General features: G+C 34.2%; 65 protein-coding genes (2 of these 65 cut by a window edge). 25 read left to right on the top strand and 40 right to left on the bottom strand.

Features of this window, described 5'->3' with window-relative positions; genetic code table 11:
- The 18 genes from Q4P18_RS01335 to mcrB form a co-directional block, all read right to left on the bottom strand.
- Nucleotides 1-617, bottom strand: the 5' end (the start) of a protein-coding gene (locus Q4P18_RS01335; protein WP_303334711.1) for a SufD family Fe-S cluster assembly protein. 628 nt of this gene lie to the left of the window's left edge; the window shows 617 of its 1,245 coding nt (coding positions 1-617); it begins with the start codon at nt 615-617; its stop codon lies beyond the left edge, outside the window.
- A complete protein-coding gene (locus Q4P18_RS01330) occupies nt 589-1,347 on the bottom strand; it encodes an ABC transporter ATP-binding protein (RefSeq protein WP_303334709.1) in 759 nt (252 codons plus the stop codon). Before Q4P18_RS01330 ends, Q4P18_RS01335 begins: the two co-directional genes overlap by 29 nt.
- 79 nt (nt 1,348-1,426) lie before the next feature.
- Nucleotides 1,427-1,693: a PRC-barrel domain-containing protein gene (locus Q4P18_RS01325; RefSeq protein ID WP_303334707.1), complete on the bottom strand. Its 267-nt coding sequence runs from the start codon at nt 1,691-1,693 to the stop codon at nt 1,427-1,429.
- A 62-nt stretch (nt 1,694-1,755) separates the two neighbouring features.
- Nucleotides 1,756-2,358, bottom strand: coding sequence for an NTP transferase domain-containing protein (locus Q4P18_RS01320; RefSeq protein WP_303334705.1), 603 nt, complete (start codon nt 2,356-2,358; stop codon nt 1,756-1,758).
- 27 nt (nt 2,359-2,385) lie between these two features.
- A complete protein-coding gene (locus Q4P18_RS01315; RefSeq protein WP_303334703.1) occupies nt 2,386-3,849 on the bottom strand; it encodes a methanogenesis marker 14 protein in 1,464 nt (487 codons plus the stop codon).
- 115 nt (nt 3,850-3,964) lie between these two features.
- Nucleotides 3,965-4,897 carry a tetrahydromethanopterin S-methyltransferase subunit H gene (gene mtrH / locus Q4P18_RS01310; protein WP_303334701.1) on the bottom strand — a complete coding sequence of 311 codons (933 nt, stop codon included), beginning with the start codon at nt 4,895-4,897 and terminating at the stop codon, nt 3,965-3,967.
- A 23-nt stretch (nt 4,898-4,920) separates the two neighbouring features.
- The gene (gene mtrG / locus Q4P18_RS01305) at nt 4,921-5,160 is read right to left on the bottom strand and encodes a tetrahydromethanopterin S-methyltransferase subunit MtrG (protein WP_303334699.1); all 240 of its coding nucleotides are present in this window, start codon (nt 5,158-5,160) and stop codon (nt 4,921-4,923) included.
- A gap of 11 nt (nt 5,161-5,171) precedes the next feature.
- Nucleotides 5,172-5,378, bottom strand: a complete 207-nt coding sequence (locus Q4P18_RS01300) for a tetrahydromethanopterin S-methyltransferase subunit F (RefSeq protein ID WP_303334697.1) — start codon at nt 5,376-5,378, stop codon at nt 5,172-5,174.
- Nucleotides 5,379-5,390: 12 nt separating this feature from the next.
- A complete protein-coding gene (mtrA, locus tag Q4P18_RS01295; protein WP_303334695.1) occupies nt 5,391-6,107 on the bottom strand; it encodes a tetrahydromethanopterin S-methyltransferase subunit A in 717 nt (238 codons plus the stop codon).
- Nucleotides 6,108-6,437, bottom strand: coding sequence for a tetrahydromethanopterin S-methyltransferase subunit B (locus Q4P18_RS01290; protein ID WP_303334693.1), 330 nt, complete (start codon nt 6,435-6,437; stop codon nt 6,108-6,110).
- A gap of 12 nt (nt 6,438-6,449) precedes the next feature.
- The gene (gene mtrC / locus Q4P18_RS01285) at nt 6,450-7,259 is read right to left on the bottom strand and encodes a tetrahydromethanopterin S-methyltransferase subunit MtrC (protein WP_303334691.1); all 810 of its coding nucleotides are present in this window, start codon (nt 7,257-7,259) and stop codon (nt 6,450-6,452) included.
- A gap of 1 nt (nt 7,260) precedes the next feature.
- On the bottom strand, nt 7,261-7,962 hold the full coding sequence (gene mtrD, locus Q4P18_RS01280; protein ID WP_303334688.1) for a tetrahydromethanopterin S-methyltransferase subunit D: 702 nt from the start codon (nt 7,960-7,962) through the stop codon (nt 7,261-7,263).
- A gap of 12 nt (nt 7,963-7,974) precedes the next feature.
- Nucleotides 7,975-8,853, bottom strand: coding sequence for a tetrahydromethanopterin S-methyltransferase subunit E (gene mtrE / locus Q4P18_RS01275; RefSeq protein ID WP_303334686.1), 879 nt, complete (start codon nt 8,851-8,853; stop codon nt 7,975-7,977).
- Nucleotides 8,854-9,093: 240 nt separating this feature from the next.
- Entirely contained in the window at nt 9,094-10,749 is a 1,656-nt protein-coding gene (mcrA, locus tag Q4P18_RS01270; RefSeq protein WP_303334684.1) for a coenzyme-B sulfoethylthiotransferase subunit alpha, read from the bottom strand.
- A 5-nt stretch (nt 10,750-10,754) separates the two neighbouring features.
- The gene (gene mcrG / locus Q4P18_RS01265; RefSeq protein WP_303334682.1) at nt 10,755-11,513 is read right to left on the bottom strand and encodes a coenzyme-B sulfoethylthiotransferase subunit gamma; all 759 of its coding nucleotides are present in this window, start codon (nt 11,511-11,513) and stop codon (nt 10,755-10,757) included.
- Nucleotides 11,514-11,515: 2 nt separating this feature from the next.
- On the bottom strand, nt 11,516-12,115 hold the full coding sequence (gene mcrC / locus Q4P18_RS01260) for a methyl-coenzyme M reductase I operon protein C (RefSeq protein ID WP_303334680.1): 600 nt from the start codon (nt 12,113-12,115) through the stop codon (nt 11,516-11,518).
- Between the two features lies 1 nt (nt 12,116).
- Nucleotides 12,117-12,572, bottom strand: coding sequence for a methyl-coenzyme M reductase operon protein D (gene mcrD, locus Q4P18_RS01255; protein WP_303334678.1), 456 nt, complete (start codon nt 12,570-12,572; stop codon nt 12,117-12,119).
- 42 nt (nt 12,573-12,614) lie between these two features.
- Nucleotides 12,615-13,931, bottom strand: a complete 1,317-nt coding sequence (mcrB, locus tag Q4P18_RS01250; protein ID WP_303334676.1) for a coenzyme-B sulfoethylthiotransferase subunit beta — start codon at nt 13,929-13,931, stop codon at nt 12,615-12,617.
- A 513-nt stretch (nt 13,932-14,444) separates the two neighbouring features.
- Between mcrB and mmp10 the strand changes: the two genes are divergently transcribed.
- Nucleotides 14,445-15,692 (top strand): methyl coenzyme M reductase-arginine methyltransferase Mmp10, encoded by a 1,248-nt coding sequence (gene mmp10, locus Q4P18_RS01245; protein WP_303334674.1) that lies wholly within the window; start codon nt 14,445-14,447, stop codon nt 15,690-15,692.
- On the opposite strand, the gene Q4P18_RS01240 is transcribed toward mmp10, so the two are convergent.
- The 3 genes from Q4P18_RS01240 to Q4P18_RS01230 all read right to left on the bottom strand — a co-directional run bounded on the left by Q4P18_RS01240 (nt 15,689) and on the right by Q4P18_RS01230 (nt 18,238).
- The gene (locus Q4P18_RS01240; protein WP_303334672.1) at nt 15,689-16,639 is read right to left on the bottom strand and encodes a metallophosphoesterase; all 951 of its coding nucleotides are present in this window, start codon (nt 16,637-16,639) and stop codon (nt 15,689-15,691) included. The two genes, mmp10 and Q4P18_RS01240, sit on opposite strands and share 4 nt — an antisense overlap.
- Nucleotides 16,640-16,743: 104 nt before the next feature.
- Nucleotides 16,744-17,682: a methanogenesis marker 7 protein gene (locus tag Q4P18_RS01235; protein WP_303334669.1), complete on the bottom strand. Its 939-nt coding sequence runs from the start codon at nt 17,680-17,682 to the stop codon at nt 16,744-16,746.
- A gap of 43 nt (nt 17,683-17,725) precedes the next feature.
- Nucleotides 17,726-18,238, bottom strand: a complete 513-nt coding sequence (locus Q4P18_RS01230; protein ID WP_303334667.1) for a hypothetical protein — start codon at nt 18,236-18,238, stop codon at nt 17,726-17,728.
- A gap of 37 nt (nt 18,239-18,275) precedes the next feature.
- Between Q4P18_RS01230 and comB the strand changes: the two genes are divergently transcribed.
- Genes comB through Q4P18_RS01205 form a run of 5 tightly spaced genes read left to right on the top strand, consistent with a single transcriptional unit; the run spans nt 18,276 to nt 22,750 of the window.
- The gene (comB, locus tag Q4P18_RS01225) at nt 18,276-18,968 is read left to right on the top strand and encodes a 2-phosphosulfolactate phosphatase (RefSeq protein WP_303334665.1); all 693 of its coding nucleotides are present in this window, start codon (nt 18,276-18,278) and stop codon (nt 18,966-18,968) included.
- A 46-nt stretch (nt 18,969-19,014) separates the two neighbouring features.
- Nucleotides 19,015-20,187: a TraB/GumN family protein gene (locus tag Q4P18_RS01220; RefSeq protein ID WP_303334663.1), complete on the top strand. Its 1,173-nt coding sequence runs from the start codon at nt 19,015-19,017 to the stop codon at nt 20,185-20,187.
- A gap of 57 nt (nt 20,188-20,244) precedes the next feature.
- A complete protein-coding gene (locus Q4P18_RS01215; RefSeq protein ID WP_303334661.1) occupies nt 20,245-20,457 on the top strand; it encodes a DUF1922 domain-containing protein in 213 nt (70 codons plus the stop codon).
- Between the two features lie 18 nt (nt 20,458-20,475).
- Nucleotides 20,476-21,816, top strand: coding sequence for a hemolysin family protein (locus Q4P18_RS01210; RefSeq protein WP_303334659.1), 1,341 nt, complete (start codon nt 20,476-20,478; stop codon nt 21,814-21,816).
- On the top strand, nt 21,809-22,750 hold the full coding sequence (locus tag Q4P18_RS01205; protein ID WP_303334657.1) for a calcium/sodium antiporter: 942 nt from the start codon (nt 21,809-21,811) through the stop codon (nt 22,748-22,750). Before Q4P18_RS01210 ends, Q4P18_RS01205 begins: the two co-directional genes overlap by 8 nt.
- Nucleotides 22,751-23,199: 449 nt before the next feature.
- Here Q4P18_RS01205 and Q4P18_RS01200 read toward each other — a convergent pair whose 3' ends face one another.
- Together Q4P18_RS01200 and Q4P18_RS01195 are read right to left on the bottom strand one after the other, a co-directional pair.
- Complete coding sequence (locus Q4P18_RS01200) at nt 23,200-23,634, bottom strand: YqhA family protein (protein ID WP_303334654.1); 435 nt, start codon at nt 23,632-23,634, stop codon at nt 23,200-23,202.
- 145 nt (nt 23,635-23,779) lie between these two features.
- The gene (locus tag Q4P18_RS01195; protein ID WP_303334652.1) at nt 23,780-24,631 is read right to left on the bottom strand and encodes a TIGR00269 family protein; all 852 of its coding nucleotides are present in this window, start codon (nt 24,629-24,631) and stop codon (nt 23,780-23,782) included.
- Between the two features lie 49 nt (nt 24,632-24,680).
- Between Q4P18_RS01195 and Q4P18_RS01190 the strand changes: the two genes are divergently transcribed.
- The 4 genes from Q4P18_RS01190 (at nt 24,681) to Q4P18_RS01175 (ending at nt 27,918) form a co-directional block, all read left to right on the top strand.
- Nucleotides 24,681-24,986, top strand: coding sequence for an MTH1187 family thiamine-binding protein (locus tag Q4P18_RS01190; RefSeq protein WP_303334650.1), 306 nt, complete (start codon nt 24,681-24,683; stop codon nt 24,984-24,986).
- A 99-nt stretch (nt 24,987-25,085) separates the two neighbouring features.
- A complete protein-coding gene (locus Q4P18_RS01185) occupies nt 25,086-26,180 on the top strand; it encodes a hypothetical protein (RefSeq protein WP_303334648.1) in 1,095 nt (364 codons plus the stop codon).
- 10 nt (nt 26,181-26,190) lie between these two features.
- Nucleotides 26,191-26,736, top strand: coding sequence for a zinc ribbon domain-containing protein (locus tag Q4P18_RS01180; RefSeq protein WP_303334646.1), 546 nt, complete (start codon nt 26,191-26,193; stop codon nt 26,734-26,736).
- Nucleotides 26,737-26,787: 51 nt separating this feature from the next.
- Complete coding sequence (locus tag Q4P18_RS01175; RefSeq protein ID WP_303334644.1) at nt 26,788-27,918, top strand: toxic anion resistance protein; 1,131 nt, start codon at nt 26,788-26,790, stop codon at nt 27,916-27,918.
- A gap of 32 nt (nt 27,919-27,950) precedes the next feature.
- On the opposite strand, the gene Q4P18_RS01170 is transcribed toward Q4P18_RS01175, so the two are convergent.
- Nucleotides 27,951-28,886 (bottom strand): nucleoside triphosphate pyrophosphohydrolase, encoded by a 936-nt coding sequence (locus tag Q4P18_RS01170; protein WP_303334641.1) that lies wholly within the window; start codon nt 28,884-28,886, stop codon nt 27,951-27,953.
- Nucleotides 28,887-29,288: 402 nt separating this feature from the next.
- On the opposite strand from Q4P18_RS01170, the gene Q4P18_RS01165 reads away from it, so the two are divergent.
- Nucleotides 29,289-29,552, top strand: coding sequence for a hypothetical protein (locus Q4P18_RS01165; RefSeq protein ID WP_303334639.1), 264 nt, complete (start codon nt 29,289-29,291; stop codon nt 29,550-29,552).
- Nucleotides 29,553-29,725: 173 nt separating this feature from the next.
- Nucleotides 29,726-29,986 carry a hypothetical protein gene (locus Q4P18_RS01160; RefSeq protein ID WP_303334637.1) on the top strand — a complete coding sequence of 87 codons (261 nt, stop codon included), beginning with the start codon at nt 29,726-29,728 and terminating at the stop codon, nt 29,984-29,986.
- 84 nt (nt 29,987-30,070) lie between these two features.
- On the opposite strand, the gene Q4P18_RS01155 is transcribed toward Q4P18_RS01160, so the two are convergent.
- Complete coding sequence (locus tag Q4P18_RS01155; RefSeq protein ID WP_303334635.1) at nt 30,071-31,177, bottom strand: DegT/DnrJ/EryC1/StrS aminotransferase family protein; 1,107 nt, start codon at nt 31,175-31,177, stop codon at nt 30,071-30,073.
- Nucleotides 31,178-31,296: 119 nt separating this feature from the next.
- Between Q4P18_RS01155 and Q4P18_RS01150 the strand changes: the two genes are divergently transcribed.
- A complete protein-coding gene (locus Q4P18_RS01150; RefSeq protein WP_303335153.1) occupies nt 31,297-32,457 on the top strand; it encodes a tRNA (guanine(10)-N(2))-dimethyltransferase in 1,161 nt (386 codons plus the stop codon).
- Here the strand turns inward: Q4P18_RS01150 and Q4P18_RS01145 are convergent.
- From Q4P18_RS01145 to Q4P18_RS01135, 3 genes are read right to left on the bottom strand one after another with little or no spacing between them, the layout of a single operon-like run.
- Nucleotides 32,450-32,695, bottom strand: coding sequence for a hypothetical protein (locus Q4P18_RS01145; protein ID WP_303334634.1), 246 nt, complete (start codon nt 32,693-32,695; stop codon nt 32,450-32,452). The two genes, Q4P18_RS01150 and Q4P18_RS01145, sit on opposite strands and share 8 nt — an antisense overlap.
- Before the next feature lie 57 nt (nt 32,696-32,752).
- Nucleotides 32,753-33,481, bottom strand: coding sequence for an ABC transporter permease (locus Q4P18_RS01140; RefSeq protein WP_303334632.1), 729 nt, complete (start codon nt 33,479-33,481; stop codon nt 32,753-32,755).
- Complete coding sequence (locus tag Q4P18_RS01135; RefSeq protein WP_303334630.1) at nt 33,474-34,406, bottom strand: ABC transporter ATP-binding protein; 933 nt, start codon at nt 34,404-34,406, stop codon at nt 33,474-33,476. The genes Q4P18_RS01140 and Q4P18_RS01135 overlap by 8 nt, the downstream gene beginning before the upstream one ends.
- A 443-nt stretch (nt 34,407-34,849) precedes the next feature.
- Here Q4P18_RS01135 and Q4P18_RS01130 point away from each other — a divergent pair, with 443 nt between their 5' ends.
- Nucleotides 34,850-35,323, top strand: a complete 474-nt coding sequence (locus Q4P18_RS01130; RefSeq protein WP_303334628.1) for an Lrp/AsnC family transcriptional regulator — start codon at nt 34,850-34,852, stop codon at nt 35,321-35,323.
- 115 nt (nt 35,324-35,438) lie between these two features.
- Here Q4P18_RS01130 and Q4P18_RS01125 read toward each other — a convergent pair whose 3' ends face one another.
- Nucleotides 35,439-36,311 carry a carboxypeptidase-like regulatory domain-containing protein gene (locus Q4P18_RS01125; protein ID WP_303334626.1) on the bottom strand — a complete coding sequence of 291 codons (873 nt, stop codon included), beginning with the start codon at nt 36,309-36,311 and terminating at the stop codon, nt 35,439-35,441.
- Nucleotides 36,257-37,051 (bottom strand): right-handed parallel beta-helix repeat-containing protein, encoded by a 795-nt coding sequence (locus Q4P18_RS01120; protein WP_303334624.1) that lies wholly within the window; start codon nt 37,049-37,051, stop codon nt 36,257-36,259. The genes Q4P18_RS01125 and Q4P18_RS01120 overlap by 55 nt, the downstream gene beginning before the upstream one ends.
- Before the next feature lie 1,098 nt (nt 37,052-38,149).
- Here Q4P18_RS01120 and mptA point away from each other — a divergent pair.
- The 5 genes from mptA (at nt 38,150) to Q4P18_RS01095 (ending at nt 41,944) form a co-directional block, all read left to right on the top strand.
- The gene (mptA, locus tag Q4P18_RS01115) at nt 38,150-39,088 is read left to right on the top strand and encodes a GTP cyclohydrolase MptA (RefSeq protein WP_303334622.1); all 939 of its coding nucleotides are present in this window, start codon (nt 38,150-38,152) and stop codon (nt 39,086-39,088) included.
- 9 nt (nt 39,089-39,097) lie between these two features.
- Nucleotides 39,098-39,535 (top strand): DUF2120 family protein, encoded by a 438-nt coding sequence (locus Q4P18_RS01110; protein WP_303334620.1) that lies wholly within the window; start codon nt 39,098-39,100, stop codon nt 39,533-39,535.
- A 3-nt stretch (nt 39,536-39,538) separates the two neighbouring features.
- Entirely contained in the window at nt 39,539-40,621 is a 1,083-nt protein-coding gene (gene cofG / locus Q4P18_RS01105) for a 7,8-didemethyl-8-hydroxy-5-deazariboflavin synthase subunit CofG (RefSeq protein WP_303334618.1), read from the top strand.
- Between the two features lie 130 nt (nt 40,622-40,751).
- Entirely contained in the window at nt 40,752-41,294 is a 543-nt protein-coding gene (locus Q4P18_RS01100) for a hypothetical protein (RefSeq protein WP_303334616.1), read from the top strand.
- Nucleotides 41,291-41,944: a hypothetical protein gene (locus Q4P18_RS01095; RefSeq protein WP_303334614.1), complete on the top strand. Its 654-nt coding sequence runs from the start codon at nt 41,291-41,293 to the stop codon at nt 41,942-41,944. Before Q4P18_RS01100 ends, Q4P18_RS01095 begins: the two co-directional genes overlap by 4 nt.
- On the opposite strand, the gene Q4P18_RS01090 is transcribed toward Q4P18_RS01095, so the two are convergent.
- Nucleotides 41,945-42,673, bottom strand: a complete 729-nt coding sequence (locus Q4P18_RS01090; protein WP_303334612.1) for a class I SAM-dependent methyltransferase family protein — start codon at nt 42,671-42,673, stop codon at nt 41,945-41,947.
- 197 nt (nt 42,674-42,870) lie between these two features.
- On the opposite strand from Q4P18_RS01090, the gene psmB reads away from it, so the two are divergent.
- The 4 genes from psmB (at nt 42,871) to comC (ending at nt 47,672) form a co-directional block, all read left to right on the top strand.
- Nucleotides 42,871-43,491 (top strand): archaeal proteasome endopeptidase complex subunit beta, encoded by a 621-nt coding sequence (gene psmB / locus Q4P18_RS01085; protein ID WP_303334610.1) that lies wholly within the window; start codon nt 42,871-42,873, stop codon nt 43,489-43,491.
- A 124-nt stretch (nt 43,492-43,615) separates the two neighbouring features.
- Nucleotides 43,616-45,526, top strand: coding sequence for a beta-CASP ribonuclease aCPSF1 (locus tag Q4P18_RS01080; RefSeq protein ID WP_303334607.1), 1,911 nt, complete (start codon nt 43,616-43,618; stop codon nt 45,524-45,526).
- Nucleotides 45,527-45,614: 88 nt separating this feature from the next.
- Nucleotides 45,615-46,634, top strand: coding sequence for a phosphoribosylformylglycinamidine cyclo-ligase (purM, locus tag Q4P18_RS01075; protein ID WP_303334605.1), 1,020 nt, complete (start codon nt 45,615-45,617; stop codon nt 46,632-46,634).
- A 12-nt stretch (nt 46,635-46,646) separates the two neighbouring features.
- Complete coding sequence (gene comC, locus Q4P18_RS01070) at nt 46,647-47,672, top strand: L-sulfolactate dehydrogenase (protein WP_303334603.1); 1,026 nt, start codon at nt 46,647-46,649, stop codon at nt 47,670-47,672.
- A gap of 5 nt (nt 47,673-47,677) precedes the next feature.
- On the opposite strand, the gene Q4P18_RS01065 is transcribed toward comC, so the two are convergent.
- The 4 genes from Q4P18_RS01065 to Q4P18_RS01050 are packed head-to-tail and all read right to left on the bottom strand — an operon-like array spanning nt 47,678 to nt 52,236.
- Nucleotides 47,678-49,474 (bottom strand): DNA-directed DNA polymerase, encoded by a 1,797-nt coding sequence (locus Q4P18_RS01065; RefSeq protein WP_303334601.1) that lies wholly within the window; start codon nt 49,472-49,474, stop codon nt 47,678-47,680.
- Between the two features lies 1 nt (nt 49,475).
- A complete protein-coding gene (locus Q4P18_RS01060) occupies nt 49,476-50,504 on the bottom strand; it encodes an AI-2E family transporter (protein ID WP_303334599.1) in 1,029 nt (342 codons plus the stop codon).
- Nucleotides 50,505-50,516: 12 nt separating this feature from the next.
- On the bottom strand, nt 50,517-51,323 hold the full coding sequence (locus Q4P18_RS01055; protein WP_303334597.1) for a dihydroorotate dehydrogenase electron transfer subunit: 807 nt from the start codon (nt 51,321-51,323) through the stop codon (nt 50,517-50,519).
- Nucleotides 51,316-52,236, bottom strand: coding sequence for a dihydroorotate dehydrogenase (locus Q4P18_RS01050; protein WP_303334595.1), 921 nt, complete (start codon nt 52,234-52,236; stop codon nt 51,316-51,318). The genes Q4P18_RS01055 and Q4P18_RS01050 overlap by 8 nt, the downstream gene beginning before the upstream one ends.
- A 98-nt stretch (nt 52,237-52,334) precedes the next feature.
- Between Q4P18_RS01050 and Q4P18_RS01045 the strand changes: the two genes are divergently transcribed.
- Nucleotides 52,335-53,513 (top strand): NOP5/NOP56 family protein, encoded by a 1,179-nt coding sequence (locus Q4P18_RS01045; protein WP_303334593.1) that lies wholly within the window; start codon nt 52,335-52,337, stop codon nt 53,511-53,513.
- Between the two features lie 3 nt (nt 53,514-53,516).
- Complete coding sequence (locus Q4P18_RS01040) at nt 53,517-54,161, top strand: fibrillarin-like rRNA/tRNA 2'-O-methyltransferase (RefSeq protein ID WP_303334591.1); 645 nt, start codon at nt 53,517-53,519, stop codon at nt 54,159-54,161.
- Between the two features lie 229 nt (nt 54,162-54,390).
- Here Q4P18_RS01040 and Q4P18_RS01035 read toward each other — a convergent pair whose 3' ends face one another.
- The 5 genes from Q4P18_RS01035 to pheA all read right to left on the bottom strand — a co-directional run.
- Nucleotides 54,391-54,966 (bottom strand): phosphopantothenoylcysteine decarboxylase, encoded by a 576-nt coding sequence (locus Q4P18_RS01035; RefSeq protein WP_303335151.1) that lies wholly within the window; start codon nt 54,964-54,966, stop codon nt 54,391-54,393.
- A gap of 70 nt (nt 54,967-55,036) precedes the next feature.
- Nucleotides 55,037-55,543, bottom strand: coding sequence for a flavoprotein (locus Q4P18_RS01030; RefSeq protein WP_303334589.1), 507 nt, complete (start codon nt 55,541-55,543; stop codon nt 55,037-55,039).
- Between the two features lie 32 nt (nt 55,544-55,575).
- On the bottom strand, nt 55,576-56,115 hold the full coding sequence (locus Q4P18_RS01025) for a hypothetical protein (RefSeq protein WP_303334587.1): 540 nt from the start codon (nt 56,113-56,115) through the stop codon (nt 55,576-55,578).
- 34 nt (nt 56,116-56,149) lie between these two features.
- Entirely contained in the window at nt 56,150-56,836 is a 687-nt protein-coding gene (locus Q4P18_RS01020) for an endoglucanase (protein ID WP_303334585.1), read from the bottom strand.
- Nucleotides 56,837-56,897: 61 nt separating this feature from the next.
- Nucleotides 56,898-57,671 carry the 3' portion of a prephenate dehydratase gene (pheA, locus tag Q4P18_RS01015; protein ID WP_303335148.1) on the bottom strand. It continues 36 nt past the right edge of the window, so the window shows 774 of its 810 coding nt (coding positions 37-810); the start codon falls outside the window, past its right edge; the stop codon is at nt 56,898-56,900.

The following is a 57,671-nucleotide window of genomic DNA, read 5'->3' as shown; positions in this document are numbered from 1 at the left end:
GATCCTGGTTTGAGATACATCTCAGAAACACCTACATGCATAGCTGATGAAACATCATCACCAGTTGCACAACCGGTAATCAAATGAAGCTCAGAATTCTCTTCAGCAATGATTATGTTATGCGCTGTCTGCATAATATCCTCATCACTGATAAACATGCATGCCTGAACCGGGAAAACCTCTTTGGTACCTGGAAGTGATCTAATAAAGTAACCACTTTTTGCACCATCCTTTTCTTCACGTAAAGCGGTCTTAGCAGTATACTTATCAGCGTCAGGCTTAACGACTTGCCACATATAATCTTTTAACCAGTGATATTTCTCTAAAGCTACACCAATATTCATGATTTCTACAGAATTGGATATGGAATTATTAGTGAAAATATTACTTTGGTCAACTTGAATAAATGAACCTGCCCTTCCATTCTCTTCAGCATCTACACCTACTTTCAAAAGAGAATCCTTAGTTTTCTTAGATAAGTCACCTAAATCATCTAAAATCTCTTTAGCATCGATATCTTCATCAGTAAAATTTTCGATGGTTACATCCACTCCCAAAGGAGCCTTTTTATCTTTAGCTTTTTCAGCATCATGAAGAACATTGCGCACACTCAACACATCCCTTAAAACCGTTTTCTCTAATATCGTCGATAATCTCTTTCGGATTACCTGAACAAGCAATTACACCATTCATCAAAACATGAGCCTTGTCAGCAGTTACAAAGTTTAAGATATAACCTAAATGAGTAATCAATAGACCGCTTCTTTTTCTTTGATCATGTTTTAATCCTTTATCCAATAAAGTTCCAATCTCGCCAGCAATCAATTCCACATTTTCAATATCCACACCAGAATCTGGTTCGTCAAACATAGTAAAATCAGGCATTTGAGCTAAAAGTTGTAATATTTCTGATCTTTTAACTTCCCCTCCGGAAAATCCAAAGTTAACATCCCTATCTAAAAACTCATCGCTAAATTTTAATTTTTTAGCCAATTTTTCCATCCTTGGATTTAAAGGTTCGTTAACGTCCTGATGAGATTCTATCTTAATTAAATCCCTTACAGTAACACCCCTAATTGGAGGTGGGGTTTGGAAACTAACACCTATACCTAATTGAACACGTTCAGTAGTAGATAAATTTGTAATGTCCTTTCCTTTAAAGAAAATGGAACCGTTAACGACCTTATATTGAGGGAAGCCCAATATTGTTAAGAATAAAGTACTTTTTCCAGCTCCATTTGGTCCTAAAAGAACATGTGTTTCTCCTTCAGCAATGGAAAGATTAACATCTTTAAGAACAAGTTTACCTGCTACTTCAACAGCTAAATCTTTAATTTCGAGCAACATATTTATCACCATATTAAAATATAAACTTCTCATTAATAAATGTTATCAATAAATGAAATTTTAAAAAAAAGAAAAAAAATTATTCGGAGACTATAATAAATTCTCCAACTTTTTCTACTTTAGCAAAAGGAACTAACAATACATCATCTGATCTTTTAGCACCTTTAACATGAATATTGCGTCCTGGCTCTACCTTAATAGCAATATCTACAATTTTACCAGTTTTTTCATTGATGATTAACTCATCTAACACTCCTAAAATACGAGCATTATTAGTAGCTACTTGATAATTTTTAATTTCACTCCATAACTTTTCTTCTCTTTTAGGAACTTTTTTATTTTCCATAGAATCACCTGATTAATATAATATTATATTTATCTTAACTTCATCATATTTAAATTTATTAATTATAAGTCTCTATGAACTTCCTCAGCAATTTTTGCATCCTTTAATGTGTTTACATTGAGAGCTAATTCTTTTTTGGGAATTGTGAATTTATATTCGTCCTGGACAATGTTTTCGCTTCTAAGGATATTTAGTCCTGAAGGAACCAAACCTTCAAACTCATAAGAATATGGGAGATCCAATTCTTTGAAAATTTCTACAGGAACCAAAACAGACAATGCATCTTCGCTAACTGAATTATATTTTTCGATTGTATAATCAATTAAATCCGTAGAAATGAATGGCAAATCAGCATTAATAAACAATAACGAATCGTTTTTGGAATTTTTTTCAAAACTTTCCAAAATAAAACTCAAATCATTCAGATAGCTAATTCCTGGAGTATCGAATATTAAAAAATCATGAGATAACCCTTCAACATATTCCCTAGTTTTTGGAGTGTTTGGACTGGTGGCAATAAATAATTTATCAATATATTTAGATGCGTTTAAATTATCAAGTGTATGTTTAATCAAAGGTTTGTTACATAAATTAAAAAGAGGTTTCTCAACTGGCGAATTTAGCCTTGTCCCTCTACCTCCAGACATGACAATAGCATAAATCATACAAATCAAAAAAAGAAAAGAGAAAAATTAAATTTTTCCTTGCATTTTCATTCTTTGTTTAAGAATACATTTCCCACCTTGATGTCCACCAACAGGGTTTTTAACAGTACCCATGGAATTCATACAACGAGCCATAATAGCAGAACCCAAAGCAAGACCATCCTCAACAAATACTGTGTCTTTAAATTTATCCTGAGAATATTCTAAAATTAATTCAGGCTTACGTCCAGTAATACCTGCCCTACCGGTAACCCCTAAAACAGAACCTTCAGTAATCACATTATTCTCAAAAGCAACATCCAAAACACGATAAACTATATTGGCACTTACATAATCCATAGTAGCAAGCAAGGTTGGAAGACCATCAGCATCATAGAATTGCTGACCCAATTCCATCAATTCAGGTATGCCATCACCATTAGTACCAACATCACAACCAATCAAAATGTTACCCGCCTCTTTTGCAGCCTCAACATCAATAGGGACGGTACCGAAACGGGAGTAACCTTCAGGAACTTTTCTGATATCAATAAGCTTATGAGCTTCCTCCGCATTAGCCTTAGCTTTTTTGGTGTTAGCCTTCTTAACCAACTTATCGGAATATAAATCAAGAGCAGCCCCACCGTTTTTGTCAACCTGACCAGAACCACGAGCTAAAGAGTCAGAAATAACACCTGCCAAACCTAAAAAGTTACCAACAGTACTAGCATAAGGCTCATCATCATTAACAATCCTTCCAGCCAAGGTAGAACCGAAATCAAGACTTACACAAGGATTCCTATAGTCAACTTCAGTCCATTTAGCACCTAACTTGATACCTGCAGTAACAAGTTCACCTTCCATTTCGTTAGCAACAGACTCCTTACCTTTAGGAGGTACAACACTTACAACCGCACCATCAAACATTACATTTTCCAAAAGAGTATGTTTTCTAAGTCTTTCAGGCAGTTGGGAAGGACTCATAGCAGGAGACATCTTTCTTGGAGGAATACCCGCATCCAAACAACCGTCAGCCAAAGCAATAACAAGTTTACCTGCCTCTTCAGCAGTTGCAAAACCAGCAGTAACACCAGTGGATCTTACAACAAAATCAAGATCCTCATCCTTATCGACATTAGCTTTTTTAAGGGATTCCAAAACAGTATCTTTAATTAGTTCGGCTACAGCCTCTTTAGAAAGTTCAATACCCCAAACAGTTTTACCGAAAACCTCTTCAGACGGTTTAGGTGGTCTGATATCCCTTGTCATCTTAACAGTTTTATTAAGCAAATAACATTCACTATTATTTAAATTAGTAGCAGTTACAATAGATTTAGTAGTAGTGTTACCAAGTTCAACAGATGCAGTTACATAAAAAGTGTCGGGCTTTTTAACAACACCAGGACTTGCAGGACCCGCCTTTTGAGCTCTTAAAGCATCCAATTTGCTTTCATGAGATTTAGCTATAATAGGCTTAGGACCTCTTTTAAAAATTTTATCTAAAAAAGACATTGAATAAACCTCAAAAATTAAGTTAGTTTATAATATCTTTTTAAAATAATATAAGTTTTATTAAAAAATTTTAGTTGAAAAAAAAGTAAAAAAAGTAGATTAGAAATAAACTAATCTATAATAAATTGTTCATTGGGTGGAACTCTACTGCTTCAGTTCCCATATCTTTTGCTGCTTCTGCAATAAACATATCAGTTTGTGCTACTGCAGGGAAAGCGATAGTTGCGTTTTCGATAGGTCCAAAGAGTACGAAGTCTCCTCCACACATAACTTGGATAATGTTTGCTCCAATATCACATACAGTGAAAGCTTCTTTGTTTTCTTTTTTGTAGTCTCTTAACCAGTCCCATGCGGAAGGTACGTTGTGAATACCGGAACCTACTGGGTATCCCCATTTAGCTTTTTCTGCGAAGGATGCTCTAGCAGCAATACCTGCACCTTGTCCTAAAGGAGTTACAGCAGTATCCATTAAGAATTTGTCAATACCACAGTCAGCTGCGATGTCGAGTAAACCTTTGTCTACTGCACCGTCACCGTGATCCCAAATACCGATTTTACCATCGATGGTAGCGTTCATTGGGTTGAATCCTAAAACGATGGAAGCGGAAATATCGGTTTCTGCAATTGCATCTAATTCAGATTGTTCAGCAGCCATGTTAATGGAGTTGTAAATAGCTCTTTCGGTTAATCCAATTTCGTCAGCTAACTGTGCACCAGCTACTCTAGCTTCACCAGAAGTAGAATCGATAAGGAAAGGTTTGTCACAAATATCCCCTACAAATTCAATGTATTTAGTAAGAGCTTCTGGAGTTTGTCCGAATACTTGTACAATACATGGATTACCTGTAACATCAGTCATTTCTTCCATATCTTTAATTAATTTTTCTGCTCTATCTTTGTCAAAATCACCAGTTAATTCATCATTGATGATGTTGTGTCCACCATAAAAGATGGTTCCTGCTAATACTGTTGGGTATTCACCTGGTTGTCCCCCAATTTTTACACCAGCAATATCGTATACTGTTTGTTCTTTATCAAACCTAAACATTAAAAATCCTCCTTAAGTACATCCTATAATAACATTAACATAGCTTGTAATAAATTATATTTGAGCATTACAGCTAAAATTATAAGACCTAATATCATTCCATATAAAATTCCAACATCTCTTCCAGTTTGTTGGCCTAAACGTTGGTAGTATTCACCAGCAGTAAAATCTACTTTTTCTTCAGCATCATCTAATTTAGCGATGATAGCGTTGTAATCGTCTGCTGATACCATTACTTGAGGTATTGAATTATCTTCACTCATTTATAACACCTCTATACTCCACATGCTTTTGCAATGAATGGTATAATAATTACTAAAAGAATAGCTAATAAAATTCCAATAGCGAATCCTTTTACCCTAGTAGTTATTAAACCTGCAAAAAGTTTTCCTTCTCTAGCAATAAGTTTAGAACCGTATTCCATATCATCAGAGACATTTTTAATACCTGACATGTTTGGTTTATTAGAAATTCTTACCATAACTTAATCCCCCTAGAATAATATGAATAAAGCACCAATTACTAATGTAAAGATTAATCCAAGCATAATACCTTGAACTTTACCTGCATAGTTACCTGCCATGTTTTTCTGTACAGCACCAATCATTTTCATTTTGGTGTCTATATCTCTCATTCTAGCTTCGATCATAGCGGTTTCAGCAGAAACAACTCTCATTTCTTCTCCTGAATCCTCATCGTCACCATCATCATCTACAGAGATAACCATTGCTTCTTCTTCGAATGCACCTGGATCTTTTTCTACACATTCACTGATTTTTGCGTTAATAGCGCCACTGTCTTCAACATCAATCATATCTACAATTTCTAATTGTTGTTGGAATCTTTCTATTCCGTCTAATGGAATGTTTTCTACGAAAGGAATAGCACCTACAGCACCATTAATACTTTTCTTCTCTGGGTCACATCCATTTTCATGTAATGCTACAATACTTTGACCAGTAATGTGACCTTGTACTTCAGCACCAGATAAAATTAAAAATCTAATGTTAGGATTTGAAATGATGTTTGCAACTACTTTTTCTACTCCTAAGTTTTCAGTTTTACATGGTCCTGCAATTGCTGCACCTGATAATTCTCCTTCAATGTGTGAAGCTAAGGTAGTTACAGCAACTGGACTTTCTGGGTCTCCTACAATGTAGTCCCCACTGATAACCGGCCAGCCTTCAGCTGGTGCCTTTTTATCTGCCATCTATAATACCCCCAATCCGATTAAAACAGGCATTGCAGCAAATATGATGATAATTGCTAATATAAATCCGTATACAGTGTTTGTTAACATACCTGCAGTTACATAAGATCCTGCCCTACCTGGGTAAGAACCTGAAGGACTAGTATAAGGATCTAATGAATCTATTAAATCATCAGCTGCTTGTTCAATTTTTGTGACTGCTTCGTTTACATCATCCATAGATAATATAACTACGCCTGAACCTAAAGAAGCTCCTAAAATACCACTTGCAGGATCAAGAGCTAAATTCATTTCAGGTACAATTTGAACCATTGGTAACATTTCAACCATAATTATACCTCCTTATTCCTCTACTTTAGGCCAAAGACCAGCCCATTTTACAGATGCAGCAGCTTCGAATGAAGCTTTTACGAAACTTCTAAATGAAATAACCCATCCGATTAATCCAATAATTACAATTGCAAACCATGCGTATTCACCACCAGCAACAACAGATAAGATACCAGTGATTACCATAGCTAAGAATGCAGTTGAACATGCACATTTAAGGGTTCTTGCTTGATCTTCGTTAGGACCTAAACATGCGTTGAATGGGTGTTGGATAGCCATAGTATTCATAATGAAGAATACTGCAATAAAACCAGTACCAACAACAGATGCTAAAATTTCTTCAATAGCATAAGTTCCGGTTACAGCTGCGGAAAATGCTAAGATAGATAAGGATGCAGCACCTGCAATTTCAACAGTACATCTTTCCATAATTGGGATTTTCATTCCAACGATTTTTTTAGCGATTACTGCAACAATAAGACCGATAATCATTGCAAAGATTAATGCTAAAATAGGACCAATAATGTCCATTGCAATAGTGTAAGCAACACCAATACCTGCTAAGGAACCGATTACACCGATAGATAAACTCATGTAACCAATAGATGGTACACCAGTACCTAAACCGTAACTTGCTACTCTACGAATAGCATCTGCTCCCCATACAATAGCACATACAGCACCGAGACATGCTATTACAGGTCCGATAGTTGATTCAACACCACTTAAATAAATTCCGATAAGTCCACCGATGATACCTACAATAAGTAAATGTACTGAGTTAATATCACCATGAGCTTCTCCACTTCCAGCGACAGACATCTTAGATACCTCCTGTTAATAATACACAGAATATTCCTAATACAATAGAAGCAATAAGACATGCTACTGCACCAGTACCTATTCTTTTAAACTTAGGATCAGTGAAACCTTCAATAGTACCACCAATGTTGTAAGATGCAATTACAGAGTTGATGAAGAAAACAGTTACACCAAGAATTGCAGCTAAACCTACAGTGATGATAGGGTCGGTTACAAAATTACCTTCAGTAGCAGCAGTATTAATAGCATAGTAAACCATACCTCCACCGAAACCACCGAAGAGACCACCGATTAAACCACTAATGTAAGATGCGAATGGTACACCGTGACCTTCAGTACCAGGAGTTTTGTATTTTTCTTGGTTACGGCCAGTGAATGGGTCAACTTCTACTTTTGCAGCTGCAGGTACAACACCTACACCATATACATATATGTAGTTAGCAATAAGCATGGTAATACCCATCATAATCATTGCACCGATTGCACCACCAATACCAATAATATACCAAGGTTCACCTGTCATAGTAGCAGCAGTAATAAGACCGGTTAAACCAGCACCAGCTGCTAACATAGCAGTACCAGTACCTACACCAGTAGCTGTTGCCATTGCTGCAGGAGCTCCTCCTACAGGAATGAAGTGTACACCAGCACCGATGAGTACTCCACCGATTGCGACAAATATAATTAAAGTAATTGGATCCATAATGAAACCTCCTTAATCTTCCTCATATGGTCCATAGGTATTTCTTGCAAATACTTCAACTCTATCATTTAAGATGATTAAAATAATAATAAGAATAATACCTGAAATAATTCCACCATATACTCCAAATACAACAGTGTTCCAGAAACTGAAGAATACAACAAGACCGAAACAGAATCCAGTAATTGGACCACCAAATTTAGCACAGAAGTTACCAACATCAATAGAGTTTTTAGCACCTAATGGAGCTTTGGTTACAATATCCCCTTGGATAGCTACAGGAGTACCTCCTCCGAATGGGAACTTTTGATATTCGCTTTCTGCACCATAGTGTACATCCCCGGTAGAAGAACCGATAGCACCGAGAGCAATACCCCAAAGCATTGCTAATAAAGGTAATGGGAATACATGTAAAGCAGTTCCATTAATTGGAATAACCATTAAGTAAGAAATTCCAACAATACAAAAAGTAGTTATAAATCCGTGACCTACGATAGGTCCTAATGACTCAGTTACAACATCCATAAACAATGGTTGTTCGAATTGTGATTGACCAACAATCCTACCAAAGTGAGCTGTTACTGTATAAATTCCGTGAACTAATGCAGCAACACAAGCACCGATTGCAATAGATACAATAGGCATTAAACCAAAGGTAATTAAAATAAATGCAACAGCACCCGCAATACCACACCAAGTACCATAAGCGACTGGTTCACCAGAAGCCGCTTTGTTAATCATACGGTGTAAATGTCCCATTTGTGGAGCAAGTTGAACTTGTGAGTTTGGGTTACTTTGAGATCCTATGTCAGATTCAAGGTCCTCAGCAGCCCCACCAATAGTTGCAACTGCACCCATTAATGCAACAACACCTAATGTTACAGGGTCCATAAATTTTTTCCTCCATATTTTTTATTAAATTAACCATTTAATAAACGTGAAAATAATAATATTACTCCAATATTATTACATTAATGTAAAAAAATATATTTTTACAATATCAATTAAAATTGATATAATTAATTTTTCTTAATATTAATATAAAAAGTTTGCTAATTAATCTTTTAATGCATGTTACTAATTTATGAAAAATAAATAGGTGAAAGAATCACCTATTTACAAAGTTTGAATCTATTTTGCTGGGGTGATTGCAGTTCTTTCACCGGATGGTTCGAACTCTCTTAATGCACCTTTAGCAAATTCTGCACGAGGTTTACTGAAGTCAAAGATTAAGTTTTTGTCAGCAAATGCAATTTTTACTAATGGGTTGAAAGCCCAAGCGTCTCCACGAGCTGCGTGAGGTGCTTGTGCGATACCTGCATATTCACCTTGGTGACCTACGTTCATTGCGTAGTTAGGGTAGTTAGGACCTCTCATTTCGAGTGGTAAACCTTCATCGTTTCTGATGGAGAAGGTGTTAGCTGCACCACATTGATCTTGTAAATCGAAACCGTAGAATCCTAATCTGGAGTGTTGTTCTTTGTGTAAGTACATACCTAAGTACCATGCGCTTAAACCAGTTTGAGCGTTACCGGTAGCGAATGCGGTTGAACAACCTGCAGCTGCGGATACAACGGAAGCTCTTTGAGATCCACCGAAGTGAGTTTCGAGTAATGCTGGGTATTCTTCGTATTGTTCTAAGGAGTAGAAAGTAACTTCAGTACCTACATCAAGAACAGTGTCCATGGTGTTAGGTGCTTCGGTTAATCCACCGTATTTGTCTTCTACGTAATCTTTACCGTAGTAAGTGAAGTCATCTAATACATCGTCAGTGTAAGCTGCGGTTGCGTATTGAGTGAATCCTACACCACCAGACATGTAAGAACCTAACCAGATTTGGTCGTATAATGCAGCACCTAAAGCTACTACATCTAAGGTAGTACGTACTGGGTCGTCAGGGTTAACTCTGGAAGATTGACAGATATCTGCCATGAATCCGAATGGAACTCCACCAAGCTCGTTTTCTGCTCTTGCTCTTCTTACAGGTAAGTAAGTACCCATGTGAATAACTTCTGCGTGTTTGGATGCGTATGCGAAGTCACCAGTAGCTCCTTCACCAGCACATTGGTTGTATGCGGAAATCATGGACATACCGATTTGCATAGCAGACCATCTTGAGGTGGTACCTCCGTCACAAACTCTTCCTACGATACCAGGAATTCTTACAGCTTGCCATACACTTCCACCTACTTCAGCTTTTAAAGCTTCAGCTTGTTCTTCGTTGAACTCTTTGTTGATGTCTAAAACGAATGCGGAATCAATTTCATCTGCTAATTCATCGTCACCAGTAAATACTTTTACGTAACTGTCTGAAACTACTAATGGGTCAGTTTCTACCATGTGTTCTTGAACTACTGCTGCACCAGGCATAGCGTGGTTTACAGTTTCTAAGTATTCAGTAATGGTTTCTGGAGTTACTTCAATACCTAATCTTTTTTCGAGAACGTTGTGAGCAGTGTTTAAACCTACAATTACGGTTTTTCTGATGTCGTCCCAAGCTTGTTGGATAGCTGCGTTGTTAATAAAGTGTAAATCGTCACCTTCAACAAAAGTATCGGTAGTGGATAATTGGTAGGACATTAAAGCTCTTTGACCTAAAGGAGTACCAATGTCTGGGTTGTACATTGGGATTCCTCTTTTTTCAGCGATTTCTTTAGCTTCTGCTACAAATTCACTTTTTCTTGGGGATTGTTTCCAACCGTCCATGTTATAAAAAGTAGTCCTTTTATCAGTAGGATCTTCTCTGAATTTTTCATTCATTGCATGTAAAAATTTCTTATCAGCCATGTTTTCTACCATCCTTTAATTGGGTTGAATGCACCGAAGGATCTGCTTACGTGTATGTTTTGACATACTTCAACAGCTTCTTTATCATCTTTGTATGCTTCTCCGTCGCATCTGTAGATTGTTGTTTTTGCTTTTAATGTTTCTTCGTCTAATGGTTCACCTAAAACAACAGGTTCGTCTAAGTCAAGACCTACTTGGTCTCTTACCATTTCTACGTTACCGGTTGATTTGTTGAATACTTGTCTTCTAAGCATATCAAACATTAAACCGTTTTCATCGAGTCTTAAAGAGTGACCGTGTACCCCTGCACCTCTAATACCGGTTCTTGCGGTATCGAAGTATTCGGTTTCTAAGAGGTTTTTGGAAATACGTTCGATGTCTCTTTCTCTTGCTTCGATTACTTGTCTTCCGGATAAGGTACCGGTATCGATTCCTCTGTATCTGTATAAGTATGATCTAGCTCTTAAGAAAGGTTGAGCTGGAGCGAAGTACATGGAGTCTACGAATTGGATGTATCTAATTCTGTCTCCTGCTTTTGCACCATCGATTGGTGCTACTAATTCTCTTACAATGTCGTCTGGCTCATCCATTTCATCTAATGGTGGGTGTACGCTTTTGTATTCTTCACCTGGAGCTCTGTGACCTAATATTTTTACTACATCTTCGTCAGAAATTTCTCTGAGCTTTTCTAACTCGTATTCTGGGTTAGTAAAGTTTCTTCTGTTTTCTGCAACTTGAGATGTACCTGGATATAATTGTGCCATAATTATGCATCTCCTAATGCTAATTTAACTTTTCTAATAATTTCATCTAACTTTTCTTGATTAACTGTTTCACCACGAATAACGCCGGTAACTATATCATCAATTGTACCTTTTGTTTTAATATTATCCTCAGTAGGCATTACAGTAGAAGTTTTAACACCTATTTTTGCGAAATCTTCACAATCTACTGGTGATTCGCAGATGATAATACAATGTTTGTTAACATTTCTTAGAATTAACCTTGCTTTGTAAATAATATGATTCTTAACTCCACCCAAATGAATAACCAACAATTTGAATTTATCCATTTGTTCCACTTCTTTATCAGTGAGACCGAATAAGGTACCTCCAGAAGCAGGAGCATCATGAGGAACACCAGCACCAGCATTTAATACCATTGTACTGGTTAAAAGATTTGCTTCACGCAAACCAAATGTAATTTCACAAACAGGCTTAGTGATATGTCTACGTCCTGGAGACATAGCGACAGCTAAAACATCAGAACCACATTCAGCGAATGTGCCTCTTTGAGCTAGGCTTCCACCTTTACCCATACCACTTGTTTCCCTACAATCTACTACGTGAGTACAGCGTCCTATCATATTAATCGTATTGATCTTTTCTTAAAATGTTTACGTGGTCATCAAAACTTGAATATTGATCTGTTAAACCTACTAATTCATCTGGTAAATCTGCTTCCCCATATTTAATTCTATCGGAAACAGTTCTTTCTTTTCTAATGTATTGAGCTCTACTTTGATTAATTTCAAAACCATGAGGAATATGTTTCTCACAAATTTCTCTAATTAAATCAATAGTGGACTCCAAGGTAATTTCTATGAAAATCCTACCAGTTTTAACTTTAAGAACTACAGGTTCACCATTTACAGTAATAACTCTACGTTCCCTGTATTGAGGAGGTAAAGATTCTTCTGTTTTTGGAAATCTTGGTCCATGAATAACAGTTCTTTTAACATCTTCAAGACGTTCGATGTCGTTCAAGAGCTTTTCTGTTGTGTCACTTCCAAGAACTCTATGAGGAAATATTTCAATATCCATTTCTTAACCTTCTTCTGAAAAATTAGATTTGAATCAAATTAATTAGATGTCACCTTTAATTTCTTCAGCTGCGGTTGCAACAGCTTCGAGAGGTTCTCTAAATTCGTCAATCTTACTGTATACTTCTTTAATTAATCCAGAGGTTGCTTCTGGAGAGAAGAGTTGTGTTCCTGCGTCTAATGACATTGCAGCAGCTACACAAGGGATACAGAATCCTTTACTGTGTCTGGTTACTACGTGGTTACCGTTAAAGAGACCAGGACCTCCTCCACCGTAAATGGAGTGACTAAAGAATGAGAATCCTACAGCTACACCTTCTGCTCTACCATAGTCAAGACCTGGTAAACCAGTTGCGAATTCAATGTTATCATTGTAGTATAATAAAGTTGAAGGAATACCTTGAGCAGCACGAGCAGCACCTACGTTAACCATAGTAGCTGCAACAGCACCAGCTGCGGTGTATGCGTTCCATTTAGCAGCATCAGAAGTACTGTAAATGTATCCATCTTCTTTTGCGATGATTCCGTCAGCTTCTGCTTTTTCGATAGTAGCTTGTACTAATGAACCTACAGTACCATCAGCGTTTTCTTTAACTAAGTCTAATACCATGTTGTTTGCGTTTAAACCTTGGTAAGCTAAACCTAATAAGTGTAATCTTTCGTAAGCACCTAATGCATCTCCCATTTCAAACATAGCAGTTTGTTCGAAGATTGATGCTAATGCAGTAGCTTGTAATGAGTTTTTCAAAGTTGCTGCAGCGAAATCGTTTGCTTTAATTGCTCTTAAAGCGTATCCTGCACCTTCGAGTTTTTGTGGAATGTCTAACATAGTAGCAATGTTGGAACCTTTGTAATCTACAGATTGTGGGTATCTTCCTAATACTGCTGCTTTAAGGTAGTTAGCATCGTATATGTCTACATCGAAGATGTCAATAATAGATTGTACTAAAGTAGTTGCGGTAGATAATGGTGCAACAGAGTATTCAGCTGCTACTTCAATTCTAGTAGATGGGATTTGTACTAATAACCTTTTTCCTCCAGAAATAGGTTCAATTTTAGTATCGTCATCTTCAGAAACTTGGATCATTTTTTTCATACTTTCAGCAATTGCTTCTGCACTGCCTACGATATCAAGATCTAATTCTCTTCCTAAAATTCTAGATTTGTCTCCACCGACTGCACCTGTTTTAATAGATTTTTCGAGTCCTTCTAAGTTTACTGCAACAGTTCTTTTAACACCTTGTACGATGTCTTTAATTGCAGGGTTTCTGAGTGGACTGATAGCTTCGATTGGAATGTCAGATGCAATTTCGTTGCCTCTTTCGTCGTATAAATCGACTTTATCATCAAACTTTGCCATTTTTTCCCTCCTAATTAAATAGAGTTTAAATATTTAATATACCACAAAAATAAACAAATTTTTTTTATTTATCTTCGTAAGCTACAAAGCAAGTTTTTGCAATAGCCAGCCATTTGGTATACAAATTTTATTTTATCTAAAATATAATATAAATATTATCCTTAATCCTTTTTAGAAAGATTTATAAAGAATAATAAAAATTGATTAATTTAAGATAAAGACTTAAAAAAGTATTACTTTTAAAAAATTAGAATTATAATTTATTTTAGGCATTTTTACTTAAAAATCATTTAAAAATTAAAATAATGGTTTATATCTAGAAACAATGATGACCCTATATTGTAAGTATTCATTTCTTAATATGAAGCATTATAAAAAAATAACAATATTTGACTGCATGATTATAAGACAATTAAATTGAATTTTTATAGAAATAAGTTAATAAATCTGCTTTTCATGAATTTTTTGAAAATAGGGATTTTATTAAATATAATAATATACAAACTAATTTTTATGCAAATTGTAGCTGATGTTGGAGGAATACCTGGAAAGGATTGTGACGGTTTCTGTAAATACTGTTACTTTAGAAAGGTAAAAGACGTAAAAGCATTTGGATGTGCACATTGTCTTCCAAATACAATTGGATGTGAAAGATGTAGTAAGGGAGTAAGTGAAACACAGAGTGAATTTAAAAATCCATTTGAAGTCATCACTAATATACAAACTACATTAATGATGCAACCAATCAGAGGAGAAATAAAGGCTAATATTAGTGGTGGAGGAGACATAAGCTGTTATCCATATCTAGAAGATCTCACTGCAGCCCTTAATCAGATGTCTTTAAAATCACATTTGGGCTATACTTCCGGAAAAGGAATAAAAGACGTTTCAATGGCTAGCAAGCTTATTGACAACGGTGTTGATGAAGTCACATTTACAGTATTCGCAGATAATCCAGAACTAAGAAGAGAATGGGTGAAGGACAGAACACCTGAAGCTTCCTTAGATGCATGTAAGATGTTTGCTGAAAATATAGATTTAACTGCTGCTTCCGTTATAGTGCCTGGAGTCAATGACGGTGATGTCTTAAGGCAAACATGCAATAGCTTGGAAGAATGGGGAGCCAAGGGAATTATTTTAATGCGCTTTGCAAACACATTTAATGAAGGTTTGATTTTGGGAAATGAACCTATCTTAAAGGATTTCGAATCTCAAAGTGTAGAAAGTTTTCAGGAGCTGGTTGAAAGCATTGATAAAGAATATGGTTTTAGAGTCAGTGGAACACCTTTGGGCGATCCGACTACTGGAGGGCCATTTGCAATAGCCAAAGATGAAAATGAGATATTCCTGCAATTCATTAAAGAGGTTACAGGGGAAGCCACAATCATAACATCAAAAATAGCGGCCCCATTTATTGAGAGGATATTTGAAAAAATTGGAGCGGATAGCGTTAATGTGATCCCTGTTGAAAAAGAGATTGCCTGTTTGATTACAAAGGAGGACCTTGAAAATATTGATTTGAGCGAGGTTCAGGAGTCTGTTATTATTCCAGGACGGGCCTTTGTTCATTTGCTTGATGCTGAGAGAATCTTAAGTTCCGATGGTGTGGAAAGAATCGTCGGTTATGGTCCAGATACCTTAAGTGTTGATGGAGAGCTTAGTTTTGACATGATTGATGAAAATGTAATTGAACGTGAGCTTGAGCAATTTAACGATTTGGTTGATGCCATTAATTTTTATGGAATGAAAAGGAGATTTTAATCCCTTTTTCTTAATTTTAAAATTCCGATTTCCGCTTTTGTTCCTATTCTTATTGGAGGTCCTATGGTTCCTGCCCCATCGCTTACGTTTATGTAGTTTCCTTCCTTTTCATATAATCCCCTTAAAAGTGGAAAAACTGCCTTTACCCAGAGGTTTGCAGGATAGAATTGTCCTCCATGCGTGTGTCCTGACAGCATTATGTTGAATCCCCTTTCTATGAACTCATCCCAGTTTGCAGGGAGATGATAAATCAGGAGATTGTTTTCCTCTTTGCTGATTTCAAAATCCGGCTCTTCGCTTCCAAATCCTATGCCGTATATGTTGAGGCCTTTGATTTCTGTTTTTTCATTATCCAATATGATTATTCCTGCATTTTCACATGCCTGGAATACGTTTTCGATTCCAGTATAATAGTCATGATTTCCTGGAGTGAATATTACTGGAGACTTTATTTTTCCAAGTTCCTTAAAATCATCTGGTTGAATCCTGTTGCTTCCGTCTGCCAGGTCCCCTGAAATTATGACTGCGTCAGAATTTATTGAGTTGATTTTCTTAGATAATTTTTTAAGCAAACCTTGCCTTCTTATAGAACCTACATGTATATCAGATAGGTGAATTATATCAATTTCTTCTTGAAGATTTTTTAAATACAAAGTTCGTTCAGTTATTTTAGGAGTATGTGCATTATAATACCCATAGATAAAAAGTCCAACAATCAAAAGTAAGGAAAGCCTATTGCAAAATAACGATGTTGTACATACAAAGTAATTAAACAATAAAATAGCTATAGCCAAAAACAAGTACATCAGTGCAACCCAATTTAGAGAATCCAAAACCTCAACAATGAATCGGGTAATCCCATTAGAATTTACAAACTCGATATAAACGCAAACAACATTGAGAACCGATAATGTCAGGCTTACGGCCAAACATTCTAAATCATTCAAAGGATAGAATAGATAAGATGTGAACTTCAATAAGCAGAAATAAAAAATAAAAAATAAAAATTGTTGAGAAAGTTTAAATATGAATCTTTTTTTAGGAAAACTCATTATAAAGCATCCTTAACAATAATATCTTCAACAAGTTGACTTTCAGAGTAAATTTTAACTAAAATGTAATTATACATAGCAGAACGTCTGATCTCTGCAAGTTCAGACAATTTCTTGTTGTCAATAACAACATTTTCAATTTCTTCATGATATTTGTCATAATCCAATTTTATACGAACACCATCAAGCTGTCCGGTAACAGGGAGAGGAGAAATAACTTCCTTAATAGCTGGAACCTGATTTTCGATTGCGTTTTTAACAACAATTGAAGGAACCAAAGGCGGATCGTGAACCATTTCTCTTTTTTTGTTGTTCAAAATATCTTCAACAGTTTCTGCAAGCTTTTCCAAAGCACGCACATCAGGACCTCTTCTTAATCTTCTTGGAATTCTACCAAGCCCCGGAACATAAGCGTCAGCTCCAGGAAGCTCTTCTAAAGGAATTTCCGGCGCTCCAGTTACCACAACTGGAATATCAATGTCATCATATAGGAATGATTTTTCAATAATGCAATCCTTAAAACTTCCAAGGGCAAAAACGGCCACATCATGCTCGTTTATTAATTTTTTTTCTTCTTCAGTAATTCCTGAAGTTCCTTTACCATCTCCACGGGCAAGACCTATCATATTGTCTTTTGCACCATACTCACGTAAAAACTCAGATATGTCACAAGCAGCATGAGGAAGGTGATGTCTTGCAAGAGTTGGTGATACAATAGCTATTTCACTACCTGCCATTGGAGCTACAGTAAGCTTTGCCAATAATTCCTTTGATTTCTTTTCAATTTTATCAACATCTTCTAAAGGAACTGCCATATTTAAGACCAAGTCCATCTGTAAAACATTTTCTTGGAGAATGAACCCTCCTAAATCCTCAATAAGTTCCTTGATTTCTTCACTTTTATGAACTCCACCTGTAAAAGTCAATGTTTCAAACATATTTGATCCCCATACTATAAATTATACATAATTATTTTTACTTTTACTTATTAATAAAATCTTCTAGAATGGCATATCTTTGACAGGCCCTTTTAATAGGATTAGGTGAAACAGAACCATGGGAAGGAATTTCAATAATTACTTCCTGATTTTCTTCAATTTTTGGAATCAAATAATCGGGAGCCACTATATAATCATAATCTTCCTCTGAAATTTCAAATCCCATATCCTCAACAATATCTTTAAGAAAATTAGAATAGACCTTCACTTTTGTTGAATTTTCAGGAGTGCAGTTTAGGTATTTGCCAGCCATTTCACATTCATTAAAATCGATTATGCATTCTGTTCCACATCTGTCTGCAACCTTTTCTATTGACTCCACTATCTGGTTAAAAGTATTTAATTTTAAATAAATAGAATCCATATCTGTTTTGCTTTCAGACAGCAATATGGCTAAATCCCCATCGTCTGATGTTGGAAATTTATTTATAGCATAATCGTCAATTCCTGCAAGTTTCACTATTTCTTCACACATTGGAGTGGTAACAATTCTCATAAATTATATTTATAAAATAAGTACAATATTAAATATTATGAAAGTTTCTTTATCTTTGGAAAAAACCACTACCAATGACGTATCAATAATGGTGGATGCCCTAAGAGCCAGCACCACAATAACATTGGCTTTGAATAATTTTGAAGAAATAATTCCTTGTTTTACCCCAGAAGAAGCTATTGCATTAAGTGAAAAATACAACTCAATTGTGGCAGGGGAAAGATCCGGAATAAAAGTCGAAGGATTTGATGTTGGAAATTCACCACAGGAAGTTGAATCTTTTGAAATACCGTCAGACAAATCAAAAACATTGATTTTGACTACAAGCAATGGAACCAGAATCCTTAAGGATATGGAATCAACCGTTTTGATCGGTTCAATGGTTAATGCAAAGGCTGTCGCTGAAAAAGCCCTTGAATTAAGTTCCGATGAAATCGATGTTGTTATGGCCGGATATAGGGGAAACTTTGCACTTGAGGATTTTCTGGTAAGTGGAGAAATCATATATTGGATCTATGAAATTTGTAAAGACTGTGAATTTACTGATTATGCGAAAGCCAGCATCCTTGCCAGCAGAAATTACGATAATCTATGTAAAGGAATCTATAATTCAAATTCGGGGAAAAAACTTAGAAAGATAGGCAATGAAAAGGATGTTGACTGCTGTATTCTGAAGAACATTACCAACAATGTTGGTATATACATCGATAATAAAATTAAACTTTTATAATAGAAATTATAAATTAATAATAATTATTTTATAAGAAGTGTGATTGATGAATAGAGAATACTTAACTATTATCGGTACTGCTCATGTATCTGAAGAAAGCGTTGATGAAGTTAAAGATGCAATATATGAACAGCACCCCGATATAGTGGCTATTGAATTAGATAAAGGAAGATATACTCGCATTAAGAATGAAATGATGGGTATTGAAGAAGATGATGCAATATCCGTAACTGAAATAATAAAACAGAACAAGATAGGAGTATTTCTTGCAAGTACCTTCCTAAGCTATTTCCAATCAAAGATAGGTGAAGATGTGGATGTAAAACCAGGATCAGAAATGGTTGGAGCAATAGAAGCTGCAGAAGATCTTGGAATTCCAATAGCCCTAATCGATAGGGACATTAACATCACACTTCAAAGAGCCCTCAATAAGATGACATTTAAGGAAAAGGCCAGCTTTGTTTGGGATTCTATTGTTTCTTTCTTTAAGAAGGATGAGCTTGAAGATGAAATCGACATTGAAGAACTTAAAAATCCCGAAAACCTTGATGAAATAATGGAAATGTTTCAAGAAATCTCCCCTGGAGCATACGAAGTGCTAGTAAAGGAAAGAGACGCATATCTTGCTGGAAACATTTTAAACCTCCCACAGGAAAAAATAGTGGCCGTCGTTGGAGCTGGACATAAGCCTGGAATTTACAGATATCTTGACAATCCCGAAACATTGCCAACATTAGACAGCTTACGGGTAACTGATGATAAAAACGGAATCCCCTGGGTTAAAATATTTCTCGCACTGATTCCCATTCTTTTTGTTGTGATATTTTTTCTGGCATTTTTTAGCGGGATAAACATAACCGGCAATCTTATCGAATTTTTAGCGATAAGCATGATAATGGGTTTTTTAGGATCAATCCTATCAGGATCAAAATTATTGTCAGCAATAGTTGGGGGCCTTGTAGCACCTTTAACCATTATCCATCCGTTACTTGCTGCAGGATGGTTTTCCGGCCTTACTGAAGCCAAATTAAGAAAGGTTCGTCAAAGGGACATTAAAAATTTAAGCAACATAGAACATTTAAAAGACCTTTGGCACAACAACATTTTTAGAATACTGCTTGTGGTTATTGGAACCAACATTGGAGTTAGCATAGCTACACTTTTTATACTCCCATCAAAAGTTTTTATACCATTGTTTATGAAATTATTTGGCGGATAACAAATAGTATAAATATGTGGAACCAATAATATTATATACTAAATTTTAGGTGTAACAATGTATCTCATATTTCGCTGTGACTGTGGAAGAGTCCTATATGGAAAGGAAGGAGTAGCTACCCGCAAATGCGTATGCGGAAAAACATTGAAAGTGAAATCCAGAAGAATCTTTAGAAAGGTTGCTACTCGTGAAGAAGCTTCAGAAGCAGTTCAGGAAATGCAAGATGAGATTTATGGAAACACCGATTTTAAATTAGCAAGTGATTTATAATAATAGGTCAGATCAAAAATGTATGAGACGATATTTTATATAATTATAATTGCAATACTCGTGATTTTAACTGGAATTTTATCCGGTGCGGAATTAGCTGTTGTATCTTCAAGAAAAGTAAAACTTCAAAAGATGATTAAAGAAGGCAACAAGCAAGCAAAAATTGTTTCTGATTTACTTGATGATTCTAATCAATTTTTATCTGCAGTCCAAATGGGAATTACCCTTATTGGAGTATTGAGCGGGGCTTTTGGTGGTGCAGCATTATCCAATCCATTAGCAGCAATTATTAAAAATTATGTTCCATACCCTGGATTGGTAAGTATTCTAATTGTTGTAGTAATTACCACTTACTTCTCCCTTGTTATTGGGGAACTCGTTCCGAAAGTAATTGCTTTGAACAATCCCGAAAAGGTATCTGTCAAAGTAGCTACCGCAATGAAAATACTTACAAAGGTATGTGGACCTATAGCTACCTTTTTAACAAAGTCAACACATGCGGTTTTAGCTATTCTTAGAATTAAGGAAAATCCCGAAACAGCAATCACAGAAGAAGAATTGGCTTTAATGGTTGAGGAAAGTAGGGTTGAAGGAAACATCGAGAAAGAGGAAGAGGACATTATTAAACGTGTCTTTAAAATGGATGAACAAAAAGTTGACACAATAATGACTCCAAGAAACGAGATTATCTGGATTGACTTGGAAGATGACGATGAGGAAAACAAGCAAAAAATTATTGAAAGTAAGCGTTCAATCTTCCCAATAGCTAAAGGAGAATTGGATGATTTTATTGGAGTGGTTCAGGCAAAGGACATTCTTGCAGTTCTCTTTAATGAAAGAAATATGGACCTTGAGGAAATTGTAAGAAATCCTATCGTAGTTCCTGAAAATCTGGAATCATTAGAGTTGCTTAGAGAATATAAGGAAAATAAAGAATATGTTCATATGTCTTTAGTTGTTGATGAATTCGGAAGCGTAGTCGGTTTAATTACATTAAACGACCTGCTGGAAGGAATTGTCGGAGACATTCCTGGAATTGATGAAACCGATGATCCAGTAGCTACTCAAAAAACTGAAGATTCATGGTTGATTGACGGAAGATATCAAATCGACAGATTCAAGGAACTGTTTGAGTATTCCAAAGAATTCCCAGATGAAAAAGAGGACAACTTTACTACAATTGCAGGATTTGTTTTAAGTTTCTGTGGAAAAATCCCTGATGAGGGTGAAAAGTTCAATTACGATAGGTTCTGTTTTGAAATCATCGACATGGATGGAAATAAGATAGATAAAATCCTTGTAACCGATTTAGGTCCGGAACATAAGGAAGAAATACAAGAGGATGATGAAAATGCTTGACTTGATTATTCAGATTGTCCTGCTCATTCTCGGATTTGTATTTTTAATAAAGGGTGCAGACTACTTTGTAAGCGGATCAAGCAGCATTGCTGCCCTTTTAAAGATTCCCACAATCATCGTCGGTTTAACTATCGTAGCATTGGGAACAAGTGCTCCGGAAGCGGCTGTTTCAATTACCGCTTCAATAACAGGAAGCAATGCAATGGCAGTAAGTAATGTTATTGGAAGTAACATTTTTAACCTGCTTTTCATTATAGGACTTTGTGCTGCTTTAGGAGAATTGAGCATAGGTCGCCAGATGCTTGAAAAGGACTTCCCTTTTCTTATTGTGGCCACAGTTGCAATTGTTGCATTCATACTAATCGGATGGAACATAATAAGAGTTGAAGGAATAATCCTTTTGATATTGCTAATTGTATACCTGGTCTATTTGATATATACATCCAAAAAATCAAAAGATGCCCAATATGTTGAAAAGCCAAAGTTATCACTTCCTAAAAGCATTCTCTTCATAATAGCAGGTCTTGCTGGAATTATAATCGGAGGAGAACTGGTAGTGAACAGCGCATCCTCAATTGCAATTAGCTTTGGAATGAGTGAAACCCTAGTTGGTTTGACAATCGTTTCAATAGGAACTTCCCTTCCTGAAGTTGCCACTTCATTGACCGCTTTGAAAAGGGAGGAAAACGAGCTTGTAATAGGTAACGTAATCGGAAGCAACCTGTTCAACATAGTGTTTGTGCTTGCAGCAAGTGCAACAATCAGCCCTATTGTGCTTCAACCAAACATCCTAATTGATTTGATTCTGATGTTGTTTGTAACCGTTCTTTGTTACATATTTGCAAGAACACAGGACAAGTTTGATAAAAAGGAAGGAATCCTTCTTCTTGTGATATTTATAGTCTATATGGCATTTGCTATAATGAGAAATTAAATGCCTAATTTTTTATTAATTTTTTATCTTTGGAATTCCTTAAAAAATTGTCTTGAGCAATTTAACTTTTTTTTATAGCTTTTATGAAAACATTGAAGTTGGAGAAAAAAATGTTTTCCAACAAATAATTAAACATCCTATTGCAAGTATGAATATTAATTTCCCATTACAAAATGCAAATCATTTAGGAAAAACATAAAAGTTGGAGAAAAAAATGTTTTCAATGAATAGACAAACATCACACGCAAGTAGGACCATTAATTTCCCATTACAAATGCCAATTAAAATATTGTTAAAGCTTATTTATAAGTTTTTTGATAATTTTACAAGTAAATATTGCTTAAAATAAGCAATAGTGATTTAAAAATAATAAATATCGAATAATAATAAAAATTATTAGGAATTAATAAAATTAAGCTAATTTCCCAAATAAAAAAAAATAATGTGAATTAATCTTTATCGGCAATATGTTCCATAACCGCAAAGATCAATCCTGAAAACAGAAATGTCAAATGCAACATGATTCTCCAGAAAATTACAGTTTCGCTTACAGATGCAACATCCAAGAAGTCCCTAAGAAGTTCTATTAATGATATAACTACTACAGAACCGATTATTTTAAGTTTTAATCCTGAAAAGTCAAGGGTTCCCATCCAAGAAGGACGGTCAATATGCTTGTTCGCAATATCGATTTTGGATATGAAATTTTCGTATCCTGAGAAAGTAACAATCAGGACCAGATTAGCGAGCAATGACAAATCCAAAAGATTCAACACATTCATTGTCACTTCATGAAAATCCATTTCCACCGAACTTGGAATGAACAGGATTACTGCATATATGAACTTATACAGGATAATTGCCAAAACAACGATTAATCCCAAATAGATTGGAGCCAGCAGCCATCTGGAGAGAACAGTATTCTTTCAGAAGCCTTTTCTATTTTATTAATATTTTCATCTTCAGCCATAAAATCCTCCGTTAAAAATAAGACAACATGTAATATTCTGAAATTAAAAATATAAAAAACTAATTCCCTTCAATATCCCTTTTTATTTCACAGGCCTTGCAGATTTCAGAAGATGTTGGTTCACCGCAGATAACGCATTCGTTAAGATGGGTGTTGATATCATTGTCAAATGTCAATATCTGTTGGAATGATTTCATGATGTTCCTTTTTACTCCAGTATTCCTGTCTTCAGCATCATTCAAAAATCCCTTGATTTTAGCCCTTAATGATAGTTTTGAGTAGGGGCATTCCTCCAAATGAATATCAATGTCGTTCAGCACTGCCCACATTCCAACTTCCTTTTCAGGAGTGTTCCACAATGGCTTGATTCTTGGAACTAGCTTTGGATGGATGACGTCCAATTCCGGGCCGAATTTGGAGAACTTGATTGTATCTCCCCTTGCAAAGCTCATCAGGAATGACTGTATCTCATCATCCAGATTATGGCCTGTGGCTATCTTGTTTGCACCAATCTCATAGGCTGTTTTATTTAAAATGTTTCTTCTGAATACCCCGCAAGGGATGCATGCACTTTTGAAGTTTTCGTAAATGTCATCCAAGGCAAATCCTTCCTCTTCCTTAAAGGATTTCAAATGCAATTTTACGCCCATATCCTCTGCATTGGAAATGGCCGCCTCAACGCCGTGGGACCTGTATCCTTCAATTCCCTCATCTACAGCTATTGCAACCAGATCAAAATCCAATATGTCCTGATAATTCTTGAGAGCATGCAATGTCAAGACACTGTCCTTTCCCCCGGACAATGCCAACGCTATCAACTCCCCTTCTTTAATAAGGCCATGTTCGCTTATCAGATTATTGATTCTTGTGAAAATTTTTTCATTGAATTCATCTTTGTCTATAACTGCCATCATACTTATTTTATTTGAAACATAATATAAAATTAAAGGATGTGAAATTATGATAACTGCAGATTTTGCAATTTTACCTGTTGGAAATGACACTACCGAGTGCAAGGATTTTGTAGCAGCCGCCGTTCAGGCAATTAAGGATTCCGGTCTCAGCTACCAATTGACCGGCATGGGAACCCAAATAGAAGCTGAAACCTTGGAAGAACTCTATTCAGCAATTGCCAAAGCTCAGGAAGCAGTGTTTAAAGCTGGAATTGGCCGCGTTTATACTGTTATAAAGGTGGATGACAGACGGGATCTGGATGACCGTGGCCTTGACGTTAAAATAGAGACAGTTGAAAACATGCTGGATTAGGATGTTTTTCTTGGATGGAAATAATAACATAATATAAATACAACTTTATATTATTATTAACTAATAAAACAATAACATTATTTTGGGAGACAAATCATAATGGCAAATTCTAAAATAAGAAGACGTTCTAAATTGGATGAAATTTTAAGTTCCTTGTGGATACTAGTTGCTTTCATACCTTATTTGAATGGTTTTGGATTGATATACATTGGAAATAAAACTTCAAAGGGCAACTGGATAAAGGAAGGAATGGCCTATGAGATTCCATGGATCCTATCACTGATTGTCTATGAAGTTAAACCTATAAACTACATATTCATCGTGGTTGGAATAATCATGATGATAGTTGGAATCGTCAGATCCATAATTGCAAATTCCAAATACCAGAAAATACTGAACAATGGAAATTACAAGAAGTCAGAAAGCAAGACAAGAAGCTTGGCGGGATTGATTGTGACATTGATTCCATGTATAAATGGAATGACCTTCCTCTATTTGGGAGGCAAAATGGAGGATAGGAAGCTCCTATATGAAGGGACCATTTATGAACTTCCTTGGATTTTATCCATCATTTTTGTATTTACACCCCTTGGAGGAGCATTCTTCTATATAGGGATGGCGCTTCAAATAGTTTCACTGTTCCGCTATATCCACATCAACTACACAGATTCAAGGTTCTACAAAACACTTGGAAACCTAAATGACAACCGGGAAGAGAATCTTAAAAGGGACGAGCCAGCCAATGCCGAATATAAGGAAAAGGCGAAAATGGAAAAACCTAAAAACAATGTCAGAGAATCTGCATATGTGGATTACAAGCCAAAAATCAAAGAATTGAAGGAAAACTTCGATAAGAAAGAGGAAAAGGTTAGAAACATTGTCAATAACCGTTTCAAAAGTTCCGAACTTACACATGGGCGTTTTATGACAATCATCAGCAATTCCCATGACAATTTCTATTCACAGATGGAAACCGCAAACAACATCATTGATTTGAGCGGTGAAAAATCCCCAAAAATCGATGGTGAGCTTCAAAAGAAAATCAGCATCCTTGAAATGATCAATGGAAAAATGGATGAACTGATAATGGAAATGATACTTAACGACAGCAGCGAAAGAAAAACCGATGAAGACCTGGAAACAATGGTTAATGACATGGAAGATCTGATAAATTCAGTGAAAAATTACAACTAAGAGATGGAAAATGAAAGATTCAAATTTTTGCGTATGGTGCGGATTTAAGTTAGGTCCTGATGACGATTTCTGTTCCAATTGCGGAGCTAAAGTCGCAGACATGGTCATAAAGCGTGAAGAAATCAAAGTCAAGCTGAAAAAGGTAAAACGTAAAAGCAAGTATGAAGCCAGGCTTTCTGAATTGAAGGACAAATATGAATACAATGAGAAGGAAGCTCGCAGATTGGTTGAAAAGCGTTTTCAACCTCCGCAAATGACATATTATAAGTTTGCAAATGAATTGGATGACAGCAGAGTGCTTTTCTACAAGAAATTGGAGAATGCGAATGAAATAGTTGAAGCTATAAATGACGGCATTCTTGATGAAAATGCCGCAAACGTTAAGGAGAAAATAGAATCCATTATTGGAAAGCTTGAACTGATCATCGAAAGGGTAAACGAATTGATCAGCGAATTCATCATCAGTTCCAGTTCAGATGAAAAGGACGATAAAGACCTGGAAGACATGTTTAAGAACATGGACGACCTTATAGATTCCGTGAAAAAATATCAATAACTTTAAATACATTATATTAACATAATAATAACATATACTAGAGGAGATAACATGGCCGAATTCTCATTAAACATAGACGAAATTGAAGAAACTGTTGAAAAAAGCTTGGAAGAGGAAAAAAAGAATCTACCAACAGAAAAAATTGATGAACAAGCAAACCAAAATGCAATTGCCATATTCAACATGGATATGAACAACATAGCTGAAAGAGAATCCATAATAAAGCCTTTGGATGACTTTGGATTGGCCGAAATGAACAGATCAGCACAAAGAAACAACCTACTAACAGGACGTTTGAAAGACCTGAACGAATCCGGAGATGAAGCCGGAAGTATAGGATCACAACTAGCAGAATTAGACAAGCAAGTAAAAGACCTAAACCCCTCAAAAGTCAACTTCAACAGACATGGACTGTTTGGAAAATTCATGGACCCAGTGAGAAAATACTTCGAAAAATATGAAAAAGCAGAAGTTGTCATAAACAACATCGTCCAATCCCTTGATGAAAACAGTAAAGTTCTCCAAAACGACAATGTAACCCTAAACATGGAAGAAGCCAACCTAAGAGAGCTAACCAAAAAGCTCATGACAGACATCGAACTTGCAAAACAGATGGATGCATCAATAGAAGCACAAATACAGGAAGCACAGATTCAAGGAATAGAAGAGGAAAAAATTCAGTTTGTCCAGGAAGAAATCCTATACCCATTAAGACAAAGAATAATGGACATGGGAACAATGATTACAGTAAACCAGCAAGGAATAATCTCACTAAACATCATAAGAAGAAACAACAAGGAGCTCATTAGAGGAATAACCCGTGCAAGAACAGTAACTGTAACAGCCCTTAGAACTGGAATAATGATGGCAAAAGCATTATATGACCAAAAAAGAGCTATTGAATTAGTAAATGATGTTAACAAAACAACAGAAGAAGTCATTACTGCAACCAGCAAAATGATAAGCCAGCAAACCAACGAAATCAAGGAAATCTCAACAAAAAGCATGATTTCTCCAGAAGTTCTTCAAAACTCATTTAACGAAGCATTGACCGCAATTGAAGAAATCAGCACCTTCAAAAGAGAAGCACTATCCCAAATGCAAGATACAATAAACACATTTGGAGAAATGGCTGCTGAAGGTCAAAGAGTAGTTGACAAAATAGAAACTGTGGAAAAATAAATAAGGGCTAAAAACCCTTTAATATTCTTTTTTTAAAAATAGCTTTTGAATTTCAATAATAGATTAGAATCTAATTCATCATCAACAATATCAGAAGTACCTAATCCATTAAATTTATCTAAAACCAAACCCCAACGATAATCAATCAAATCTATTAAAAATTCTTTGTTTTCTTTTAGAATATTTAAATTAGAAATATCCATAATAATCTGATTATCGCCCTTATTATATTGATAGATATTATCATAAGTATAATCATTAAGAATTAAAAATCTCCAACTCACATCCTTTTTTAAAGTGTTGACAATTTGTTTAATGGATTTTTCGAAATCGGCCGGTAAATTGTTTTTAAGATTGTTTTCGATTTCTTCAAACCTATATAAATCATGAAACCTTGAATATTCATCCATTAAAACTTTAACTTCACCTATTATTTTAGGAGATCTTGTTCCTTGCCTAAAATCGTGTTTTAATGAAATGTTCCAATAATATTTAATGAATTTAACGGCAATTTCATTTAATGGAATCCTACCCTCAGGATAATCATTTTCACTGGCCAATTCAACCAAACTTTTAGCCCATGCAAATTTGTAAGTGTTGCTGTATTTACATCCCTTTATTATTTTAATAAAATCTGAATAGAATTCTGATTCATCATCAGATATCACTTCCTCTAAAAAGATTTTATTTTTAAAAACTCCCTTGCTATTTGCTTTTTCCTGTCGCATTTGTTCAAATTCTTCCAAATAAATATCTTTAGCCTTTAAAATTGCGCGAATAACTTCAATAATATCCACCAATTCTTCAACATCACCATCTTCCAAGTATTCCAATATTTCCTCATGTAATTTTTTATTAAGCTCCACTAAATATTGCTCATCATCCAATAATTTGGTTATAGCTATTTTATCATCATTGGAAATTATTTGCGGTATTTTGTCCCTAACTAACTTGTTGTAAACGACCATACGAATCCCCATTTGTACTGCAATCTCAATTTTATTATTGATATTATATTTTGTTTTATAACTAATAAAAACACTTTCAAATTTAAAAAGCAGGACCTACAATAAACCATAAGCAAAATAAAGAAAAAGTTGTATAATCCTGAAATATTGCTTTAATTTCCAAGCAAATCTATAAATATTTATGAATATATAAATAAGTATCATATAGGTCTTAAAACTAAAAAATAATAAATAAAAATTAATTTAATTTCAAATTAGTTTATTAAGACACAACACCGCATATGGCCATTTAAATCAATGAATGCACAATAGCATCCAAGCGAGTTTGCACAACTGCACACTTCAAAAACAAATATCATTTTTAAAACGAAACATCAAACATCCACTAAAAGGAGGTGAATCATGAATCCATTTGCTGAAATATACAACTTCATTATAACTGAACTAAAAGGCAAATATCCCGAATTAGGCGAATGTTATATGTTTGATGATGAAGAAGACAACAGATACAAGGAATATTACCTGAAATTTAAAAATCACTTATCATCAGAAAACTTAGTGAAGTTATATTACACAATCATAGAAGAAATTTGTGAATTTTGCAATAAAAATGGATACAAAGATGCATTAAATCATAGTGCGATATTAATGGATAGGTTAATCTAATGCATTTAGAACAATTCAACAATTTTAAACCAAATGATTTTCAAAAACTTGGTCAAAAATTGAAGGAAATGCAAAATCAATTTGTTGAAAGCAATTCTGCAGTTACTCGAACCATTATGAGTAGAATTTATTATTCCACTTTTCTCTATGTTCGAGAATAGGCAAAACAATATTTGGGATATGAATCAAAACCATATAAAGACCACAAACAATTGCCAAATTTTATAGCAAGAAAAGGACCCTTTTGCGAATCATTAAATCAGGATATTGCAGGTTCTTTAAGAACCCTAAAAAAATTAAGACAACAATCTGATTATGATTTAAAAATACCAAAAAAAGGAAACAATGCATATAATCATTGGAATTTTACTAATGTCAATGATGCTTTTGATTTAGCAAATAAAATTTTTGACTCTTTTGAAAGCCTGAAGTAATTTTTTTTAAATCACCAAAAGATTAAAAAGCAATTCTACAAGATAAAAACAAAAAAAGAATGGATTTTATGAAAATCCATGAAACTATTCAATTTTACTGGAAGCTTCCTTTACAGCTTCAATAACAAGATCCAAATCCTCTTCAGTTAATGAAGGATGTACCGGCAAGGATATCACAGTATCCGCAGCGATTTCGGCTTTTGGAGATGAACCTTCAAATCCTAATTCTTTATAGATTGGTTGGTTGTACAATGGTATTGGGTAGTGAATTCCAGTTCCTATTCCTTTTTCAGTCAGGATTTCAACCCAGTCATCCCTATTTCCTTTGGTAACACGGATTGTGTATTGATGGTAAACATGTTTTCTGTTTTCTGGTGATACTGGAGTTATTACTCCATCAACATCTTTCAATCCTTCGTTAAGGTATGCTGCATTAGCTATTCTTTGTTCGTTGAATCCGTCGATTTTATCTAATTGTGCAAGACCTATTGCTGCCGCAATGTCGCTGCTTCTGAAGTTGTATCCTATTTCATCATGCTTGTATTTGATGTTGGAACCGTGTGCCCTGAATACTCTAGCCTTTTCTGCCAATTCTTCATCGTCGGTGGTGATCATTCCACCTTCGCTTGTTGTCATGTTTTTTGTTGGGTAAAAGCTGAAACATGCCAAGTCTCCCATGCTTCCAACCATTTCATCGTTGTACATTGCACCATGTGCCTGTGCAGCATCCTCAATAACCAGCAAGTCATGTTTTTCAGCTATTTCTCTTATTTTATCCATGTCTGCAGCCTGACCGTATAGCTGTACCGGCATGATTGCCTTTGTCTTGTCAGTGATTAGGTCTTCTATTGTATCCGGATCGATATCGTAAGTTTCCAAGTCGATGTCTGCAAAAACAGGGGTTGCACCGGTATATACTATTGCGTTTCCGCTTGCTATGAATGTGAATGGTGTTGTTATTACTTCATCCCCTTCTCCGATTCCAGCAGCCAATAATGCCACGTGTAATGCGGCGGTTCCTGAATTAGTAGCTATTGCATACTTAGCACCTACCCATTCTGCAAATTTTTCTTCAAATTCAGCTACTTTAGGACCTTGTGCTATCATTCCTGATTTTAATACTTCTACAACATTTGCAATTTCTTCTTCACCTATGATGGGTTTTGCAATTGAAACTTTAATATCTACCATCGTATCACCAATTAATCTCTAAACTAATATTTATATTATAATCTAATAATATTTAAAACATTATAACAAAACTATTAATTACTTAAAAAAAGGTGATTGCAATGGATGAAACAAATAAGATTGAAAATTATGAACTTGAAACTATTAGAGAAGGAACTACAGACATACAATTTCCAAAATTTGATAAAGTTTCATCTGATGCACCTGTTTTTTATAATCCTAAAATGGAATTGAACAGGGACATTTCCATTTTGGCCCTCCAGGTATTTCAAAAAAGGGAAAATAGAGACCTGAATGTCTGTGATTTGTTTGGAGGAAGTGGAATACGTGGGGTTCGCTATAAAAACGAGATTGATGGCATTGATCAGGTAGCCATCAATGACATCAGCGAAACCGCCAACGAGTTTGAAAGAATCAATGTTGAGCTGAATGGTTTGGAGGACATTACAATCTCACAAAACGACGCCAGTTTATTCCTAAGAAATAATAGAGGAAGATTCGATATTATTGACATTGATCCGTTTGGAACACCTTCTCCTTTCTTGGATTCTGCAGGATATTGTGCACGTAAGAATTCATTGCTTTGTGTTACCGCTACAGATACATCAGCACTATGTGGAACCTACAAGGAACCCTGTATTCGAAAGTACAATGCTAAACCTTACAAAAGCGAATACTGTCATGAAAATGGGATAAGAATATTGGCAGGCTATACAGCCCTCATTCTGGCCAAATACAAAAAGTACATTGACGTGAAGCTATCACACAGTACAGAACATTACATGAGACTCTATATTGAAGTTTTGAAAGGATCCAAAGCCACTGACGAATCTCTGGAGAATATTGGATATGTAAGCCATTGCAAGGAATGCCTATACCGTGAAACAAACAAAGGAATGGCCACCAGCCTAAATGAAACCTGTCCTGAATGCGGCGGGAAACTGATACATGCAGGACCGTTATGGCTCGGACCAATTCAAGACAAGGAATTCATAAGTGAAATGATTGAAGAGGCCGAAAACAAAGAACTGAACACCAAAGACAAAATTCTTAAATTACTAAATAGCTGCATGGAAGAGGCGGAAGCTGAAACAACATTCTATGATGTCCACACATTATGCAGGGTTTTGAAGATAAGCGCACCAAAATTTGATTTGATAATTGAAAAAATAAAGGAAAAGGGATATGATGTCGTTAAAACACATTACAGCCCATTAGGAATAAAAACCAATATGCCGATTGGAGAAATAAAAGAAGTGATTGCTGACTTGGTTAAATGAACATCGCCCAAATTATCATGATTATTGTGAAGATGCTGAAAATCATTCCTGGCCTGGCCAAATATACCTCATTTTTATTCTGATAGCATAAAATCAGATATAGGAATGATATGAAAAACAGCATCATCTCCAAAATATAACTTACAGGAAATATTGACTTAGACACTTCAAAGATGTTTGCAATCAATAAAAGTATCATTAAAGCGAACATTAGCCTGTTTCCCATTTTAAAATCCATATTCTACATTTAGAAGGACAATCATATTTATAATTACTTAAAAAAATGATGTGAATTTTATAGAGCCACATCACTTTTATTGAAATATATCATGCTTAGCAACAGTCCAAAAATTCCTGTTAAAGCTATAATCAATAAGGGAACCTCTACCCCATAGCCATAAGGAGCCAACTCATTGCAGACAATTAAAAATGGACTGCAAAATGGTGAAAGCGGAGCGTAATCAGTGCTGTAAACTATGAAATTTGAGATTGCGACAATAACACCCCCAATGACTCCCGGAACAATATTCTTAAATATTAAAGATATGAATAAGAATGGAGTTATCACAACAGCGAGCAAAATATTTGCACCAACAAATTGAATGAAGTAATTAAACAACATATTGAAGTCAATGTCAGTAGCTCCACCCGCATATCCCAAGACAACTGAAACTATGAAGGTTATTAAGGTTAATGCAAATACGAGTATTAGAACCATGACCCATTTTCCCAATATAAACTTGTTTTTAGAAATTGGAGTTGTTAAAATTGATTTCAGTGTATGATCATTATATTCCATTACAATCAAGTAGGCTGCAAGTAGCGCATAGATTATTACATTAAATAAAACAATCCCAACACTAACAATTTGATCCAAAAAGAATTTCATTGATATTGGACCCATTGCTCCCATCATCAAACCCAAAAACATTAAAAATGAAGGAGTTAAAATTCCCAATATCAATATGATGAAAAATTTGGACCTCCTTAACTTTAAAAATTCCATTTCGATGAAATCAAGCATTGGCGTCACCACCTATCAAATCTGTAAAATACTGCTCAAGATTTTCCTTTACCAAGCTAACGTTTGTAACTTCAATGCCCGCATTTACAAAAAGAGTGTTAATTGAACCCCTTGAGTCCAAATGGGTGAACAGAATAATGTTATCATCTGAATCCACCACATAATCCCTGTTTTCAACCAATCCTAGTTCACCTAAAAGATTTTCAGCCAATGAAAGGTCGCTTACACTAAACAAAACATGTTTTCTTATTTTATTTTGAAGATTTGAGATAGAAATTTCCTCAATCAATTTTCCGTTATCCATTATTCCAATCATGTCAGCAACATGCTCTATTTCACTCAAGATGTGGCTAGATATCAATATTGTCATACCATAATCATCAGCCAGGCTTCTTAAAATTTCCCTGATTTCTTGAATTCCCACAGGATCCAATCCATTGATTGGCTCATCTAAAATCAACAGGTCAGGGTTTTTAAGCAGCGCTAATGCAATACCTAATCTTTGTTTCATGCCCAGAGAATAATTTTTATATAGTTTATTCTTATTTTCAGTTAACGATACCATTTCTAAAACTGATTTAACATTATCTTCACTGTATCCTCCAGCCAATTTTGAAAAAAGTCTTAAGTTTTCCTCACCCGTCAGATTATGGTAGAAACCAGGCATTTCAATTATGGATCCTATATTTTTATAAACTGGATCTGTTGAGCTTTTTACAGTTCTGCCAAACAAGTTAATATTGCCGGAGCTAGCATTTGCCAATTTTAAAATCATGCACATTGTAGTTGTTTTTCCAGCCCCATTTTTCCCTAAAAGACCATAAATCTGGCCCTTTTTAATCTTAATATTTACAGAATCTACAACCTTGTTTTTACCATATTCTTTGGTTAAGTTTTCAGTTTTTAAAATATAATTTTCTTCCATAAAATCACCAATATGTAAAAAATATATTACATATGTAAAAATTATATTACATCATATATAAATGTTTTTGAAAAATGAGAAATGGAGGAAAAAAGAGGTGAATTTGAAGATAGCCAAATAAGGAATTTAAAATAAAGATAAGTTAGAGTAAGATTTTGAATGTTAATTTAATTTGGCTACTTCAAACCTCTCAAATATGTAAAATAAATTTTACATATGTAAAGATTATATTACATTATATATAAATGTTTTTGAAAAACATGATGCGGCATATTTCAGACCTCCCAATGTGGAATAAATAATATTTGAAAAAGTCGATAAAAATTATATAAATATTAACAAAATTAGAAAAATATTGTACAAATATTTAAAAAAAAGGTATAGTTATAAATATATCTTCAACAATAATAATAATTATATAAAAGTTTTATATAGGGATTTATATGGCGAAAGATAATGAAATTATTACACTTGATGAAACAGACATCAATATTTTAAAAATAATAAACGAAGATGTAAGAACATCATATAGGCAAATATCCCGTAGTTTAGATGTTTCTGTAGGAACCGTACATAACCGTATTGATAAAATGGTAAAATCTGGAGTTATCAAGAAGTTCTCACCAGTCATTGATCATAGGAAATTAGGTTATGTGTTAACAACAATCATTGGAGTAAGAGTAAAAGGTGGAAAACTTAAAAACTGGGAAGAAAAAACCTTTTTCAATAAGAATGTTGTTGGAATATATGATGTTACAGGAGAATATGACGCTTTTTTAATAGCTAAATTCAAAGACACCGATGAATTAAATTCATTTATTAAGGAACTTTTAAAAGACCCTATTATAGAAAGGACCTATACACAAACAGTACTTGACGTAATCAAAGAGGACATGGGTTCATCAAACATATTATAATGAAAATGAAGCTATAATCAAAAAGATTATGGTTTTATTTTTTAAAAATTATTATAACAGCGTTATTAAATGTTCGTTAAAAAAAGGAAGAGAAAACATTCTCTTCAAAAAAAAACTAATGTAGAATCCAGTCAAACAAGCATAAAAATGATAGAACCGAATTGGTTGAATTGCCCTTTGAAGTTTCATTAATATATGCAAACATTGATGCATAAGCAGAATCAATGGCATCCAATATTATTTTGATGACATCATAAATATCTTTAAAAGCTGAATTAACATTATTCTTAAACTTTAAACTATTCTTAAATACACCTTTGCCTACAGCCCAATTTTTGTTTCCAACAGTGGGAACCTTTATGCTAGAATCAGCACCATTACCTGCTGAACCATTGTTATCAACAGAAGAAGTGTTCCCATCATCTGCAGAATCATTCTTGTCAACGGAAGAAGTGTTCCCATCATCTGCAGAATCATTCTTGTCAACGGAAGAAGAATTATCATCATTGAGGGAAAGTACCGTGATAACATTTTGAGTTGTAGAATTGTAATAATTATCATTTCCTTTATAAGTAACAGACACGTCATATTTTCCAGGCATTAAATTAATAGGAAGTGAAACTGAACCGTTTTTGTCACTGACAAGAACATAATGAACATTTTTAATAGTTATGTCAATATCCTGATTAGAAATCGGATTTCCATCATTATCCAATAATATAACTTCATATTTAGTTCCATTTTTATAAAATAGTGAAATATCCTCTCCAACTAACTTTGTTTCAACTTTTTTAACTAGCCAGGAATTGAGAATGACTGTTTTGCCGTTGGTATCAAAACGATCCTTCCAAACATAAGGATAATCAGTGGAATTTAAAGGATTGTTAGTTCCCCAATAGTTGTCATTGAAGTTTAAAAGATTGCCTTCAGTGACTACAACGCTGATATACACATCCATACCGCCATTGCCCTGCAAATGTGGACGCAATATAACATTTCCATAGATGTCATTGTCGTGGAAAACTGCAGTGGAGTATTTTTCTTCACCTTCTTCGTAGATGTATATTCACCACCCATTATTCCAGCTGTGTTGTTTACAATGGTATTGTTGATAGCCACCAATCTGGATGCTGAAGTAATTCCTGCACCTGCCTCATCTGCATAATTACAGACAATGTAGCAGTTATATATGTAGGAATCCACATCGGTCCAAGTGTAAATCGCTCCACCCCAACCATTTCCACCGGAAGCTAAATTATACATGAAAGTACAATTGTCAATCAAATGATAATCAGAGAATTTTACCCTAATGGCCCCACCATCACGTCCAGCAGTGTTGTTGTAAAATTGACAATTCTTAATTACTGATTCTGAAAGATATGTGGAAACTGCACCTCCATCATGAACGCAATCATTTCCAATAAAAATAGAATTGGTCAATACCATCTTACCTGCAGTTGAACCTTCACGGGCATTGGAGACTGCACCTCCATTATAACCTGCAGAATTGTTTATGAATCTGCAGTTATCTATGTTAAGAGTACACCCCCTACTGTCAATTACCGCTCCGCTTTCACCGTATGCATGTTGACCGTTGATAAAGGTAATGTTTACAAAGGTAACTTTAGCTTTGTCTCTGATTTGGAACATGACTCCTTTTTTGCTACCGTCAATTATGACCTTATCAGCAGATCCATTTCCAATAAATGTCAAATCCTTATTTACCAAAATTCCATTGGCATAATATGTTCCTTCATTTAAATAAATGGTATCTCCTTTTGTAGCTGAATCTACTGCATCATTTATAGAATCCGTTGGATCAATAGAATATCATTATCCGTATATTCGGCTGAAACTGTTGATAGACTTATAATAAAACAAAAAATTACCAATAAAAGTAAAAACTTTTTATTTCTTATAATCACAATTCCTCCAAATATCAATTAAAAGACTAAAATCATTAGTCACTATTAATATATCGAATATAATATTAATAAATATCGTTTATTAAGCTATTTTTTCTAAATGAATTGATTATATAAGAATTATTCCTCAAACAAAAATATCGAAAGTAATTGATTATAAATCGAAAATTGACAATAAAATTGTTAATAAAAAAAGGCATCTAAAAAAACAGTAAAAACAACAGAGGTGATTTTAACCTTTACCTATATCTATTACCCTTTTTTATCTCCAAATAAAGGATAAAACCACCTTGCCAAACACTGACAAACACCAACCATATATCTATACCATCTCATCTCCCAGTATAGTGCTCACCAATGCTCTTGTTTTTGCACATCTCCTACAATGTATCAAAGCATATACCAATTAACTTCAAAACTTAAAGCTAATTACTAATACTTAGTAAGAACTACTATATAAAGCTTCCTATTTGATTTGAAATATTTTTAGTTAAATTAAAATTGAATGAAATATTATACAATTATTTAAGAAATAAATTAAAAAATATTTAAAAAAATATTTTTTTACTGAATAAAACAATAATATAAAATTATAAATTTAGAAATAATTAAAATATTGAAAATTGACAAAAAAATCATATAAAAAAATCAATAATATATAAAATTAAATCAAAATTTTATAATATCATTTAATATTTTTTAAAATCAATGACCATATTTCAATAAAAAATTAGAATTTTATAAAAAATAATAGAACAAATAATCAAATGAAATTGATAAAACACAAGTGAAACTAACAAATATCATGAAAAAAGCCCAAATATGAAGTTATTTCAAAAAATACATATATTAGTTAAAAATAAAAATAATATATTAAGAATTTAAAATCGAGGTTTTAAAATTGGCAATATGTTTACCCGACACTCAAGATGACTCACCTGAAATACCAATTAGTTTAACAAGGGTAGGAGTTACTGGAGTTAAGAAATTAATACAACTTGAAAGAAAAGATAAAAGACCAATTATTTTAGTTCCAACTTTTGATGCATTTGTTGATTTGCCAAATGATCAAAAAGGAGTGCACATGTCCAGAAGTCCTGAAGCAATCAGCGAAGTACTGGAAAGTGTAACAAACGATAAAAGTATGGAAGTAGAATATATTTGTGCTGAAATTGTAAATACAATGATGACCAAGCACGAATACGCAAAACGTGTAGAAATTTCAATGATTACAGACTACATGTATATGAAAGAATCTCCAGTTACAAAAAATAAAACACAGGAAATGGCTAAATTAATAGCTAAAGCCGTCGGTATAAGAAAAAATGGAGAAATAAAAATAAGAAAAAGTGTTGGTATTGAATTAATCGGTATGACTGTTTGCCCATGTGCTCAAGAATCTGTTAAAGAATCTAACAAAACAGAATTGCTTAAATTTTTAGATGAAGAAACAGTGCAAAAAGTATTAGATACCGTTAGTTTTGCTTCCCACAACCAAAGAGGTGTTGGAACATTATTAATAGAAGTTCCAGAACACAAAGAAGTAAAAGGAAGCGACATAATCGAAATTATCGAACAATCAATGAGTTCACCAGTTTGTGAATTATTAAAAAGACCTGACGAAAACGCAACTGTATTGAATGCGCATTCAAATCCTGTATTTGTAGAAGATTGTGTTAGAAACATGATGGAAAGAGTAGCTAAAAAATATGTGGACTTCCCAGATGACACATTAATAACAGCTCGTCAAGAGAACCAGGAAAGTATACACAGACATAATGCATATGCAGAAAAAGTAACTACACTTGGAGAACTTAAAGAAGAACTTAATATCAATTAGGTGCATACTATGGACCAACTATACAAGATAGCGGGAACCGTAATGGGTTTTTTTGATGCATTCAAAGGATCAAGACCTGCTATAGACAATAAAAAAATTTTAATCGTAAGGGGAAGATCCAGAAAGGTAATTCCTATTGACGATTTAAATAAAAAGCTGGAAGAAGTTGGAAAAGAACTTGGAGCTAGCGAAGTTACCAATGCCGATAAAATATCAGATATATTAGAGCTTGGAGATAAACAAATTCAAAGTACAGAAACCGTAACAGGAGTTATTGACAGTTCAGGTTTTATGAAAATGAAACAGGAACTGGAGACATTAGGCCTTGTTGCTGCATATAAAGTTTTTGAAGTTCCAGGATGCAATATTGTAATAGCTATCTGGGAAGACAAAAACGAAGTCCCTCCATTATATGTAGAAGTAACAGTTTCTAGAACTGAGGGATAGATAATGAACACTTATTCTAAAGAAGAGCTTGTTTCCTTTCTTAAAGCTGAGAAAGGAGATTTGACTTCTCTTTTAAGCAAAATTACACTTGATGAGGAATTTATTACTTATTCTAAAAATGTCTTCATACCGCTGACCAAAATCTGCAAAAACGATTGCGGTTACTGCAATTTCAAAAGAACCCCAGAAGACGACGATGTCATTATTTTAAAAACCAAAGATGAAGTGCTCTACGAATTAAAACAGGCTGAAAAATACGGATGTAAGGAAGCATTATTTACATATGGTGAAGATGCTGATGAGGAGGAAGTTGTAAAGCGACGCCTGACACAGCTAGGTTACGATTCAATGACCGATTATGTAGTTGACATTTGCCGAATGACCCTAGATGAAACAAGCCTGTTGCCACATTCAAACGGCGGAAATTACAGCTATGAAGATTTGAAAAAGCTAAAGGAAGTTAATGCATCAATGGGGATGATGCTTGAAAACTCATCACCTCGCCTGATGAATCTTCCTGCACATAATAAAAGTCCTGGAAAGGATCCTAAAAGAAGAATTGAAACAATAGCAAATGCTGGAAGACTTAAAATTCCATACACTACAGGAATCCTGATAGGAATCGGTGAGACTAAAGAGGAGATAGTAGACTCATTATTAACCATTCGCGATCTTTATGACAAGTATGGACATATTCAGGAAGTTATCATTCAAAACTTCACACCATCACCAGGAATCGAAATGGAAGATGAGGATACCGTCAGCCTATTTGACATGATGAAAGCTGTTCTGGTTGGAAAAATAATATTTGCAGACACTCCAGTTTCAATTCAAATTCCACCTAACCTAAATTATGATACTGCACAGATCTTCCTTCTTTGTGGAGCAGACGATTGGGGAGGAGTTTCACCCGTTTCAATCGATTTTGTAAATCCTACATCACCATGGCCTACTTTGGATGAACTAAGAAAGATTACTGAAAATGCAGGCTATGAGTTGAGGGAAAGATTGTGCATTTATGAGCATTATATAAACTCCCAATGGTTAAATGAAGAATTGCTAGAAAAATGTAAAAAATTGCTTTGATTTTAAAAATAACTATTAATTTACTTTTTTATGAAAAATTGATTTCAAATACAACTGAAACCTTATAAACCATTAAGTACAATCATTATTTACTAAAACAAATTCATCGATGAGTTTAGGAGGTTTCAAAATGAACAACCTAAATCAAATAGGCAGCCCCATAACCATGACAATAAACGAAAGCATAGTTTCCATTGATTCCATCAAAGAATCAATCCATCATTTATTTGAACTTCTAAAAGAGTTTGTTGAAGATAAAATACCAAAAATATCTTATAAAAAGAAAGAGAAAACATTGGAAGTTTTAATTGATGAAGTTAAAAATTCATTTGAAGAGTTGGATGAAGAATTCATAAGTTTAGAAGAATATGAAAATGAATACATGTATTTTCAAGACATATCATTATTCTTTTCATATATGGTAAATAATAATATTCTTACATTGGAAAATATTGAATTAATTTATAAAATGGTGAACTTATTTTCAAATTTAATCCACCTAAAGGTTAATGGAACTGAAAAAGAATACGATAATTACTTAATAGACTTTATAATAAATTTTGATGATTGTGAAGATAAATTTTATAATGAAATCTACAAACCATCGGAAAACTACAATGAAAAAGCCCTATCTGAAATATTAGCTAACTTGTTAAATATGGGGGGAGAATGAACTCATTTGTAGATACGAATGTGCCAATTTCATATTGCTTTAACTTAGACCCATTTAATAGGAAATCTGAAACAATATTTAAAAAATATCAAAACATTTATTGGTCAAACACCGTACTGAATGAATTCAAAAAAACATTGAATAATAAAAAGAATGCTTTAAGAAAATTTTATACAGAATTTTTAATTCATTTGAAAAAATGCAGCCATTTTTATGAACATCAAATCGAGGAATATATATCTTCTTTAAAAATGAGTAAAAAAAGTCTAAAACATTTTAAAACCAGCTTAATATTATTCTGGCAAATTTATATTGAAGAGCGTTTTCCACAAATTGAAATGGTTAAACGGAGTGTTGAAGACCTATTAATTGAATTAAATATAATTCCCTATAAAAATAGGAAAAAATTGATAGAAATAATCAAAACAACTCCAAAAAGAATTGAAAGTTATGAAAACCTATTGAATAAGATCAATGAATTAGGCGTTCATTACCCAGACAATGAAATTCTTTTGGATGCCTATGATTTTAATATGAATTATTGCAAAGCATTGGATTTCATAACATTTGACTTGAAGTGCTATGAAGCAGCAAGTGAAATCAGGGAATTTCTATTTAACGAAGCTAAGGGAATTTATGACTTTTGGTAGCTAGTCAAATTGAACATCGGCAACAATATGCATCACGCCAGGTGCATACCTTTTAATTTTTTGAATGTTGAGCAATTCAACAGACCTTCCATTTGCAGCTTCCCGAACCCTTTTTATAGGCCTGGTTTCAATCAATTTGTCCGGAACCGTTTCATGATAATGAATTATGCCGTTCTTATTTAAAGAACCAATAGCCACATCCAAAAAGTGATGGGTTGTTTTAACATAGCCCATAATTATCCTATCTGCACTATAATTGGGAACTATGTCTCTATTGTCTCCCAAAATCGGAGTTATGTTGCCAATCTTATTTAGCCTTATATTTTCCTTTAAAAAATGAAATGAATTGGGGTTAATTTCTGTTGAGATAATCTCCTTTGCATTGCTGAATTTGCCTATGGGAATTGAAAAATAACCTATTCCTGCAAACATATCAATTACTGTTTCGTTTTCCTCCACCAGTCCGGCAATTCTTATCCTTTCGTTGTTGTTTCCCTTAGACCACATCACCTTTGACAAATCCAACTTGAAAAGACATTTGTTTTCCTTATTTATTGTCTCTGTTTCACTGCCGTAGAGCAATTCCATCTTGGGCTCTCTTTTTTGGCCGTGAATCCTATCTATCTTTATTATTGATTTGACATTGTGCATTTTAGCCAACTGTTCAAAATTAGCGGAATCATCGTATTTGTCTAAAACCAATATGTCCCCTATTTTTTTCCATTTCATTGAAAAAACCTCGCAAGTTTTAAACTATGCAAAACTTTATATATGTAAATACATAATATATATGTAGTTAGTTTATATACTAATGTTGATTCTGATTTTATAAATAATTTATAAAGATATATTTATGATTATTTTTATATAACCTATGAAGTAGTTGAAATAAGATAAAATTTTAAATACTTATATGAGGTGTAGAAATGAACGATAAAATTTTAGAAGGTACAACAACAGTCGGAATTACATGTGAAGATGGTGTTGTATTTGCAAGCGAAAGAAGAGCAAGTATGGGAAACCTTGTTGCTCACAAAGTTGCTGAAAAAATATTCAAAATCAATGATCATATAGTAACAACCATAGCAGGTTCTGTAGGAGATGCACAGAGTTTAATGAAAGTTATTGAGGCTGAAGTATCTTTATATGAAATGAGAAACAATACCCCAATTTCAATTAAAGCAGCTGCTTCCTTAACTGCTAATATTTTACGCTCCGGACCAATGATGGTTCAAACATTACTTGGTGGAGTAGATGATAACGGACCTTCCTTATACTCACTTGACCCAGCAGGAGGTATGATTAAAGACACATTCATATCAACTGGATCTGGATCTATCGTTGCATATGGAGTATTAGAAGACAGGTACCAAGAAGGCATTAACGTTGACGAAGGATTAGAAATAGCCGTAAGAGCTATAAAAGCTGCTGCTGAACGTGACACATATTCAGGAAATGGATATCTTGTCGCTAAAGTAGACAAAGATGGCTTTGAAATGTTAGATGATGAAAAAGTTAATAAAATATTAGAAGAAATCAAGAACTAGTTTTTTCATATACTAACTATTTTTTTATATAACAGTGTAAATAGGTTATGAATTAAACTAATTATAGCCACTGCGGCTTTTCATAACTCTATCTTTACACATAACTTTTTTTTGAAGGGATTATATGACTTCAGAGAGCATAAAGGAGATTAAAAAAACTATTGTAAGTAACTTGCCAAAAGATGCAGAGGTTTCGAAAGTAGAATATGAAGGCCCCGCAGTAGTTGCTTACACTAAAAATCCACAAATTATAACCGAACATGGAGATACAATAAGAAAATTGGCAAAAGACTTAAGAAAACGTATTATTATTCGTTCTGATAAATCTGTTTTACTTGATCCGGAAAAAACAATTGACAAAGTTCATGAAATTGTTCCGGAAGGAGCTGAAATAACAGACATTTACTTTGATACCGTAACTCGTGAAGTAGTTATCACTGCTAAAAAACCAGGACTTGTAATTGGAAAATACGGAGCAACTTCAAGAAATATCGTAAAGAATACTGGATGGGCTCCAAAAATCTTAAGAACACCTCCAATCAGTTCAGAGATAATCGGAAAAATAAGAAATACATTGAAAAATCATACAAAAGAACGTAAAAAATTCCTTTTGAACTTAGGGCAAAGAATCCATCAGGATGGAAAATATCCAAATGACTGGGCTCGTGTAACCTCAATGGGAGGATTTAAAGAAGTAGGACGTTCTTCAATGCTTTTACAAACACCAAATAGTCGTGTTTTACTCGATTGTGGTGTGAATGTAGCTGCTAATGACAATAAAAATGCATTCCCTTATTTAAACGTACCTGAATTTTCAATTGAGGATTTGGATGCGGTCATCATTTCACATGCTCACCTTGACCACTGTGGATTTGTTCCTTACTTATATCATTATGGCTACGATGGTCCAATCTATTGTACAACACCTACTAGAGATTTGATGACCCTTTTACAGTTAGACCATATTGATATAGCTCATAGAGAAGATAATCCTTTACCGTTTAATAGAAAACATGTACAGCAAGCTATTAAAAATACCATTACTCTTGATTATGGGGAAGTAACCGACATTTCTCCAGACATCAGATTAACTTTACACAATGCAGGACATATCCTAGGTTCTGCAATGTCCCATATGCATATTGGTGATGGTGCTCACAACCTGGTATACACTGGGGATTTCAAATACGAAAGAAGCAGATTATTAGAGCCTGCAACTACAAGATTCCCACGTTCTGAAACCGTAATTATGGAAAGTACATACGGTGGAAGAGAAGACGTACAACCATCAAGAAACTCTGCAGAAAAAGAAATGATGAAAACCATTTACAAAACTTTAAAACGCGGAGGAAAAGTTTTAGTACCTGTATTTGCAGTAGGAAGAGCACAGGAACTTATGGTAGTACTTGAAGAATACATGAGACATGGAATGATTGACGAAGTACCGATTTACATTGACGGTATGATTTGGGAAGCTACTGCAATTCATACCGCAAGACCGGAATACTTAAGTAAAGATTTGAGAGACCAAATATTCCATATGGGCAGAAACCCATTCATGTCAGAAATGTTTAAAAAAGTACACAACCTTGACCAAAGAAAGGACATTGTAGAAAGTCCGGAACCTGCAATCATTCTTTCAACATCAGGTATGTTGACTGGTGGAAACTCTGTTGAATACTTCAAATGGTTAAGTGAAGACGAAAGAAATACTTTAATCTTTGTAGGATACCAATCTGAAGGATCCCTAGGTAGAAGAGTTCAAAAGGGATGGAAAGAAATCCCTCTTGAAGATGACGGTAAAAATAAAGTGTTCAACATAAAAATGCAAGTTAAAACCATTAATGGATTCAGTGGTCACTCCAACAGGCATCAACTGATGGATTATGTAAAAAGACTTAATCCAAGACCTGATTTAATTTTAACCTGTCACGGAGACCCATATAAAGCAGTTGACCTTGCATCCAGTGTCCACAGAAGTTATAAAATTGACACTAAAACTCCTGTGAATTTGGACAGTGTTAGAATCCAATAATAAAAAAACAATAATTAAATAATAATTAAAACAAAATAATAATGAAAGTTAAATTCTTTAAAAATTTAATAATAGATAGGTGTTATTAATGGTTACATATTCAGAATCTGGTGTTGATATAGACCTTGAAGCTGTTACAGTTGATAAACTTGCATCAAAACTCAAATCAACCCTTAAATATAGAGATATCATGACCAATAGCGGTCATTATGCAGCTTTAGTAAGATTAGGCGATAAGGCAATAGCAATGAGTACTGATGGTGTTGGTAGTAAAATTTTAATCGCTGAAATGATGGACAAATACGATACTGTCGGTATTGACTGTATTGCAATGGTTGTAAATGACATCATATGTATTGGAGCAGAACCAATAGCATTAGTAGATTATCTCGCTGTTGAGAAACCAAATCCAGAAATGGCTGCAGAAATAGCTGAAGGTCTTGTAAAAGGAGCACATGAATCTAAAATAGCTATCATTGGTGGAGAAACCGCATCACTTCCAGGAATCATTGAAAACTTTGATTTGGCTGGAACCGGTATTGGTTTTGTTGATACTGATAAAATTATTACTGGAGAAAATATTAAAACCGGAGACGTTTTAATAGGTCTTAAAAGTAGTGGAATACACAGTAACGGTTATAGTTTAGCCAGAAAAGCCATTTTTGAAGATGCTGGATTAACCATAAATGACAAAATGCCTAATGGAGATACAACCATTGGTGAAGAATTGCTCAAACCTACAAGATTATACGTAGAGCCTATTGTTAAATTATTTAAAGAAAACTGTAAAATAAATGGTTTGGCGCATATTACTGGAGGAGGATTTACTAACCTCAGACGTCTTAAAGAAGGCGTAGGATATGAAATCAACAATCTTCCAGAAGTTCCAGAAATTTTCAAATTAATATATGAACAAAACGTTCCTTTAGAAGAGATGTATAGAGTGTTCAATATGGGAACTGGTTTTGTCGTAATAGCTGACGAGTCTGAGGCTGATAAAATTATGGAAATCATCAAACCATATTGTGATTGTCAGATTATTGGAAAAGCTACAGACGATGACAAAATTACTATAAAAACCTTTGAAGGTAGTGAAATTGAATATTAAGGCGGTGAAAAAATGAAAATAACAAAAGATAATGAAATTGCTCTTGTAGAAGAAATTTTAAAAAAGTTAGGTGCTAGTGAAGAAGATAGTGAACTTGTAGCTGAAGCAACTGTTGATGCTGATTTAAAAGGATTTACTTCACATGGTCTTGGAAGATTCCCACAATACATTATCGGTATTGAACATGGAACTATCAATTTAGAAGACAATATCACTATTGAAAGAGAAACACCTGCAATCGCTTTAATTAACGGTAATAGTGGATTTGGACAAGCTGTTGCATACAAAGCTATGAAATTAGCTATTGAAAAAGCAAAAGAAGTAGGTATTGGTTGTGTTGGTGTGCACAATTCCAATCATTTTGGTGTAACCGGTTTTTACTCAGATTTAGCTATTAGAGATGGCGTCATAGGTCTTGTACTTGCAAATACAGAACCTGCAATTGCTCCAATTGGTGCTAAAGACAAGCTTATCGGAACCAACCCTATTGCATTAGGAGTTCCTTCAGATACTTATATTGCATTAGATATGGCAACTTCCGCTACTGCTCGTGGAAAAATATTAGAATCCAAAAGAAAAGGATTAGACATTCCTGACGGATGGGCTTTGGATAAAGATGGAAAACCAACCAACGATCCTGATGCAGCACTTGAAGGTTCAATTTTACCATTCGGTGGAGTTAAAGGTTATTTAATTGCATTCATGATTGAAATATTAACTGGACCATTAGTAAATGCAGGCTGGGGTTTTGGAGTAACTGGAACTGCTGATCCTACTCAAGACTGTACAAAAGGAGATTTGTATGTTGCAATTGATCCTTCTAAATTTGTAGACCCTGAACAATTCAAAGAAGAAACCGAAGCTTTCTGTGCTCAAGTAAGATCCACTGGTGATACCTTCATTCCAGGAGATTTGGAAACAAAAAGAGTTGCTGAAGCAGAAGCTAATGGAATTCAAATTGATGAAAAATTATATGAACAGTTAAACGAAATTTGTTCTAATTTAGATATTGATTTAGATTCATATCTAGAAGAATAATTTAATTATTCTTCATCCTTATTTTTTTTATATTTTGCATAAAAACCATCGGTATCTGCATATATTGCATAAAAACCGTATTTTTCCGCTTCTTTTATTGATTTTTTAATATATTGCCTTCCCCATGCAGTAATTGCTTTTGCACATTCGAATGAATACCATCTGAAACGTGGGAATCCATAAATACCATACATTGTGTTGGCCAGTCTTTTTATTGCCTGCTGTTGCACATCCAATGTTCTTTTTTCGATTGGGTCTGTGCTTTCTTTCATTGCACGTTTTATTTTGAACCTTTCATTGAGAATTTTAGCTATAACTGACGGGATGAAACCTTTTGGCTCTTTTTTAAATTTGAATTCATGTTCTGGTGCGACATTGTAGTCGTCAATGTTTTCCACCTCTCCAAATTCCAAGACATCTGGAGAAATGTTTTTTGAAATGATGATACTTGGATACAGACTTCTGAAATCGAACTGAACGAGATTTTCATGCAACCCTGTATCTGGCTCCCTTACGTAACCTCCTGCATTATTGTCTGCAGTTTGCCTATCTGTAAAATTAGCATTTGACTTGTTAGGAATGACCTCATCATCAAAATATGCCTCTTTTACCAAAAACCATTCTGCCTGTTGACCTGTGGCCATACGACTTAAATCAAATAGTGGCTGACCTACAATATGGGTAAGTTCTAGGTTTAATGGCAAAGTCTGTTCAGCTATTTCAAGAGTTGCCACTACATCATCCAGTGAGTAGTCAAAAAGCAGGTCGAGCTTTTCACCATCGCTATCCCAATATTGCCATATCTTATCACCGGGAACGTCTATTTTTTCTATGCCGAATAATTCCTCGTAAACCCGTTCCAATGTATATCTCTCTAAAGACATATAACGCCTCATTACAAGATAGAGATCAACATGAACCAATCCTTTAATTGAAGCTGCATTTGCATATCCGCGACGTATGAATTTAACTGTGGATCCATCCATACCTATATCTATATCAACGTCTAAAATTTTTGCTCTGTCTTTAAGATATGGGAAATCGAAATTATCTGAATTATATCCAACAATAATGTCAACATTGCTTTTCTTAATCAAATCTACAAAAGTTTCAATCATCTCCTTTTCCGAACCAACAGTTTCAACGAAATCATTTTCAGTTGTCTTGTTCTTAGTGGAGATAACCTTTCTGACACCAAAATTGCTGTAGACACCAATCATGATGATTTCATCCTCATCAGGATTCGGCATTCCCCTAGGATTTCTAACTTCCAAATCAAAACTAAGAATTCTGAAATCAGTTACATTCCCATTGACGGTTTCAAGAGGCTCTGTTAGCTTAATAATTTCAATGTCCAACTTATCGGCATCTAAAGTTCCAAATGATTCTAATGATTCCCCAACAGCCTTGACTTTAGTCATCGGAATTACATTCTTATTAATCAGATATCTTCTGTAAAAAGGAATGTCAAATTCCCTTATCTCAACCACTTCACTTAAGCCCCTAAGAGTATCCCTATGCTTAGCCAATGACTGAGGATTTTTAAATGTGACTTTAAGAAAATCTGTTTCATACTGAAAATCTTTCCTAACCACCTTTTCAATTTCCACATCGGAAATCTCTTCAAGAATCTCCTTTTCACACTCATCCGGAAGCCCCACAGGAAGAACATATAAATAAGGTTTAAATGAATCGTCAATCAGAACAACATTATTTTCATTTTCCTTTGCAAAAAGACGAATAACCGGAGAATCATCTTCAGTTACATAATCAATGTCTAAAATCACAACCTCTTTTTCCATTTTACTCCACTTCCCTTTTCTGCTCATTTTTATAGCTTACCAATACTGCATAAGTAATTCCCAATATTAAAGGCCCCATAATAAATCCTACAATTCCATAAACCAAAGGACCTGCCAAAAATCCAATTAACAATATTAAAGGCGGAACTTCAGCATAATGACTTGATAATGCAGGCCTTATGTACATATCACTTAAACTCAATCCAAATCCAAATAACAAAACTATGATCATCCGCACATAATTTCCATTGAAGAAATCCCATATGGCCAGCACCCAATATATCGGCCAAGGCCCGATTACAGGAATCAGCTGAAAGATACCAGTCAAGATACCTAAAAATATCCCATAAGGATAACCTAAAAGAGAGTAGCCAACAGCAGCAATGATACCTAAAATTAAAGCTGTTAAAAAATGACCATAAAAAATACTGTTTAGAACATTTTTGACTTCAGAACAGGTTTCTTTGAAGAAATTTTTATGTTTGTCCGGCACCAACTCTTCAACGAAATCATATGCTTTATTCCCATCTCTTGCAAAATAAAATAGAGAACAGATCAGTACGAATAGCTTAATTGAAATGTCAGGCAATTTCTTAGCCAATCCCATAATATAATTTAAAACAATGCTTCCGCCCTGATTGATTGAATTGTCAACATAATCGATTAAGCTACTTGCCGAATAATCAATCGGCAAATAATTTGTAAAGGTTGCAATGCTCTGATTCAAATTTAATGACGAAATCTGATTTGCAGCTATGAAATCTGAAGTAACACCGACAATGACCGATAGCATATATGCCAGTAAAAGAATTAAAGGAATAATAACCAAAATAATGGCCACTATAATTGAAACTGAAGAATATTTTAAGCTAGATTGAATTTTAAGTGAAATTGGCCTTATTAGAAAAGCTAAAATAGCTCCTAAAATAACCATGTCCAAAACAGGAACCATTACACAAAGAGACAATCCTAAAAGTACAGCAATAAGCAAAATAGGAGCAGTTATGTATTCCTTAATATCTTTTTCCATCAATATCACGATTTAAAGCTTTATACCTGAAGCGTCTCTCTTATATTTTCCGAACTCATCGATTTTGGCCAAGTTCTCTTTATTGAAAATAGGTCCTTCAGCACATACTCTCCATCCAGTCGGGTCAAGGCAACATTGCCCACATATTCCAATAGCGCATTTCATGTACCTTTCAAGTGAAAATTCGTAATCAATTTCATGCTCGTTCAGGATATCATAAATACCTTTCATCATGATTTCAGGCCCGCAAACAAATACCATGTCAAAATCATTCTCTTTAAGAACTTCCAAACAGCAGTCTGTTGCAAATCCTTCAAAACCAAAAGATCCATCATCAGTACAAGCATGAATTGTAGCGCCAAGCTCTTTCAAAGAGTTCATGAATAAAAGCTCATCATAAGTAACTCCTGCAGTTATAACATCAACATTATTTCCTTTAATGAGCAGATCCTTAGCTATTGCATTAATTGGGGCCATTCCAACTCCGCCACCAATAGCCAATATCCTTTTGTCTTCAAAATCTGTTTTGAATCCATGGCCATAACTTCCGCGAATTCCTATCTGGTCACCCTCATCTAATTGATGAAGAGAGTTAGTAAACTCACCAACATTTTTTACAGAAATTCCCAATTGACCATTATGCTCGTCAATAACTGAAATGGACATTGGCTTTTCATTTTCAAAATTCCAAACCATTACAAATTCCCCAGGATTAGGAACTCCGTATTTGTCCATATCCCAATTAAATAAAAATGTTTTAATAGTTGGTGTTTCTTCTACAATCTTCTCGATATTAACAATAACTGGAGCATTAACCATTTATATCACCATGTGCTAAACCAATCATTTCCTCAATTGAAGAAAATCCTTTTTCTTTCATGAATCCCTCTAAACCAATGTTAATCCTATTGAAAACATCTACGCCCTCATTCATAATAGAAGTTCCTATTTGAACTGCACTTGCTCCAGCATAAATAAATTCAACAACATCACGATAATTGGAAATTCCTCCAACACCTATAATTGGAATATCAACCGCATCATAAACTACAAACACATCACGAATAGCGATTGGCTTTACGGCCTTACCGCTCATTCCACCCATCTTATTTGACAAAACAGGCTTTGCAACATCAATATTTATTACCATTCCAGGACCTAATGAGTTAATAAGTGTCAATCCATCTGCACCTGCATCTTCACAGGCCTTTGCAATTTCAGCGATGTCTGTAACATTTGGAGTTAATTTAGCTAAAATTGGAACATCTGACACTTCACTGGCAGCAGATACTATTTTGTGAGAAAGATTAGGGTCCTGACCAATAGCTGCCCCACAACCGGCCATTGCATGAGGACAGGAAATATTTAATTCAATCATATCAACATATTCCTGAACTGCTTCAACAAGATAACTGAATTCCTCAGGCATGGATCCGTAAATAGAAGCAATTACTGCCTTTCCCTCATCAGCGTTGACTTTCTTAATTTCTTCTAAAAAGTTATCAACACCTGGATTGGACAAACCAATCGCATTGATAATTCCACAATCAACCCCTACTGTTGTAGGGTTTATGTAACCAGGATTAGGATCTTTTGAAAAAGATTTAGTAACAACCCCACCTGCTCCTGAGTTTAAAATCATATTAAGAGAAGATGAATTGCTTCCCAATATTCCTGCGGCTAACATTAAAGGATTTTCCAATTCAACACCACAAACATTAGTCTTCAACATTTAATACACCAACATTATTTAATTAAATAATAACTTTGTTTGCTAAATCATTTATAATTATGTAAAGATATTTAAAAATAAAAATTAATAATAAATCTATGGATTGCTATATAACATATTTTATTGGTGGTTTTCTAGCTTTTAAAGACAACCAAGATTTAATTAAAATAAAACCATTTCCAAAAGACGAGATAGTTTCTAGAATGATTTCTCTTGAAAATAAGGAGCTTGTAGCTGAAGAGATAGAAATTATTGAAGAATTGGAAAATGAATTTGATAACATCATAATAGAATCAAACAAAAGAACTTCTGATTTTAAGGATTTTAAAAATGTCGAGATAAAAACACCAAATTTGGGTGGAGAAACACTACGTGAAAATCTTGACAAATACATGGATGATTTTGACATGTCCAAAGAGGAATTTATCAAATATTACAGGAAACTAAGCCTCTATAAAATGAAGGAACTTTCAAAATCAGAAGACAAGCATCTGATACAGGCCATCAACAGTATTGATGATATTGACGAAGCCATCAGCAAATTGATTGAAAGAATAAGGGAATGGTATGCACTATACTTCCCCGAAATGGACATGATTAGAAATAACGAGACTTACATAAAGCTAATCTCCGAAAATAAAACAAAATCAAAAATCATTGAAGCGAAACCTGACGCTTTTCTGATTGATGTTGATGAATTTGATGATGAGGACATTAATCAGGAAGACCTGGACATTATAAACAACTATGCAAATTCAATATATGAACTTCAAAACACTAGAAAAAGCATTGAAAAATATATTGAAATGAAAATGGAATCAATTGCCCCTAACTTAAAGGCACTTGTAGGGCCAACACTTGGAGCAAAACTAATATCCCATGCAGGAGGAATCAAAAGGCTTTCCACATACCCATCAAGTACAGTGCAGATAATGGGTGCTGAAAAAGCATTGTTCAGACATCTTAAAAGTGGAGATAGGCCTCCAAAATATGGTTTGATATACCAACATCCAAAAGTAAGAGGTTCAAAATGGTGGAATAGGGGAAAAATAGCAAGAACCCTTGCATCAAGAATATCATTAGCTACACGTAAAGACGTCTATACCAAGGACATCGATCCGGAAATATATGAGAAATTTGAACAGAAAGTAGAAGAGATTGAAAAAGCAAATCCGTTCCCAACAAAAACCACCAAAAGACGTCAAGAGGAAAAAACAAAAGGACGTAAAAAAGCTAAAAAAGGTAAAAAAAGAAAAAACAAAAGAAGAAGGAAGTAAAACATGAAAGTTTATTTAAAAGAAGACCAAATAGCTACTGAAAATTTAGTTCCAGGGATTTCAGTCTATGGTGAAAAACTGCTCAAGGAAGATGACAAAGAATACAGGCTTTGGAATCCTTACCGTTCGAAATTAGCTGCAGGCCTAATGAATGGACTATCAAATTTAGACATTGTAGAGGATGAAAAAATACTCTATTTAGGTGCTTCTACAGGAACTACAGTTTCCCACATTTCAGATATCGCAATAAATGGAATGGTTTATGCTGTGGAATTTTCACCTGTGACCTGTAAAAAACTTGTAAGATTATCCAATAGACGTTCAAATATTGCCCCAATACTTGGAGATGCCACAAAGCCCAAACAATATTTGAATCTGGTTGAAAAGGTGGATTTGGTTTATTGTGATGTTGCACAGCCAACCCAAACAAGCCTATTTATGAAAAACATGAACCTTTTTGCCAAGGAAGATGGAATAGGATTGTTAATGCTTAAGGCAAGAAGTATTGATGTAGTCCAAAAACCTAAAAAAATCTTCAAAGAAGAGGAAAAGAAGCTAAAAGAAAAAGGGTTCAAGATTATTGAAAAAATCAAACTAGAACCTTATGAAAAAGACCACATCGGCTTTTTAGTTGAGAAAAATTTTTAGTAAAAAATTGTTAAAATATATATTATAATTAGCTATTTATAATATAAAAAACAATAATTAATATGTTAATGCAATTTATATAAAGTTCAAAAACGACCTCCTCTAGGGACATTCACTCTTTTAAAAAACTCCAAAAGGACACTACCTAGAGGATTGAACTTATAAAAGAGCAAATAATTTATCTATTTTTGAAATAAAACTTCAATACTGTTAAAAAAATAAGGAAAAATCAAATTTTTCTCAAAATCTCATCCCAAATTATTTTAGAGATTTCTTTTTTAGATTTTAAAGGTGTTTCAATTATTTCATCGCCAATGATCAAAACCTTGTTATTGTCAGATCCGAAGGTGCAATTTCTATCCCCAACATCATTAGCCACCACCAAATCCGTCTTTGAGTTTTTAATCTGATTTTTAGCACTTTCTATCAATTCGCTTCTTTGGGCGTTATACAATGCTTTAAAACCCACTAGAAAGATTGAAGGATTAATCTCCTTAACCTTGCTTAGGATTTTTACTGTAGGTTTTAATATGATGTCCAAATTATTTTCAGATGAAACCTTGGAATCTTTGAACTCGCTTATTTTAAAATCAGAAACAGCAGCGGTCGAAATAAAAATATCATGTTCGGGAACTAAATCAAAAACTGCTTCGGCCATATCTTGAGTAGTTTTAACATGAACTGAATTGAAAAGTGAAGAGATTTTAACGGAAACGTTTCCAACAATCACTGTCACATCAGCTCCACGAATATAAGCTTCTTTAGCTAATTCCAAACCCATTTTTCCAGAAGAATTATTGCTGATTCCCCTTACCGCATCAATAGGTTCGAATGTTCCGCCTAAACTAATTAAAACTTTCTTATTAATAATATCACTACTTGTTTTGATTTATTAACCTTAATGATTCGAGAACAATGTCTTCCTTGTCTGGAAATTTGGCCTTTCCCTCATCCATTCTTGGTTTAAGGAAATTTGCAGAACCTTCATCTTTAATTTTTTGAATATTGTCCTTAACTGCTGTGTACATTGAGTCATGCATAGATGGGACGAACAAAATTGGAGTATTGTGGCCATATGCAGTAATCAAAAGTGTGGAAATTGGATTGTCCGCTATTTTATATGCAAATTTACTGATTGTATTCGCAGTAGCTGGAGCTACCAATATCAAATCCTCTTGGCTATATTTAACATGCTCTATTTTACCTGTAAGTTCTGTGACAACTTCATTACCAGTTGCGAACTCCATTGCATTTGGAGTTATAATATCACATGCTGCCTGACTCATAAAACATTTAACTTCAACATCATTCCTTCTAATTTCACGAGCTAATTTAATAGCTTCAGTTGCAGCAATACTTCCAGTAACACATAAAACAATCATAATAAAACCTCAAAAATTAAAAAAATAAAAAATTAGTTTATTTGAATATTATGAATAACATAATCAAATATTTTTAAATTTGAATCAAATTGATCTATAGGAGCACTATACATTATAACATAAGCCTCGTCGCCATGCTCAAGCCATATGGCCTTATGTTCCCTTTGAGTACCATTAATATCAGATGTATAGGTATATTCAAGGCCTTCCATATCCCCAACAGCTACCTGACCAGAGGAAGTTAAATTATAATCCCCAATCTTTTTCATTTTAGCATAAGTGTCATTTACAAAAGTTTCGAATGAACCCTCAAACTTATCCCTTTCAATATTAATGTTAACTTCAGCAACTCCATTTGAATCAACAGAGCTTAAATCTGAAATAGCAATTATTGAATAGTTAGATGATGCTTTTGAAATACCCCAATCTGATGGAAATCTAATTGTAATTCCATCCTTAGATATAGATTGGATGTCTCCAGGATTACCAGAAGCCTGATTATCAGCCATAACACATCCAATAGAACATATCATTCCAATAACAATTAAAATCACAATTACATGTCTTTTCATAAAATCACCTTAAATAAAATAAAAAGGGATTATTCTATCCTCCAGTTTCAGAGCCTGTTTGAGGAGTTGATGGAGTTTGACTTTGACTTGGACTCTGGGAAGGTGCATAACTACCTCCACTGGAATCACCGCTGTAATCATCTCCAGTAGAATAATCAGAATCGTCACTAGTATAAGTATCTTCATCAGGAGTGGTTGTGGTTATGGCAGTATAATTGGAAGTCTCATTAGTATCTACCGTTACATTACCTAAATCAGGGAATGCAGTGTCTTCAACAAGTGCGTTGGAATTTACAACAGACATTTCCTGGAAATCAAAAACAAAAATACCTGCACTAATACCTATGGTAAATGCAATAACCAAAATCAGGACAATAAGCAACTTATAAGTTCCTGATTTCATTTCCTTTTTCTTTTTTGCATTTAAATTCTTATCTCCTTTTTTAGGATCAATTATATACTTTTGAACAAGATCATTTTCTTCTTTTCTTCTTTTATCAGCAGCTTTCTTATATTTTTTTCTTCTGCGTTGAGTGTCAGGAGCAGGTTTGCCTTGCATTGAACGAATCCTATTAGTAGCTGCATTCTTATCCAAATATCTAAGTCTATCATTATATTTAGCCATGTAAAATTTATATTTCTTAGGTGAGACTTTACCGGCCTTATAGTCTTCCTCAAGACTTCTCATAACATTTAGAATATGTTGTTTTTCGTCCTGCACTGATACCCTCCTTTAATTTGTATTAATAATACTTATATTAAAACAATAATTTAAAGTTTACTTAATAACTGAATATGGGGTATGAACCTAAGACCTTTAAAACAGAAGTGTTTTCCTCTATTTCCGCAAGAATATTCTTAATGTTGTCATCAGTCCTATGACCATAAAAATCCAAAAAGAAAATATAATTTCCCAAACCTTCCTTAGATGGCCTGGATTCCACTTTGGTTAAGTTTACATTAGCCTTATAGAAAATTCCCAAAATCTTATAAAGTTCCCCAGGATTATCTTCATAAAAAGAAAATGCGATTGAAGTTTTATCCTTTCCTGTGGGAGCATGATCGTCATTGGAAACTATTACAAAACGAGTCTCGTTATTTGAAACATCCTGAATTCCACTGATTAAAATTTCCATGTCATAAAGTTCGGCAGCCTTTTTATTTCCAATAGCTGCAGCATTTTCATTTCCCATTATGCTTTTAACGGCATTTGCCGTACTTATTGCAAAATGAGGCTGAATATTGTTTTCATTTATAAAACCCTGACATTGACCCAAAGCCTGTGAATGAGAATATACATCAGTAATCTCATCAAGTGACACTCCCTTGTTTACGATCAAATTATGATTAATTGGAATAATGATTTCATCATGAATCTTTAAATCATATTTATGTGCGAATAAGTCAAGAGTTTGGGAAACAGCACCCTCTATTGAATTTTCAATTGGAACAACACCCCTATTGCATTCTCCTGTTGCAACACTTTCCAAAACTGCCGGAATTGTGCAGTAAGAAACTAAATTGTCAGATATTGTGCTGGCCGCTTCATGGGTGAA

The sequence above is a fragment of the Methanobrevibacter sp. genome (assembly GCF_030539665.1).
Lineage (GTDB): Archaea > Methanobacteriota > Methanobacteria > Methanobacteriales > Methanobacteriaceae > Methanocatella.
This window is presented reverse-complemented; position numbering and strand designations above follow the sequence as displayed.

Coding starts and splice junctions, on each gene's coding strand:
- mcrA (WP_303334684.1), bottom strand. CDS start 10,749: ATGGCTGATAAGAAATTTTTACATGCAATGAATGAAAAATTCAGAGAA.
- Q4P18_RS01215 (WP_303334661.1), top strand. CDS start 20,245: ATGTATCTCATATTTCGCTGTGACTGTGGAAGAGTCCTATATGGAAAG.
- Q4P18_RS01315 (WP_303334703.1), bottom strand. CDS start 3,849: ATGTCTTTTTTAGATAAAATTTTTAAAAGAGGTCCTAAGCCTATTATA.
- purM (WP_303334605.1), top strand. CDS start 45,615: ATGGTTACATATTCAGAATCTGGTGTTGATATAGACCTTGAAGCTGTT.
- Q4P18_RS01100 (WP_303334616.1), top strand. CDS start 40,752: ATGAACAACCTAAATCAAATAGGCAGCCCCATAACCATGACAATAAAC.
- Q4P18_RS01065 (WP_303334601.1), bottom strand. CDS start 49,474: ATGGAAAAAGAGGTTGTGATTTTAGACATTGATTATGTAACTGAAGAT.
- Q4P18_RS01325 (WP_303334707.1), bottom strand. CDS start 1,693: ATGGAAAATAAAAAAGTTCCTAAAAGAGAAGAAAAGTTATGGAGTGAA.
- Q4P18_RS01330 (WP_303334709.1), bottom strand. CDS start 1,347: ATGTTGCTCGAAATTAAAGATTTAGCTGTTGAAGTAGCAGGTAAACTT.
- Q4P18_RS01155 (WP_303334635.1), bottom strand. CDS start 31,177: ATGGTAGATATTAAAGTTTCAATTGCAAAACCCATCATAGGTGAAGAA.
- Q4P18_RS01025 (WP_303334587.1), bottom strand. CDS start 56,115: ATGAAAAGACATGTAATTGTGATTTTAATTGTTATTGGAATGATATGT.
- Q4P18_RS01050 (WP_303334595.1), bottom strand. CDS start 52,236: ATGTTGAAGACTAATGTTTGTGGTGTTGAATTGGAAAATCCTTTAATG.
- Q4P18_RS01220 (WP_303334663.1), top strand. CDS start 19,015: ATGAATAGAGAATACTTAACTATTATCGGTACTGCTCATGTATCTGAA.
- mcrD (WP_303334678.1), bottom strand. CDS start 12,572: ATGGATATTGAAATATTTCCTCATAGAGTTCTTGGAAGTGACACAACA.
- Q4P18_RS01165 (WP_303334639.1), top strand. CDS start 29,289: ATGAATCCATTTGCTGAAATATACAACTTCATTATAACTGAACTAAAA.
- mcrB (WP_303334676.1), bottom strand. CDS start 13,931: ATGGCAAAGTTTGATGATAAAGTCGATTTATACGACGAAAGAGGCAAC.
- Q4P18_RS01045 (WP_303334593.1), top strand. CDS start 52,335: ATGGATTGCTATATAACATATTTTATTGGTGGTTTTCTAGCTTTTAAA.
- Q4P18_RS01145 (WP_303334634.1), bottom strand. CDS start 32,695: ATGGATTTTAAAATGGGAAACAGGCTAATGTTCGCTTTAATGATACTT.
- cofG (WP_303334618.1), top strand. CDS start 39,539: ATGAACACTTATTCTAAAGAAGAGCTTGTTTCCTTTCTTAAAGCTGAG.
- Q4P18_RS01190 (WP_303334650.1), top strand. CDS start 24,681: ATGATAACTGCAGATTTTGCAATTTTACCTGTTGGAAATGACACTACC.
- Q4P18_RS01135 (WP_303334630.1), bottom strand. CDS start 34,406: ATGGAAGAAAATTATATTTTAAAAACTGAAAACTTAACCAAAGAATAT.
- Q4P18_RS01090 (WP_303334612.1), bottom strand. CDS start 42,673: ATGAAATGGAAAAAAATAGGGGACATATTGGTTTTAGACAAATACGAT.
- mcrG (WP_303334682.1), bottom strand. CDS start 11,513: ATGGCACAATTATATCCAGGTACATCTCAAGTTGCAGAAAACAGAAGA.
- Q4P18_RS01195 (WP_303334652.1), bottom strand. CDS start 24,631: ATGGCAGTTATAGACAAAGATGAATTCAATGAAAAAATTTTCACAAGA.
- mmp10 (WP_303334674.1), top strand. CDS start 14,445: ATGCAAATTGTAGCTGATGTTGGAGGAATACCTGGAAAGGATTGTGAC.
- Q4P18_RS01300 (WP_303334697.1), bottom strand. CDS start 5,378: ATGGTAAGAATTTCTAATAAACCAAACATGTCAGGTATTAAAAATGTC.
- Q4P18_RS01140 (WP_303334632.1), bottom strand. CDS start 33,481: ATGCTTGATTTCATCGAAATGGAATTTTTAAAGTTAAGGAGGTCCAAA.
- Q4P18_RS01040 (WP_303334591.1), top strand. CDS start 53,517: ATGAAAGTTTATTTAAAAGAAGACCAAATAGCTACTGAAAATTTAGTT.
- Q4P18_RS01185 (WP_303334648.1), top strand. CDS start 25,086: ATGGCAAATTCTAAAATAAGAAGACGTTCTAAATTGGATGAAATTTTA.
- Q4P18_RS01210 (WP_303334659.1), top strand. CDS start 20,476: ATGTATGAGACGATATTTTATATAATTATAATTGCAATACTCGTGATT.
- Q4P18_RS01170 (WP_303334641.1), bottom strand. CDS start 28,886: ATGGTCGTTTACAACAAGTTAGTTAGGGACAAAATACCGCAAATAATT.
- psmB (WP_303334610.1), top strand. CDS start 42,871: ATGAACGATAAAATTTTAGAAGGTACAACAACAGTCGGAATTACATGT.
- Q4P18_RS01290 (WP_303334693.1), bottom strand. CDS start 6,437: ATGGTTGAAATGTTACCAATGGTTCAAATTGTACCTGAAATGAATTTA.
- Q4P18_RS01110 (WP_303334620.1), top strand. CDS start 39,098: ATGGACCAACTATACAAGATAGCGGGAACCGTAATGGGTTTTTTTGAT.
- Q4P18_RS01180 (WP_303334646.1), top strand. CDS start 26,191: ATGAAAGATTCAAATTTTTGCGTATGGTGCGGATTTAAGTTAGGTCCT.
- Q4P18_RS01095 (WP_303334614.1), top strand. CDS start 41,291: ATGAACTCATTTGTAGATACGAATGTGCCAATTTCATATTGCTTTAAC.
- mtrC (WP_303334691.1), bottom strand. CDS start 7,259: ATGTCTGTCGCTGGAAGTGGAGAAGCTCATGGTGATATTAACTCAGTA.
- Q4P18_RS01055 (WP_303334597.1), bottom strand. CDS start 51,323: ATGGTTAATGCTCCAGTTATTGTTAATATCGAGAAGATTGTAGAAGAA.
- Q4P18_RS01230 (WP_303334667.1), bottom strand. CDS start 18,238: ATGAGAATTGTTACCACTCCAATGTGTGAAGAAATAGTGAAACTTGCA.
- comC (WP_303334603.1), top strand. CDS start 46,647: ATGAAAATAACAAAAGATAATGAAATTGCTCTTGTAGAAGAAATTTTA.
- Q4P18_RS01205 (WP_303334657.1), top strand. CDS start 21,809: ATGCTTGACTTGATTATTCAGATTGTCCTGCTCATTCTCGGATTTGTA.
- Q4P18_RS01235 (WP_303334669.1), bottom strand. CDS start 17,682: ATGTTTGAAACATTGACTTTTACAGGTGGAGTTCATAAAAGTGAAGAA.
- mtrA (WP_303334695.1), bottom strand. CDS start 6,107: ATGGCAGATAAAAAGGCACCAGCTGAAGGCTGGCCGGTTATCAGTGGG.
- Q4P18_RS01080 (WP_303334607.1), top strand. CDS start 43,616: ATGACTTCAGAGAGCATAAAGGAGATTAAAAAAACTATTGTAAGTAAC.
- Q4P18_RS01175 (WP_303334644.1), top strand. CDS start 26,788: ATGGCCGAATTCTCATTAAACATAGACGAAATTGAAGAAACTGTTGAA.
- comB (WP_303334665.1), top strand. CDS start 18,276: ATGAAAGTTTCTTTATCTTTGGAAAAAACCACTACCAATGACGTATCA.
- Q4P18_RS01130 (WP_303334628.1), top strand. CDS start 34,850: ATGGCGAAAGATAATGAAATTATTACACTTGATGAAACAGACATCAAT.
- Q4P18_RS01030 (WP_303334589.1), bottom strand. CDS start 55,543: ATGATTGTTTTATGTGTTACTGGAAGTATTGCTGCAACTGAAGCTATT.
- Q4P18_RS01060 (WP_303334599.1), bottom strand. CDS start 50,504: ATGGAAAAAGATATTAAGGAATACATAACTGCTCCTATTTTGCTTATT.
- mtrG (WP_303334699.1), bottom strand. CDS start 5,160: ATGAGTGAAGATAATTCAATACCTCAAGTAATGGTATCAGCAGACGAT.
- mtrH (WP_303334701.1), bottom strand. CDS start 4,897: ATGTTTAGGTTTGATAAAGAACAAACAGTATACGATATTGCTGGTGTA.
- mcrC (WP_303334680.1), bottom strand. CDS start 12,115: ATGATAGGACGCTGTACTCACGTAGTAGATTGTAGGGAAACAAGTGGT.
- Q4P18_RS01320 (WP_303334705.1), bottom strand. CDS start 2,358: ATGATTTATGCTATTGTCATGTCTGGAGGTAGAGGGACAAGGCTAAAT.
- mtrD (WP_303334688.1), bottom strand. CDS start 7,962: ATGGATCCAATTACTTTAATTATATTTGTCGCAATCGGTGGAGTACTC.
- mtrE (WP_303334686.1), bottom strand. CDS start 8,853: ATGGACCCTGTAACATTAGGTGTTGTTGCATTAATGGGTGCAGTTGCA.